This window comes from Pseudomonas sp. 14P_8.1_Bac3, assembly GCF_025466085.1.
GTDB lineage: Bacteria > Pseudomonadota > Gammaproteobacteria > Pseudomonadales > Pseudomonadaceae > Aquipseudomonas.
The window spans coordinates 1-57,671 of record NZ_JANLOD010000048.1; the positions used below are offsets into that span (position 1 = coordinate 1).

Annotated in this window: 50 protein-coding genes and 1 tRNA gene; 40 read left to right on the top strand and 11 right to left on the bottom strand. The window is 59.5% G+C overall.

Features of this window, described 5'->3' with window-relative positions; translation table 11 throughout:
• The first annotated feature begins 213 nt into the window (after positions 1-213).
• Both NTD84_RS12905 and NTD84_RS12910 read left to right on the top strand, forming a co-directional pair.
• The gene (locus NTD84_RS12905; RefSeq protein WP_262165922.1) at positions 214-2,271 is read left to right on the top strand and encodes a carbon starvation CstA family protein; all 2,058 of its coding nucleotides are present in this window, start codon (positions 214-216) and stop codon (positions 2,269-2,271) included.
• A gap of 15 nt (positions 2,272-2,286) precedes the next feature.
• On the top strand, positions 2,287-2,484 hold the full coding sequence (locus NTD84_RS12910; RefSeq protein WP_262165925.1) for a YbdD/YjiX family protein: 198 nt from the start codon (positions 2,287-2,289) through the stop codon (positions 2,482-2,484).
• 87 nt (positions 2,485-2,571) lie between these two features.
• Here NTD84_RS12910 and NTD84_RS12915 read toward each other — a convergent pair whose 3' ends face one another.
• Positions 2,572-2,802 carry a DUF6555 family protein gene (locus NTD84_RS12915; protein WP_315975566.1) on the bottom strand — a complete coding sequence of 77 codons (231 nt, stop codon included), beginning with the start codon at positions 2,800-2,802 and terminating at the stop codon, positions 2,572-2,574.
• Between the two features lie 174 nt (positions 2,803-2,976).
• On the opposite strand from NTD84_RS12915, the gene NTD84_RS12920 reads away from it, so the two are divergent.
• The gene (locus tag NTD84_RS12920; RefSeq protein ID WP_262165930.1) at positions 2,977-3,204 is read left to right on the top strand and encodes a PLD nuclease N-terminal domain-containing protein; all 228 of its coding nucleotides are present in this window, start codon (positions 2,977-2,979) and stop codon (positions 3,202-3,204) included.
• 118 nt (positions 3,205-3,322) lie between these two features.
• On the opposite strand, the gene NTD84_RS12925 is transcribed toward NTD84_RS12920, so the two are convergent.
• Positions 3,323-3,706, bottom strand: a complete 384-nt coding sequence (locus NTD84_RS12925; protein ID WP_262165933.1) for a VOC family protein — start codon at positions 3,704-3,706, stop codon at positions 3,323-3,325.
• A gap of 346 nt (positions 3,707-4,052) precedes the next feature.
• On the opposite strand from NTD84_RS12925, the gene NTD84_RS12930 reads away from it, so the two are divergent.
• The 4 genes from NTD84_RS12930 to NTD84_RS12945 are packed head-to-tail and all read left to right on the top strand — an operon-like array spanning position 4,053 to position 8,000.
• A complete protein-coding gene (locus NTD84_RS12930; protein WP_262165934.1) occupies positions 4,053-4,877 on the top strand; it encodes an aspartate/glutamate racemase family protein in 825 nt (274 codons plus the stop codon).
• Positions 4,874-6,253 (top strand): flavocytochrome c, encoded by a 1,380-nt coding sequence (locus NTD84_RS12935; protein WP_262165935.1) that lies wholly within the window; start codon positions 4,874-4,876, stop codon positions 6,251-6,253. Before NTD84_RS12930 ends, NTD84_RS12935 begins: the two co-directional genes overlap by 4 nt.
• Before the next feature lie 2 nt (positions 6,254-6,255).
• On the top strand, positions 6,256-7,044 hold the full coding sequence (locus tag NTD84_RS12940) for an electron transfer flavoprotein subunit beta/FixA family protein (RefSeq protein ID WP_262165936.1): 789 nt from the start codon (positions 6,256-6,258) through the stop codon (positions 7,042-7,044).
• Complete coding sequence (locus tag NTD84_RS12945; protein WP_262165937.1) at positions 7,041-8,000, top strand: electron transfer flavoprotein subunit alpha/FixB family protein; 960 nt, start codon at positions 7,041-7,043, stop codon at positions 7,998-8,000. Before NTD84_RS12940 ends, NTD84_RS12945 begins: the two co-directional genes overlap by 4 nt.
• 67 nt (positions 8,001-8,067) lie before the next feature.
• Here the strand turns inward: NTD84_RS12945 and NTD84_RS12950 are convergent, their stop codons facing one another.
• A complete protein-coding gene (locus NTD84_RS12950; RefSeq protein ID WP_262165938.1) occupies positions 8,068-9,018 on the bottom strand; it encodes a LysR family transcriptional regulator in 951 nt (316 codons plus the stop codon).
• Between the two features lie 97 nt (positions 9,019-9,115).
• Here NTD84_RS12950 and NTD84_RS12955 point away from each other — a divergent pair, with 97 nt between their 5' ends.
• The 3 genes from NTD84_RS12955 to NTD84_RS12965 are packed head-to-tail and all read left to right on the top strand — an operon-like array spanning position 9,116 to position 11,896.
• The gene (locus tag NTD84_RS12955; RefSeq protein WP_262165942.1) at positions 9,116-10,570 is read left to right on the top strand and encodes an FAD-dependent oxidoreductase; all 1,455 of its coding nucleotides are present in this window, start codon (positions 9,116-9,118) and stop codon (positions 10,568-10,570) included.
• On the top strand, positions 10,567-11,298 hold the full coding sequence (locus tag NTD84_RS12960) for an SDR family NAD(P)-dependent oxidoreductase (RefSeq protein ID WP_262165945.1): 732 nt from the start codon (positions 10,567-10,569) through the stop codon (positions 11,296-11,298). Before NTD84_RS12955 ends, NTD84_RS12960 begins: the two co-directional genes overlap by 4 nt.
• Before the next feature lie 22 nt (positions 11,299-11,320).
• Complete coding sequence (locus NTD84_RS12965; RefSeq protein WP_262165948.1) at positions 11,321-11,896, top strand: cysteine hydrolase family protein; 576 nt, start codon at positions 11,321-11,323, stop codon at positions 11,894-11,896.
• A 77-nt stretch (positions 11,897-11,973) separates the two neighbouring features.
• Here the strand turns inward: NTD84_RS12965 and NTD84_RS12970 are convergent, their stop codons facing one another.
• Positions 11,974-13,830, bottom strand: a complete 1,857-nt coding sequence (locus NTD84_RS12970) for a sigma-54-dependent Fis family transcriptional regulator (protein ID WP_262165949.1) — start codon at positions 13,828-13,830, stop codon at positions 11,974-11,976.
• A gap of 423 nt (positions 13,831-14,253) precedes the next feature.
• Here NTD84_RS12970 and NTD84_RS12975 point away from each other — a divergent pair, with 423 nt between their 5' ends.
• The 14 genes from NTD84_RS12975 to tcuA all read left to right on the top strand — a co-directional run bounded on the left by NTD84_RS12975 (position 14,254) and on the right by tcuA (position 30,969).
• A complete protein-coding gene (locus tag NTD84_RS12975; RefSeq protein ID WP_262165950.1) occupies positions 14,254-15,144 on the top strand; it encodes a VOC family protein in 891 nt (296 codons plus the stop codon).
• Between the two features lie 80 nt (positions 15,145-15,224).
• Positions 15,225-15,761 (top strand): flavin reductase family protein, encoded by a 537-nt coding sequence (locus NTD84_RS12980; protein WP_262165952.1) that lies wholly within the window; start codon positions 15,225-15,227, stop codon positions 15,759-15,761.
• Between the two features lie 55 nt (positions 15,762-15,816).
• Entirely contained in the window at positions 15,817-17,037 is a 1,221-nt protein-coding gene (locus tag NTD84_RS12985) for an acyl-CoA dehydrogenase family protein (protein ID WP_262165955.1), read from the top strand.
• A gap of 109 nt (positions 17,038-17,146) precedes the next feature.
• Positions 17,147-18,823, top strand: a complete 1,677-nt coding sequence (locus NTD84_RS12990; RefSeq protein WP_262165958.1) for a DUF1302 domain-containing protein — start codon at positions 17,147-17,149, stop codon at positions 18,821-18,823.
• Positions 18,824-18,832: 9 nt separating this feature from the next.
• Positions 18,833-20,200, top strand: a complete 1,368-nt coding sequence (locus tag NTD84_RS12995; RefSeq protein ID WP_262165960.1) for a DUF1329 domain-containing protein — start codon at positions 18,833-18,835, stop codon at positions 20,198-20,200.
• A gap of 58 nt (positions 20,201-20,258) precedes the next feature.
• Positions 20,259-21,323, top strand: coding sequence for a WD40/YVTN/BNR-like repeat-containing protein (locus NTD84_RS13000; protein WP_262165964.1), 1,065 nt, complete (start codon positions 20,259-20,261; stop codon positions 21,321-21,323).
• Between the two features lie 30 nt (positions 21,324-21,353).
• Positions 21,354-23,774 (top strand): efflux RND transporter permease subunit, encoded by a 2,421-nt coding sequence (locus tag NTD84_RS13005; RefSeq protein WP_262165966.1) that lies wholly within the window; start codon positions 21,354-21,356, stop codon positions 23,772-23,774.
• Positions 23,771-24,226, top strand: coding sequence for a GlcG/HbpS family heme-binding protein (locus NTD84_RS13010; RefSeq protein ID WP_262165968.1), 456 nt, complete (start codon positions 23,771-23,773; stop codon positions 24,224-24,226). The genes NTD84_RS13005 and NTD84_RS13010 overlap by 4 nt, the downstream gene beginning before the upstream one ends.
• Positions 24,227-24,253: 27 nt before the next feature.
• Entirely contained in the window at positions 24,254-25,042 is a 789-nt protein-coding gene (dmpE, locus tag NTD84_RS13015) for a 2-oxopent-4-enoate hydratase (protein WP_262165971.1), read from the top strand.
• Positions 25,043-25,056: 14 nt separating this feature from the next.
• Entirely contained in the window at positions 25,057-25,995 is a 939-nt protein-coding gene (locus NTD84_RS13020) for an acetaldehyde dehydrogenase (acetylating) (protein ID WP_262165973.1), read from the top strand.
• Between the two features lie 10 nt (positions 25,996-26,005).
• Positions 26,006-27,019, top strand: coding sequence for a 4-hydroxy-2-oxovalerate aldolase (dmpG, locus tag NTD84_RS13025; protein ID WP_262165974.1), 1,014 nt, complete (start codon positions 26,006-26,008; stop codon positions 27,017-27,019).
• Positions 27,020-27,338: 319 nt separating this feature from the next.
• Complete coding sequence (locus tag NTD84_RS13030) at positions 27,339-28,184, top strand: alpha/beta fold hydrolase (protein WP_262165977.1); 846 nt, start codon at positions 27,339-27,341, stop codon at positions 28,182-28,184.
• Positions 28,185-28,283: 99 nt separating this feature from the next.
• Complete coding sequence (locus NTD84_RS13035; RefSeq protein ID WP_262165980.1) at positions 28,284-29,360, top strand: SMP-30/gluconolactonase/LRE family protein; 1,077 nt, start codon at positions 28,284-28,286, stop codon at positions 29,358-29,360.
• A 142-nt stretch (positions 29,361-29,502) separates the two neighbouring features.
• Positions 29,503-30,969, top strand: a complete 1,467-nt coding sequence (gene tcuA / locus NTD84_RS13040) for an FAD-dependent tricarballylate dehydrogenase TcuA (protein ID WP_262165983.1) — start codon at positions 29,503-29,505, stop codon at positions 30,967-30,969.
• A 47-nt stretch (positions 30,970-31,016) separates the two neighbouring features.
• On the opposite strand, the gene NTD84_RS13045 is transcribed toward tcuA, so the two are convergent.
• Positions 31,017-32,309, bottom strand: coding sequence for an amidohydrolase (locus tag NTD84_RS13045; protein ID WP_262165986.1), 1,293 nt, complete (start codon positions 32,307-32,309; stop codon positions 31,017-31,019).
• A 600-nt stretch (positions 32,310-32,909) separates the two neighbouring features.
• Here NTD84_RS13045 and NTD84_RS13050 point away from each other — a divergent pair.
• The 4 genes from NTD84_RS13050 to NTD84_RS13065 all read left to right on the top strand — a co-directional run bounded on the left by NTD84_RS13050 (position 32,910) and on the right by NTD84_RS13065 (position 39,632).
• Positions 32,910-34,250: a carbohydrate porin gene (locus NTD84_RS13050; RefSeq protein WP_262165989.1), complete on the top strand. Its 1,341-nt coding sequence runs from the start codon at positions 32,910-32,912 to the stop codon at positions 34,248-34,250.
• A gap of 40 nt (positions 34,251-34,290) precedes the next feature.
• Positions 34,291-36,660, top strand: coding sequence for a membrane-bound PQQ-dependent dehydrogenase, glucose/quinate/shikimate family (locus NTD84_RS13055; RefSeq protein ID WP_262165992.1), 2,370 nt, complete (start codon positions 34,291-34,293; stop codon positions 36,658-36,660).
• A gap of 147 nt (positions 36,661-36,807) precedes the next feature.
• Positions 36,808-38,469, top strand: a complete 1,662-nt coding sequence (locus tag NTD84_RS13060) for an MFS transporter (RefSeq protein ID WP_262165994.1) — start codon at positions 36,808-36,810, stop codon at positions 38,467-38,469.
• Positions 38,466-39,632 (top strand): HlyD family secretion protein, encoded by a 1,167-nt coding sequence (locus tag NTD84_RS13065; RefSeq protein WP_262165997.1) that lies wholly within the window; start codon positions 38,466-38,468, stop codon positions 39,630-39,632. Before NTD84_RS13060 ends, NTD84_RS13065 begins: the two co-directional genes overlap by 4 nt.
• 368 nt (positions 39,633-40,000) lie before the next feature.
• On the opposite strand, the gene NTD84_RS13070 is transcribed toward NTD84_RS13065, so the two are convergent.
• Positions 40,001-40,088 (bottom strand) — tRNA-Ser (locus NTD84_RS13070).
• Between the two features lie 123 nt (positions 40,089-40,211).
• On the opposite strand from NTD84_RS13070, the gene NTD84_RS13075 reads away from it, so the two are divergent.
• Complete coding sequence (locus tag NTD84_RS13075; RefSeq protein WP_157715183.1) at positions 40,212-40,883, top strand: Bax inhibitor-1/YccA family protein; 672 nt, start codon at positions 40,212-40,214, stop codon at positions 40,881-40,883.
• A 67-nt stretch (positions 40,884-40,950) separates the two neighbouring features.
• Here the strand turns inward: NTD84_RS13075 and NTD84_RS13080 are convergent, their stop codons facing one another.
• Positions 40,951-41,388 (bottom strand): Lrp/AsnC family transcriptional regulator, encoded by a 438-nt coding sequence (locus NTD84_RS13080; RefSeq protein WP_262166001.1) that lies wholly within the window; start codon positions 41,386-41,388, stop codon positions 40,951-40,953.
• A 135-nt stretch (positions 41,389-41,523) separates the two neighbouring features.
• Here NTD84_RS13080 and NTD84_RS13085 point away from each other — a divergent pair, with 135 nt between their 5' ends.
• Positions 41,524-42,417 (top strand): DMT family transporter, encoded by an 894-nt coding sequence (locus tag NTD84_RS13085; protein ID WP_262166002.1) that lies wholly within the window; start codon positions 41,524-41,526, stop codon positions 42,415-42,417.
• Here NTD84_RS13085 and NTD84_RS13090 read toward each other — a convergent pair whose 3' ends face one another.
• Both NTD84_RS13090 and NTD84_RS13095 read right to left on the bottom strand, forming a co-directional pair.
• Entirely contained in the window at positions 42,418-43,458 is a 1,041-nt protein-coding gene (locus NTD84_RS13090) for an FUSC family protein (RefSeq protein ID WP_262166529.1), read from the bottom strand. It lies immediately after the preceding gene.
• Between the two features lie 47 nt (positions 43,459-43,505).
• Positions 43,506-45,131 carry an NADP-dependent glyceraldehyde-3-phosphate dehydrogenase gene (locus NTD84_RS13095; protein WP_262166003.1) on the bottom strand — a complete coding sequence of 542 codons (1,626 nt, stop codon included), beginning with the start codon at positions 45,129-45,131 and terminating at the stop codon, positions 43,506-43,508.
• A gap of 185 nt (positions 45,132-45,316) precedes the next feature.
• Between NTD84_RS13095 and NTD84_RS13100 the strand changes: the two genes are divergently transcribed.
• The 9 genes from NTD84_RS13100 to NTD84_RS13140 all read left to right on the top strand — a co-directional run bounded on the left by NTD84_RS13100 (position 45,317) and on the right by NTD84_RS13140 (position 53,837).
• Positions 45,317-46,204, top strand: a complete 888-nt coding sequence (locus tag NTD84_RS13100; RefSeq protein WP_262166004.1) for a Dyp-type peroxidase — start codon at positions 45,317-45,319, stop codon at positions 46,202-46,204.
• 213 nt (positions 46,205-46,417) lie between these two features.
• Complete coding sequence (locus NTD84_RS13105) at positions 46,418-47,170, top strand: GntR family transcriptional regulator (protein ID WP_262166006.1); 753 nt, start codon at positions 46,418-46,420, stop codon at positions 47,168-47,170.
• Complete coding sequence (locus tag NTD84_RS13110; protein WP_262166009.1) at positions 47,167-48,906, top strand: fumarate reductase/succinate dehydrogenase flavoprotein subunit; 1,740 nt, start codon at positions 47,167-47,169, stop codon at positions 48,904-48,906. Before NTD84_RS13105 ends, NTD84_RS13110 begins: the two co-directional genes overlap by 4 nt.
• Before the next feature lie 26 nt (positions 48,907-48,932).
• Positions 48,933-49,178, top strand: a complete 246-nt coding sequence (locus NTD84_RS13115; protein ID WP_007946457.1) for a ferredoxin family protein — start codon at positions 48,933-48,935, stop codon at positions 49,176-49,178.
• A gap of 252 nt (positions 49,179-49,430) precedes the next feature.
• Positions 49,431-50,837 carry an ABC transporter substrate-binding protein gene (locus NTD84_RS13120; RefSeq protein ID WP_262166017.1) on the top strand — a complete coding sequence of 469 codons (1,407 nt, stop codon included), beginning with the start codon at positions 49,431-49,433 and terminating at the stop codon, positions 50,835-50,837.
• A gap of 138 nt (positions 50,838-50,975) precedes the next feature.
• Positions 50,976-51,758 carry an ABC transporter permease gene (locus NTD84_RS13125; RefSeq protein WP_262166020.1) on the top strand — a complete coding sequence of 261 codons (783 nt, stop codon included), beginning with the start codon at positions 50,976-50,978 and terminating at the stop codon, positions 51,756-51,758.
• Entirely contained in the window at positions 51,758-52,606 is an 849-nt protein-coding gene (locus NTD84_RS13130; protein ID WP_262166023.1) for an ABC transporter ATP-binding protein, read from the top strand. The genes NTD84_RS13125 and NTD84_RS13130 overlap by 1 nt, the downstream gene beginning before the upstream one ends.
• Positions 52,603-53,565, top strand: a complete 963-nt coding sequence (locus NTD84_RS13135) for a HEAT repeat domain-containing protein (protein ID WP_262166026.1) — start codon at positions 52,603-52,605, stop codon at positions 53,563-53,565. The genes NTD84_RS13130 and NTD84_RS13135 overlap by 4 nt, the downstream gene beginning before the upstream one ends.
• Positions 53,562-53,837 (top strand): DUF971 domain-containing protein, encoded by a 276-nt coding sequence (locus tag NTD84_RS13140; RefSeq protein ID WP_262166028.1) that lies wholly within the window; start codon positions 53,562-53,564, stop codon positions 53,835-53,837. Before NTD84_RS13135 ends, NTD84_RS13140 begins: the two co-directional genes overlap by 4 nt.
• 113 nt (positions 53,838-53,950) lie before the next feature.
• On the opposite strand, the gene NTD84_RS13145 is transcribed toward NTD84_RS13140, so the two are convergent.
• Positions 53,951-54,688 carry a TorF family putative porin gene (locus NTD84_RS13145; RefSeq protein ID WP_262166031.1) on the bottom strand — a complete coding sequence of 246 codons (738 nt, stop codon included), beginning with the start codon at positions 54,686-54,688 and terminating at the stop codon, positions 53,951-53,953.
• Positions 54,689-54,785: 97 nt separating this feature from the next.
• Positions 54,786-56,528: an amidohydrolase gene (locus tag NTD84_RS13150; RefSeq protein WP_262166034.1), complete on the bottom strand. Its 1,743-nt coding sequence runs from the start codon at positions 56,526-56,528 to the stop codon at positions 54,786-54,788.
• A 103-nt stretch (positions 56,529-56,631) separates the two neighbouring features.
• On the opposite strand from NTD84_RS13150, the gene NTD84_RS13155 reads away from it, so the two are divergent.
• Positions 56,632-57,606: a LysR family transcriptional regulator gene (locus tag NTD84_RS13155; RefSeq protein ID WP_262166037.1), complete on the top strand. Its 975-nt coding sequence runs from the start codon at positions 56,632-56,634 to the stop codon at positions 57,604-57,606.
• The last annotated feature ends 65 nt before the right edge of the window (positions 57,607-57,671 follow it).

Below are 57,671 nucleotides of genomic sequence, written 5' to 3' on the forward strand. Positions count from 1 at the left end.
AACCACAAGCTATGTTGCCCCACCCCCCCCCCCCCCCCCCACCCCCGCTCCCACAGGGTTCGTGGTATCTACGTAGAACTACGTAGGTGCCACGTACGTAGTAACGCGGATTTATTTGTAGACGGCATGCGCGGATATTGGGCCCGCTCCGCACAGCGGACACAATTATAAAAATGACCGCCGCAGTCACGAGCTGTCGGCAGGAGAATCTGTATGCCCCGTCTGGCTAAACACCTCGCCTGGTTTGCCGTGGCTGTCCTGGGAGCGTTTGCGCTGAGTGTCGTGGCCCTGCGCCGCGGCGAAGCGATCAACGCCCTTTGGATCGTAGTCGCAGCCGTCGCTATCTACCTCGTTGCTTACCGTTACTACAGCTTGTTCATCGCCAACAAGGTGATGCAACTCGACCCCAACCGCGCCACGCCCGCCGTGCTCAACAACGACGGTCTGGACTACGTACCGACCAACAAACACGTGCTCTTCGGTCACCACTTCGCGGCCATCGCTGGTGCGGGTCCGCTGGTCGGTCCAGTCCTCGCGGCGCAAATGGGCTACCTGCCCGGCACGCTGTGGCTGATCGCCGGCGTGGTGTTGGCGGGTGCGGTTCAGGACTTCATGGTCCTGTTCATGTCCACTCGCCGCAACGGTCGTTCCCTGGGCGACATGGTCCGTGAAGAAATGGGCCGTATTCCCGGCACCATCGCGCTGTTTGGCTGCTTCCTGATCATGATCATCATCCTCGCGGTGCTGGCGCTGATCGTGGTCAAAGCGTTGGCCGATAGCCCGTGGGGCATGTTCACGGTCATGGCGACCATCCCGATCGCGATGTTCATGGGCATTTACATGCGCTACATCCGCCCGGGTCGCATCGGCGAGATTTCCATCGTCGGCGTGCTGTTGCTGCTGGGTTCGATCTGGCTCGGCGGGCAGATTGCCGCGGATCCGGTCTGGGCCAAAGCGTTCACCTTCACCGGCGTACAAATTACCTGGATGTTGATTGGCTACGGTTTCGTGGCGGCGGTGTTGCCGGTGTGGCTGATCCTGGCACCCCGTGACTACCTGTCGACGTTCCTGAAAATCGGCACCATCGTGGCGTTGGCGATCGGCATCCTGATCACCATGCCCGAATTGAAAATGCCGGCCCTGACTCAGTTCATCGACGGCACCGGCCCGGTGTGGAAGGGCGGTCTGTTCCCGTTCCTGTTCATCACCATCGCCTGTGGCGCGGTCTCGGGTTTCCACGCGCTGATTGCGTCCGGCACCACGCCGAAATTGCTCGCCAGCGAAGGTCATGCCCGCTACATCGGTTACGGCGGCATGCTGATGGAATCCTTCGTCGCCATCATGGCGATGGTCGCCGCCTCGGTGATCGAGCCGGGCGTGTACTTCGCCATGAACAGCCCGGCAGCCATTGTCGGCGCCGACGCTGTTTCGGTGGCGCAGACCGTCAGCAGCTGGGGTTTCCTGATCACCCCGGAGGCGCTGCAAGCGGTGGCCAAGGACATCGGTGAAACCACCATCCTGGCCCGTGCCGGCGGTGCGCCGACGTTGGCGGTGGGTATCGCGCAGATCCTGCACCACGTCCTGCCGGGTGAAAACACCATGGCGTTCTGGTACCACTTCGCGATCCTGTTCGAAGCGCTGTTCATCCTGACCGCGGTCGACGCGGGCACCCGTGCCGGACGCTTCATGCTCCAGGACTTGCTCGGCTCGTTCGTGCCAGCGCTGAAGCGCACTGAATCCTGGACCGCCAACCTGATCGCCACTGCCGGTTGTGTGGCGATGTGGGGCTACTTGCTCTATCAAGGTGTGATCGATCCGTTGGGTGGCATCAACACCTTGTGGCCGCTGTTCGGTATCTCCAACCAGATGCTGGCGGGTATCGCGCTGATGCTGGCGACCGTCGTGCTGATCAAGATGAAGCGTCAGCGCTACGTCTGGGTGACCATGCTGCCAGCGGTCTGGCTGCTGATCTGCACCACCACGGCCGGTTTCATCAAGCTGTTCGACGCCAACCCGGCAATCGGTTTCCTCGCGCTGGCGAAGAAATACAGTGATGCCCTGGCCAACGGTCAAGTGCTCGCGCCGGCCAAGAGCATCGAGCAGATGCAGCACGTGATCTACAACGCCTACACCAACGCCACGCTGACGGCGCTGTTCCTGCTGGTGGTGTTCAGCATCCTGTTCTTCGCCCTCAAGGTCGGCATTGCCGCCTGGGGAACCAAGGAACGCACGGATAAAGAAGCGCCATTCCAGGCCGTCCCGCAAGCTTGATAGAGGGTTAGCAGCATGTTCAATGACCTGAGTCGCCTCGGTAAATACCTCGGTCAGGCCGCGCGCCTGATGGTCGGCATGCCCGACTACGACAACTACGTCGAGCACATGCAGGCCAAGCACCCGGACAAGCCCTTGATGGACTACGAGGCGTTCTTCCGCGAGCGCCAGGAAGCCCGATACGGCAGCAAGGCCGGGCCGAAGTGTTGCTGAAACACCGCAACACAGCACTAGGTGACACCTACAAAAACGCCGCTCATTGAGCGGCGTTTTTTTGTAGCAAAGGCATCACGGCAGGGCTCACGGCAATTCCTCCCACCTGACATCCGTCAAACCAGCCTTTTTAGCGTGATCGAGCAACCTGGCGTGATCGTCCTCGACGTTTTCTTCCCCATACAAAAGCCCCACGCCCGAATGCAGACACGCGTAATACCACGCATCTTCATCGGTCATGTGCGAGTCCGGCTGGACAAACAGTCGTCGAGACTCGTTCAAGCAGTAGGTAATTTCAAAATGCCGAGAGCGCATCATCCAAATTCTCCGGGGGATGCGGCTCGGACATTAGTGGCTTAGTGCCAGTTCCCTTTCTTTTTCGGTCTTCCTGCCGCGCGGAGGCCTTTTCTGCGTCGGCGAGCGCCTTCGCAGATACTTTGAACCCCCTCCCAACCGCTCTGCCTAACGCTTATCCATCAAGAGGGCGCGGCCATGACTGAAGCAGCCAGTTATTTCATGATTGTCGTTGCGGTGATCATCCTGCTCGTCGACCTGTGGGCGATTGTCAGCGTGTTTCGCAGCGATAAAGCCGTCGGGGTCAAGGCGGCGTGGGCGATCGGGTTGATCGTGTTCCCGGTGATAGGGTTGATCGTGTGGGGCATCGCCGGCCCGCGGGGCATCAAGGAGGGGCCGACGTCGCCGGAGCACAGCAAAGGCTGAGCGTTTTCAATCCCGGCAAGAAAAAGCCCCGAATAAACGGGGCTTTGTCTTGCCGGGCAGTGCGCGTGAAAAAAGGGAAATGAACGCATGCGCGAGGCCGGCCCGACCTCTGACCGGTTTAAGCGGGTTTGAAGCAATAGGCCGCCAGCTTGTTACCGTCCAGATCCCGGGCATACGCAGCGTAGGCGTTGGGTGCCCAGCCACGTGGTCCTGGAAGGCCTTCACACGAACCGCCAGCGGCCAATGCTGCGGCATGGAAGGCGTCGATTGCTGCCCGCGTTGGCGCCTCGAAACTGATGGTGACGCCGTTGCCGACACTGGCCGGCGCGCCGTTAGCCGGTTTCAGAACGAAAAAAGACGGCGCGTTCTCGCCCCAGATTGAGCCATTGTTTTCAAGATCAGCGAGACGTTTCTGACCCAGCGTACCCAGAACGTCGTCGTAGAAACGGCGGGCTCTGTCCAGGTCATTGGTGCCGACAGTCACGTGGGTAAACACACTCATTTTTTTATCTCTCTTATGGGTTGGGATGAGGTGAGCTTGCGTAGGCCCGTCCCAAAGAATGTGCGCTGGCCCGCCGAAATTACAGTGATGTATCTGCATCAATGCCATGTAACGAACGCATAGAAATCTCGGCGTACTTATTCGGGCAACGGATAGCCGCTGTTGTTCGGAAACTGGGCGTAGTGACTTCCGATCTTGCAGCTTTTTTGAAAGGCCCGTTCAACGCCAGCGCCTACTCAGTCCTTCACCCTCCGCTAATAATTCCTCATCAAATTTCGCCGTGGTGGCTGAATGATTTGGCCGTGAGGCCTGCGCACCCGGCCCTGGCTGTTGAATGAGGACGCTTATGAGCATTCGTATCTGGCATCAAAGTTTCACCGTGCTTAGCGATTTGGGCGCTTACGACGAAGCGTTGCGCGCACATTTTCGCAAGGTTGCCCGTCCCGGTACGGAAATCCATATGCATGGGATGCTTCCAGGCACATACCGCAACCACTATCCCGGCGATGACATCAAGTACTCGTCACTTCAATACTTGCATGGGCTTCAGTTCATGGCGGCGGGCATCAATGCCCAGAACCAGGGTTTCGATGCCTATGCCATCAGCACGCTGCCGGAGCCGGCCCTCAAGGAAACCCGCAGCCTGCTGGATATTCCGGTGGTGGGTTACGGCGAATCCGCGATGCTCACTGCGTGCATGCTGGGTCGTACCTTTGGCGTGTTGGTCTTCATCAACGAACTGGCTGAACAGGTCACTGAAAATGCTTCCCGGCATGGCCTTTCCGCACGCATGACCGGGGTACGCCATGTCGGCTTCCACTTTGCCGACGTGCTGGCAGCCTTTACCGACCCCGGTGATCTTATCCAGAGCTTCCGCAGCGCTGCACGTGGTCTGATTGCGCAAGGTGCCGAGGTGATCATTCCTGGCGAGGCGCCGCTTAACGTGTTGCTGGCAACCCATGGCATTAATGAGGTCGACGGCGTGCCCGTACTCGATTCACTGGGTGCATGGGTTAAACAGGCGGAAGCCATGGTGGACTTGCGCCGCGCCAATGGAACGAAGACTTGCAATCGCGGTTATTTTTCGGCGCAACCGGCACCTGATCGGGTTCAGGAAGTCTTTGCGTTTTATGGCTTGTCCCGATTTCTACAATCCGGAGCCCAGGTATGAATCATCACGAATGCGACCTGCTGGTAATCGGTGGCGGGCTGGCGGGTTTTTGCGCAGCGCTGACTGCAGCCCAAGCGGGATTGCAGGTGGTATTGCTGGAAAAAACCTCGCTAACCGGTGGCTCGTCGGCCATGAGCGGAGGTTGTCTGGCCTTCGCCGGCACCGATCTGCAACGTTCACACGGCATTGAGGACTCCTCACAGCTGCTGTTTGATGACCTGGTCGATGTGGGTAAGGGTGAATGCGACGGAACCTTGGTCAAGCTGTACACAGACCACCAATTGGAAACCTATCAATGGCTCAAGGACAACGGGGTTGTGTTTGCCGATGTCATCGAAGCCGCCTCAGGGCAGTCGGTACCACGGGTGCACAACGTGGATCCAGCCGACATGGTGCGTCAACTTCAACTGGCTGCGCTCGCAACCAACAATGTCGAGGTCTGGTTGCATAGCCGTGCCCGGCGCTTGCTGCGCAACGCAAGTGGCCGCGTAGCAGGGGCCGTTGTCGAGCGTAACGGTGAGCAGGAGGAAGTCACGGCTCGCAGCGCGGTGTTGTTGGCCAGCGGTGGTTTCGTTCAGGACCGCGAGTTGATTCATCGCTTTGCCCCCCAGTACGACAACGCAGTGTTCATCGGTGGCGAAGGCAATGAAGGGGATGGTCTGCGCATGGCTTGGGCCTTGGGCGCGGATGTGCGCGATATGCCCTACATCAAGGGCACGTTCGGCAAACACCCGATGGACGAGCACAACCACCACGCGTGCCTGGCGGTTTACAAAGGCGCCATCGCGGTGAATCAGGACGGGCGACGTTTTGTCGACGAGTCGCAGTCCTACAAGTTGCTTGGCGATGCGGTGATGCAGCAGACGTTTGGGGTCGGTTATCAGATTCTTGACCAGGACATCATGGACAGTGGCGACAACCAGGTCCGTATCCTTGACTTCACAAGGCGGCTGGAGGAAGGGTTGTTCGTCGAGTCGCAGACACTGGAGCAGTTGGCGCGCCTGATCGAAGTTCCCGAAGACGTCTTGCTGGCCGAAGTGGCCGCCTACAACAAGGCCGTGCGTGAGGGCCAGCCACCAGCGTTTGGCCGTCAGCATCTGGTTCATCATCACGGCCAATTACGCACCATCGAGCGTCCGCCGTTTTATGCCTACCCTTCGACGGCCGCGGTATTCGGCACGTACTGCGGAGTAATCGTCGACACGCGTTTGCGCGTGCTTGATGTATTCGGTGAACCCATCGAGGGGTTGCTGGCGGCGGGTGAGATCATCGGTGGCTTTCACGGTGCCGCCTACATGACCGGTTCGGCGCTGGGCAAGGCGGCCGTCTTCGGACGCTTGGCCGGTGAATTCATGGGCAATGCGAGCGAGGGCTGAACATGAAGATTCTTGTTTTGCTCGCCGGCGTAGCGGATATCCGCTTCCCGTTGCACTCCATCAGTTTAAGTAGCCAGGCAACGATCGACGAGCAAGGATCGCCCCGGCGTGTACTCAGCCCATTTGACGAGGCCGCTTTGGAAGTCGCACTGAAACTGCGTGATGCGTGCACCACAACGCAGGTCGATGTGTTGCTGTTGGACGGCGCCAACAGCGAAAACCTGATGCGTAGTGTCGCGGCTTTTCGTCCCGATTCATTGCAATGTCTGGAGCTGAAACCTTTCCAACCCTGGGATGCCCGTCAGACAGCCGCGCAGATCTCCGGCCTGATTGAGCGCGATTACGGCGGGCATGAACTGGTGCTGGTGGGGCGTGAAATGGGTGATCTGGATGAAGGCAGTATCGCGGTATTGCTGGCACGCCGGCTCGGCAGATCGCAGTTTGCCATGGCCCAGTCTGGCCGGTGGCAAGGCGAGCAGCTGTGGCTCATGCGCGAGCGCGGCACTTGCGAAGAGTGGCTCAGGGTTGATCAGCCCTTATTGGCGAGTGTGACCAATGATCGACGCAACAAGCTGCGATACCCGCTCATGAAAAATGTCATGCAGGCCAAACGCATGACATTTTCCCATGTCGCTGCGTCGGCCCCGATACGTGCGGGTATGACCTTGTCACAGCTGCAAGCCGCTCCGGTGATACCTCGTAGCGGGCAGTGTCGGCTATTGAGCGGGGACGTCGGACAGCAGGCCAAAGCGTTGGCCTGCTGGTTGAAAGAGCAAGGGGTCAACTCATGAGCAGAGTTCTGACGGTCATTCCCCAGGCCTGGGGTGCCCAGGCTCTGGAGGCAGCACTCGGTGCAGCTCAACAGGTCAGTGCCGGGGAGGGTTTTGCGGCGGTGCTGATCTGCAGTCAGTCCAGTGCGCAAGATGCTGAGTTGGCGACGCGGGCCGGGGCAAGGCAGGTATATCAGTCCGTGCATGCGGCGTTAGGTGAATGTGACGAGCCGCAGGTTCTGGTGGCGGCGGTCGCCGAAGCCCTGCGGGCGATTCCTCGGCTTGGCGGCGAGGTGCCATTGGTCTTGCTGCCTCCCGGCCCGCAAGGTGAGGAGCTTGCCGCGCTGTTGGCCGACTCTCTCGATGGTCAGGCGGTGGGGCGTTGTGTCGTGCTGCGATTTGAGGGCGATGCACTGCTGGCTGAACGTACAGCGTGGGGTGGGCGCATGCGCGTCTCCCTGCAAGTCAACCGCGGTCCTGCGTTCGCCTGTTTGCGGGCAGGGCGTGCGCTGTTCAATATTGAAGCCAGCGCCGATATTTTTACTATCGAGTTACACGGCCACTTGCCTAAGGCGCTGACGCTGGATAAACGTGAAAGCGGCCAACGCCTGCCGCCTCTGGAGGGCGCCAAGCTGGTGGTTTCTGGTGGACGAGGGGTCAATGAACAAGGCTTTGCCTTGCTTGAGCAGCTGGCGTTGAGCTTGGGAGGAACGCTCGGCGGCAGTCTACCTGCCGTGGATGCAGGCATGGTGCCGGTGATGCGTCAGGTAGGTGTGTCGGGCAAGTTTGTCAGCCCGCATATCTACGTGGCGGTGGGTATCTCTGGCACCCTGCAGCATTTGGCCGGGGTGAGTCTGGAGAGCTGTATCGTGGCCATTAATCAGGATCCCGATGCGGACATTTTCAAGGTCGCGAACCTCGGGATCGTTGCCCCTTGGGAAGCACTGCTGCCTGCGTTGCTGGATGAGTTGCGATAGAGCCCTGAGCACCGAAGAACCTGTGCCAGTCCACTGAAGCGGCTGGCATTTTGGGTTGACGAGGGGACTAAACGTGCCCGCGTCGCCCTTGTTTTATCGCGATGCTCGCTCCCGAAGCCGGGCGACGCTGGGCATCCAGTGTGGCCAGGATGAAGTCGACAAACGCGCGCGTGCGTGGCGCAATGAAACGCGCTTTGGGCGTCACCGTGTAAAAGCTGCGGCTGCCGGTGCTCCAGTCGGGGAACAACTCCACCAGTTCACCGCTGCGGATCAGCCCATTGACGAACACGTCCAGGACATAGATGACGCCTTGCTCGGCGAGTGCGGCCTGGATCAGCGCGTCGGTGCTGTTGAAGTGCAGGTCGCCACGCGGCGTCAGTTGGTGTTGCTCGCCCTCGCGGGTAAATGTCCAGTCCGATACGGTGTAGCGACCTGCACCAAAAATACCCAGGCAATGCCGAGGCTGAAGGTCTTGCGGCAGTTCGGGTGTGCCGATCCGCTCAAGCAGGCCGGGTGCGGCGCAGGCCACGTAATGCGCTTGATACAACGGTCGGGCGACGAGGTCGGAGTCATTGACCGAGTCGATGCGAATCGCCACGTCGGTGCCCGTGGCAATCAAGTCTTCAGCATGGTCAGTCTGGCGCAAGGCCACAGACAAGCCAGGGTGTTGCGCCGTGAACGCCGGCAGCGCCGGGCACAGCAACGCACGGGCGAACGCCGCCGGCGACTCGATACACAACTGTCCGCTGATCTCACCTTTCTTCCGACGAACCTGAGCTTCCATATCGTCGACCAGCTGCAGCACTTTATTGCACTGCTCGAAATAACCTTCGCCGTCATCGGTCAAGCGCAACGAGCGGGTGTTGCGCGATAACAATGTCACCCCCAGGTAGTCCTCCAGCTTGCGTACGCTGGAAGTCACGGTGGCATTGGCGATGTCCAGAGCCTCGGCGGCGCGGCTGAAACTGCCGCATTCCACCACGCGTACGAACACCTGCATTGCCCAGAGTCTGTCCATCGGTTTTCACCTTTTTCTAATAGCCCATTAGCCGCGTCACACTCGAACCCTGGGGCCGCGATTCCTATAGTACCAGCCACCAAGAGAGGAACTAGCTATGGCTGAATTAAACTTCGATCTGATTGTGGTGGGCTGCGGTGTTGCCGGTTTATCTGCGGCGGTGGCGGGCGCTGAACGTGGTCTGCGCGTGGCGGTTCTTGAGCGCGCCAGCCGTGAAGAGCGGGGAGGGCAGAGCCGCTTCACCGAGGCCTATCTGCGTATGAAAAGCCATACGGAAGTGACTGATGATTTCGACATCTTCCTGGCCGAGCATTCCGGGTATTACCAGGACCCGGATTTTGTCGCCGAAACCCTGGGCAATCGCGCTGACTGGTCCGCCCAGACCCGTGCGCTGGGTTCGGTCGATGCCAGTGTCATCGGCACCTTTGCCGAACAGGTCCCAGGCACCATTGAGTGGTTGAAGACTAACGGCGTGAAGTTTGATTTCCTGCCGACCCAATTCCTGACCAGTACCCAGCCGCGGTTGTTGCCAATCGGCGGCGGCGAGGCCATCGTCGAAGCCCTGGCGGCGAAAGCCGAGGCCTTGGGCGCGGAATTTTTCTATGAGACGTCCGGGCGTGAATTATTGACCGAAGGTTATGCGACGGTCCTCGGCATTCGGGCACTGTCGCGGCTGCAGGGCGACCTGACTTTTCGCGGCGCCGTGGTGTTGGCCAGCGGCGGCTTTGAAGGCAATACCGAAATGCTCAGCCGCTACCTCGGGCCACGTTCGGTGTATCTGCGTCCGGTGTGCAAAGGTGCCTATTACAACCGTGGTGAAGGTATTCAGATGGCGCTGGACGTCGGCGCTGCGGCCAGTGGCGACTACGGCAGCTACCACGCCGAACCCGTGGACCCGCGCTCGGGCATATCCGAGCCGTCCATTTTCGTTTTCCCTTATGGCATCCTCATCAACAAACAGGGCGTGCGTTTTACCGACGAAGCACCGGGTACGGTTGATGCCTGGTACGAACGGGTGACGCGGCAGATTTATCAGCAGGAAGAAGGCATCGCCTGGGTGATTCTCGATCAGAAGGTCAAGGACGTCCCCAATTACCGCCTGGCGATCCGCACCGACCAAGCCGCGATCGAAGGGGCGACGCTGGCCGAACTGGCCGCCAAGTTGGGTGTTTGCCCAAGTACATTGCAAGACACCGTGAGCCGCTATAACGCGGCCTGTCGTTCCGGGAATTACACCCCATTGAAGCTTGATGGCTTGGCCACCGAGGGCCTGCAGCCAGCAAAAAGCAATTGGGCATTGCCGCTGGATGCCGGGCCGTTTTTTGCCTACCCGATTATTTCCGCCAACGTGTTCACCTTCGGTGGCCTCAAGGTGGATGAGCACGCCCGGGTGATCAACGTCGATGGTCATCCGATTGGCAACCTCTACGCCGCCGGTGAAACGGTGGGCCTGTATTTTGGTAATTACGCGGGCGGCACGTCAGTCCTCAAGGGCCTGGTATTCGGCCGTTTGGCGGGGCAGGCCGCGACGCATCAGCGGGGTGCGCAATGAACGTTGCGGTAGTGACCGGTGCCGGCGGTTCGATTGGCAGCGCGGTGTGCAAACTGTTGGGCAAAGAGGGCTATCAGGTCGCGGCGCTGGACCTGGCCGAGCCTCGGACGCTGGGCGTGAACACGCGTTTTTATTCTTGCGATGTGGCTTCGCGCATCGCCGTGCGCGATGTGGTGGAGCAGATCGAAGAGGAAATGGGACCCATCACGGCGCTAGTCAATGTCGCGGGGGTCTTGTCCACCGGCAGCGCGCTGGAGCTCAAGGTCTCGGAATTCGAACGGGTCATGCGGGTCAACGTGCAAGGGACATTGATCCCTTGTCAGCTGATCGGCCAACTGATGGCCGAGCGCAAGCTGGGCAGTATCGTCAATATCGGTTCAGTGGTTGGCAAGAACGGTGGCAATGCTCGTCCTTGGCTGGATGCCAAAGAACAATCGCGCGCCGGTGGCATAGCCTATGGCATGTCGAAGTCGGCAGTTCACACCATGACCCTGTTCCTGGCCAAGGAGTTGGCGAGTGCCGGGGTTCGGGTCAACGCCGTGGCTCCAGGCCCGATCGCCACTGAAATGACCACTGCCTTCCCGGACAATTTGCGGGCTCTGATCCCGTTGGGGCGTATGGGGCGCGCCGAAGAAGTGGCGGCAGCCGTCAGTTTCATGCTGTCGGACAAAGCAGGATTTATCAGCGGGGAAATCCTCGATATCAATGGCGCACTGTGGTGCGACTGATACAAACCAAGGGAAAAGCATAATGAAAAGTATTTATCTGGTTCTGGACATGCAAAACGATCTGGTTCACCCCGACGGTGCCAGTGGCAAAGGTCCGCTGGGCGAGCAGGTTCGCAGCCGCGAAGTGATCGCTCGCACGGCAACCGCCATTGCCGAGGCACGCAGCAAAGGCATTGCGGTGGCGTATGTGCGAGTGGCGTTTTCCGATGACCACCGCGAAGCCAACCTCGCCTCCCAGGTGTTCGGTCCGATCGCCCGAAATGGCATTTTGAAAAAGGACGCGTGGGGTGGTGCTGTCCATGATGATCTGGCGCCACTGGCCAACGAATGGAACATTGTCAAACACCGGGTCTCACCGTTCTACGGCACCTCGCTTGAAGTGCTGTTGCGTCGCGAAGGTATCGAGCGCATCTATTGCAGTGGTGTGAGTACTCAGGCGGTGGTTCAGGCCACGGTACGAGATGCCCACGATCGTGATTTTGACGTGGTGGTACTGGAAGACTGCTGTGCATCGCCATCGGCACAAGAGCATGAACATTCCATGGCCAGCATTGCGCGGTTTTGCACCAGCGTTAACTCCGAAGCCGCGTTCGACTGATCGCGACATCCTGCGGGGATCGCCAGCTTGGCGATCCCTGATCCTCTTTTAAAGCACACCTGTTGTCACTGCGACATTCACTGGACGCCGGACTCGTCCGAAGACATTTTTTTCAGCCGATAATCAAGTTGCGCACGGCTTAGCCCCAACAACGTAGCCGCGCGCGAGATGTTATTTTCGCTGAGCTGCATCGCCACCTCGATATACACCTCCTCGATTTGACTCAGGCGTACCGGACCGCGCTGTAACGTGCGTTGCGCCACGGCGAGCAATTGGTCATGGCTTGCGTTGTCCTGTTGTGCCAGTGCGACACTTGGCGAGTCGACGTGGGGCATACGAATGCCGATGGCCGGGCCACTGTCCCAGCTGACCGTGCCGATGCGTTCGAGCTGTCCCCCCAAGGCATCAAGTCCCGAGAGATGACGAATGTCGAGCATATCGCCGTCGTCCGAGAGGATGATTGCGCGCTCGATGACGTTTTCGAACTCACGGATGTTGCCTGGCCAGTGGTAATCCAGAATGACTTGCAAGGCCCTGGGCGCCACACCGGTCAGGTGCCGGCCGTGCAGCGCGCACAGTTTGCGCATGACCGTGTCGAGCAACAGTGGCAAGTCGTCCTTGCGTTCGCGCAAGGGTGCGATAGTGATCGGGAAAACATTCAAGCGGTAAAACAAGTCACTGCGAAAACGCCCGGCTTTGACCGCTGTGGCGAGGTCTTCGTTGGTCGCGGCGATGACCCGCACATCCACCTTGATGGTCTTGTTGCTGCCCAATCGCTCCAGGTCACCGCTTTGCAGTACGCGCAGCAGTTTGCCTTGGGCGGTCATACTCAAGGTGGCCACTTCGTCGAGGAAGATCGTTCCGCCATGGGCAATTTCAAAACGCCCGGGACGCGGGTCGGTCGCACCCGAATAGGCTCCGCGCTGAACACCGAACAGTTCTGACTCGATCAGTTGTTCAGGGATCGCTGCACAGTTGATTTCAATGAACGGCGTATTGGCCCGCAGACTGTTGGAATGAAGCTCGTGGGCGAACATCGTTTTGCCGACGCCACTCTCACCCAGCAGCAGAACGGTGGCATTGGTGCCGGCCACCCGCAGGATTTTATGCATGGCGATGTGGTAAGCGGCAGAGCTGCCCACCGGTCGGCCGAGTTCGGTCGCCAACGGCTGGCTCTCTTCCAGTCCGAAGGGCGACGGGGCTGCCTTTACCGTGGAGTTTTTAACGATCCTGACCGGCTGCGTCCGGCCATGGTCGGTTACCCGTGGCTGGAAGTATTTGAGGTCATCTTCGGTGTTGTCCCAATCTTCGACTGGCTTGACGATTACCCTGCACAGATCATGTCCGCAGCCCTGGCATTGAGTTTCCCTGGCCAGTAGACGGCGGCCCATCAAGCGGCTCATGAAGCCTGAGCTATAGCCCACTTCCATCCAGCAAATAGGGTCGGTGCTGACCCCGTTGGCGGCGATGTGCACGTCACTTTCGACGGAACGCTTCCAGGTGAACTCGCCGTATTTGAAGCCCTTCGCGTGGTCGAACTCAATGCACACGGGTGCGACTTCGACGATGCCGGACAAGGCGTGCAACTGTCCCCCAGCCGCAGCTATGTCCAGTTCATTGCCCGTGCCGCGAGCCTGGATTGCCAGGTCGGCATCACGCTGACCCGTCATGTAGCCGACACGGGTCAACAAGCCCCGGGTGAACTCCACACCGTTGCTTTCCAGCAGCTCCTGTCGCAATGCTCCAAACGCTTCTACGTGCATCAACATCATGCGTTTATCACCCAGCCAGATCAGTCCCTCCTTAGGATTGAAATACAGCCGGTCGACCAGGTCCTGCATGTCTGGGAAGCGCAGGTCGGTGATGATGTTAATGCCATTGCGATTACGCAATTTTTGCAAAGGCGCTACGTCGTCGTTTGGGGGAATAGTCATCAAATGGGCCTATGTTTTTGTTACTTATTGAAGGCAAGTAGCAAATATCCGATGCCAGACGCGTGCCAGGAATGTCATGAGCGACCTCACCAGCTGATCGCACTGAAACACAGGCGCGTTGGGTGCGCTATCCATTCACTGCATTCGGCTAAATTTTTCCCCCCTGTCTGGCATTCACGAAAATCCGTGAATGAAATTCGTGATTTTCGAATTTTCTTAATTCCTCCTGCAGCGGCGCGATCTTTGGTTGCAAGCGAATCGTCGCTGTTGGTCAATCATATCTATCTGATTAACAAGGAATATATTTTAACTTTTTAGAATACTGATTACTGGCACAGCGCTTGCTCTTGTCCCTTCAACAGCTGTTCTTCAGAGCGTTACCGCGAAGAGCAGAACAACAAAAACAAGATGAGGTGCAGGCAAGTGGCAGAAATTCACTCGTTGGCCTACGCAGGATTCGGTGTAAGCGACCTTGATAAATGGCAGTGGCTTGCCACCGACATTATCGGCATGCAAGTGGCAAAACGCGACGAGCAGGGGTTGACCCTGCGCATGGATGAATACGCGCAGCGATTCTTCCTGGAAAAAAATCCCGTCGACGACATCCTGGTCGCTGGTTGGCAATTTCGCAGCGAGCAGGAGCTTGAAAGTTATGTCGGCGAACTGCGTGAAAAAGATGTTCCCGTCGAAGTGCTTTCCAGGGAAATGTTGCAGCGACGCAGGGTGGAGAAGGCGTACAGCATTCAGGACCCGAATGGTTTCACTCACGAGTTTTTCTACGGCCACAGCGAAGCAGGCCTGAACGACACGTTCCGTTCCAAAGTACTCAAAGGCAGTTTTGTGACCGGAGATCTGGGCATCGGTCACCTCTTGCCGTTTGCCAAGAACGGACCGGAGACAGTGCGCTTCTACAAGGACGTCTTGAAGCTGCGAGTCAGCGATTACATTCGCGAGGAAGTGCAACCGGGGATCGTGGTGGACGCCACGTTCTTCCACACCGCAACGGGCCGCCACCATTCCATCGCCACCGCGCAGGCACCCATGCCAAAAGTGCTCAACCACTTCATGGTCCAGGTGCAGAACATGGACGACGTCGGCTTGGCCTACGACCGCTGCATCAAGGCAGGCATCCCGATCATTCTCGAACTCGGTCATCACCCGAACGACAAGACCTTTTCTTTCTATGCCCAGACCCCTTCGGGTTTCAACTTTGAAATGGGATGGGGCGGCGTCGTCATCGACGATCAGCACTGGGAAGTGAAGGCGTTCAACAAAATGAGCGACTGGGGTCACAAACGCAACATCGTTCTCTGATCCACGGCGGACTGCCGGCCCGGCCGTGCAGCACACACGCATGAGGGCATCCGTGCCTGCGACACAGTGAGGTTTTCCAGATGTTAAACGCCATTCAATCGAGCAGTACGCAAACAGTGATACCGCCCACGGTCGCGACCGCTGATTTCTGTAAAGGCATGCGCCATCTGGCCGGTGCCTGTGTGGTCATCGCCAGCGGCAATGACAGCGAGCGCGCCGGGCTGACGGCCACGGCGGTGTGCTCAATCACCGCCGATCCGCCCCGGCTGTTGATCTGCGTGAACCGTAACGTTCGTGCGCATGAAGTCATCCAGCGAGCAGGCGCTTTCAGCATCAACGTGCTGGCGCAAGACCAGGAGTTCATTGCCAAACGCTTTGCCGGAATGGTGGAAGGGGTCAGCGGTGAGGAGCGTTTTGCAGAAGGGTGTTGGGAGTCGGGGATCACCGGCGTACCGCTGCTGGAAGATGCATTGGTGAGTTTCGAGTGCCGGCTGGAACAAGTCATCCCGGCCAGCACCCACGACATGTTTATCGGTGAAGTTGTCGGCGTCCGGGGGCTGCAACAGCAGGACGGCCCTTTGGTGTACTTCAACAGCAGGTTCGCTGCGCTCAAGTGAAGCCCTGACGGCTTGCGACGTGCAGAAAAAATAATAAACAAGAGATCACAAACCTATGAACAACTTCGTCAAGACAACCGAGCCTGTGGATGCCCAGGCGATCCCTACTGAAGCGCAATTGCTGGAACGTGCGCGTGGGTTGATTCCAATGCTGATGGAAAAAGCCGAGTCAGTGGAAAACAACCGCATGGTGTCCAGCCAGACCATTGAGGCGTTCGTTGACGCCGGATTCTTCAAGATCCTCCAGCCCAAGGAATATGGCGGTTGGGAGATGGCGCCTGCGGTGTTCTACAAAGTCCTGATGGAGTTGGGCCGCGGCTGCTGCAGCAGTGCCTGGAACATGATGATTCTGGGGATCCACCAGTGGGAATACGGTTCGTTGCCAGAACAGGCCTGCCTGGATGCCTGGGGTGAGGACAACACGGTGATCACCGCCTCGTCCTACCCGCCGTTCGGCAAGGTCGAAGAGGTCGAGGGTGGTTTCAACATCAGCGGCACGTGGAAAACCTCCAGCGGTTGCGATCACGGCAAGTGGGCATTCCTCGGCGGTCTGCGACGTGATGCCAGCGGCCAGGTGATTGATCGGCTGTCGATGCTGGTGCCCAGCTCCGCATGGGTCATTGAAGACGACTGGTACACATTCGGCCTGGCCGGTACGGGCAGCAAGAGCCTGGTGATCAAGCATGCGTTCGTGCCGCATCACCGGGCCCATAGCCTGATTCAATACACCTACAGTGAACGTCCGGCGAACTACCTGTATCCGTTCAACCAGATCTTTTTTGGCGCCGTATCGGCCTTGATCGTGGGGATGGCCCAGGGCGGGATCGATGAGTACATTCGGCAGATGAGTGTGCGCACCAACACCACCGACGGCGCAGGCGCGGCATTGAGCCCGTACGTCAAGGACCGTTTGGGCAATGCCGTGGTGCGGGTGCGTTCAGCCCGTGCGCGGCTCCTGCAAATGCTTGCCGAGAGCAGCGAATACGTCGAGCGGCGCGAGCTGGTGTCGGCTTTTGACCGCGTGCATTACATGCTCGACATTGCGCGTGTCGGTCGCGACTGCGAAGAGGCGGTGATGCTGCTGTTCAAGGCTACGTCGGCACGGGGCATCTACCTCAATAACCCACTCCAGCGAATCCTGCGCGACGTCATCGCCGCCTCCAACCACATTACCCAGAACGCTGATGACACCGCAGGCATGCTCGGCGCCTATCTGTTGGGGCAGCAATTGCCTCCGATGATGTTTGGCCTGGAGCCAGTGTCGATCAATGACTGAGTAAGCAGGACCGGGAGGGCTGTTTTCCGCCCGGCGAGCCCCGACGGCCGATCACCCGGTCGTCATCCATAAAAACAAGAAACCGGCTTACTGTCGCAGAGGTCTTTTCATGTCTAATCATCAGAACCGAGTACTCGGCTCCGTGCGAGCGGTTGACCAGCGTTTAAGGTTGGGCCGCCTGGCCACAGCCTTGCTGGGCTGTTCAGTTTTATCGACGGTGCATGCAGTCGATTTCGATACCGGCAATCAGGATTTCAAGGTCCGGTTCGATACCAACGTCAAATACTCCAACGCCTGGCGCGTCAAGGACCAGCAGAGCAAGCTGGTCGCGGATTCGAACCTGGATGACGGTGATCGCAACTTCAACAAAGGGATCATTTCCAATCGCCTGGACCTGTTCTCGGAATTCGACGTTTCGTACCAGAAGGTCGGTGCCCGGGTCAGCGGTGCAGCCTGGTACGACGATGTGTACAACAAGGGCAACGACAACGACTCACCGGGCACCGTCAACTCCTACAGTGTGCGTTACGACCGGTTCACCCACGATACCCGTGACCTGCACGGACGCGGGGCGGAATTTCGTGATGCGTTCGTCTACAGCAACTTCGACATCGGCGATGAAATGTGGGGCGTCGCACGGCTGGGCCAGCACTCGCTCGTCTATGGCGAGAGCTTGTTCTTCGGTGGCAACGGCATTGCTGCCGGGCAGCAGCCTATCGATGCGGTGCGTGCGCTGACGGTGCCCAACTCGCAGTACAAGGAGCTTGGGCTGCCGGTCAAACAGTTCTCCACTCAGCTGCAACTCACCCCGACCGTCTCGGTTGGCGGTTACTACCAGTTCGAATGGGAGCGCACGCGCATTCCAGGGGCCGGCAGTTACTTCAGCCCGGCCGATTTACTCGATGAAGGTGGCGAGCGGATCGTCGTCGGGCGCACACCGGAGGGTGCTCCGGTAGCGTCGTTCTACCGAGGCAAGGACATCAGGGCGCGTGACAGCGGCCAGTGGGGCGTGCAGCTGCGCTACCGCTCCGATGCACTGGACACCGACTTCGGCCTGTACGCCATCAACTATCACGACAAGAATTTCCAGGTGCAAGTGCGCCCCGGCATTGGCGCGGGCTCTCGTCCAGACCAGATTGGCGAGTACATGCTGGTGTTCCCCGAAGACATCCGCGCCTATGGTTTCAGTGCCAACCGAGGCTTTGGTGACATCAACGTCGGCTTTGAAACCTCGGTGCGCGATAACGCGCCGTTGGTCAGCCTGACCATGACCGACCTGGCGGGTAACGGCGACAACGATGGCAACCCGCTGTATGCGGTCGGCCGCACCGCTCACGCGCAGGTCAACATGATCTACATCATGCCGACCAGCTCGTTGTGGGACACCGCCAGCCTGCTGGGTGAACTGGCCTGGAACCGGACCCTGAGCGTCGATAAAAACCGTGACAACCTGGACCCCAACGGCACTCGCGATGCCACGGCGATCCGGGTTGCCTTTTCGCCGACCTACTTTCAGGTCATGGATGGCGTCGACCTCAGCGTGCCGATGGGCTTGAGCTACGGCATCGATGGTCGATCTTCCGCAGTGGGCGGTTTCAGCCAGGCCAAGGGTGGCGACTACAACGTCGGCCTGACGGCGGACTACCTCAAATCGGTCACCTTCACCCTGGCCTACACCGGTTATTACGGCCCTGCGGCGCCGATCAACATCGACGGCATCAAAACCTTCAAACAGACCAATGCTGACCGCGACTTCCTGTCCTTCAGCGTGTCTCACACCTTCTGAGTAATTAACATGCCCAACAACAAGATCGCTCAGTTGCTGACAGGCTTTACCCTTTGCGTTTCTGTCATGTCCGCGTTCGGCGCCGTCAGTGCCACAGAGGCCCAGGCCCTGAGCAGCACGCTGACACCCATGGGGGCAGAGCGCGCGGGCAACGCCGATGGCAGCATCCCTGCCTGGACCGGCGGCTACACCACTGTGCCGGCCGGATACCAGCAGGGTCATCGGGCATTCGATCCGTTCGCCCAGGACAAGCCGCTGTACACCATTACCGCCGCCAACCTGGCCAAGTACCAGGACAAGCTCAGCGACGGCGTGCTCCAGCTGTTCAAGGACAACCCGCAGACCTTCCGCATCGACGTGTTCCCGACTCGTCGCACGGCTGCGGCGCCGCAGTGGGTGTATGACAACACGCTGAAAAATGCTACCCACGCTACCCTGGAAAGTGACGGCCTGATCGTCAAGGGCGCCTACGGCGGCGTACCGTTTCCGATTCCCAAAACGGGCATCGAAGTGCAGTGGAACCACCAACTGCTGTGGCGTGGCGAGTCGACCCACAGCAAGTACAAGGTCTGGACCACGACGGCCGACGGCCAGCGGGTACTGGCCACGGCGGCCGAGGATGAAGCCCAGTACCCGTACTACTACAAGGACGGTTCGGCGGAGTCCGCTGGCACCAACTACATGATGGCCATTCAACTGACCTACGCCCCGGCTTTTCGGGCGGGCGAAGCCTTGATGGTGCACAACGTCACGGACTACGTGCAGGGCCGTACCCTCTGGCAATACCTGTCGGGGCAACGCCGGGTGCGCCGCGCGCCGAGCATCAATTTTGACACCCCCAACCCAGTGGCGTCTGGCGTCAACTTTGTCGATGAGAACTTTGGCGGTTCCGGTTCGCCGGAGCGTTATGACTGGAAGCTGATCGGCAAGAAGGAAATGTTCATTCCGTACAACAGCAATCAGCTGTTGGCCAACGCCGATGAAAAAGTCATGGCCCAGCGTCATGTCAATCCGGACTACATGCGCTGGGAGCTGCACCGGGTCTGGGTGGTCGAGGCGACTCTCAAGGCCGGCAAACGCCATGCGGTGCCCAAGCGCAAGTTCTACTACGACGAGGACAACTGGGGTAACGCGATGATCGATGGCTGGGATGCCGAAGGCACCTTGTGGCGTACGTCCCTGACCACACCGTTCGTGGCCCCGGATATCCCGGCGACCGTGAATTACTGCACCGGTTTCTTTCATGACCACCGGACCAAGGCCTGGATGTACAACTGCGCACTCGGAGATGCGGGTAACGAGCAGTACGCGATCACGGATCGTCGTCGTGAAAGCTTCTTTTCGCCCGAGTCGCTGACAAAGATGAGCGCACGTTGATGTCCTGGGCGAACCCTGTCGTTACGGCCGGGTTCGCCTGCCTGATGGGAGGTATGCAGTGAATACACACAAATATGCGTTGGCGTGCCTGTTGCTCCTGGGCGTCATCGGTGAGCTGGCGTCGGCCGCCAGCGGCACCGGCACCCGGAACGTAGCCGACACCCTAGAGCAGAGCGCACAGGTATCAACGCTGGCAAGCCGCTCCGCGCTCAATGCCGCGGCGATGGCTGGCGAGCGCGTGGTGGTCGCCGGGGTGCGAGGCACCATTCTCTACTCCGACGATCGCGGCCTGCACTGGCAGCAAGCCAGTGTCCCGGTGACGGTCAGCCTGACCGCCGTGTGCTTTGCCGATGCGGCCCATGGCTGGGCTGTCGGTCATCGCGGCGTGATCCTTGTCACACGCGACGGCGGGGCTAACTGGGCTCGGCAACTGGAGGGTGCACAAGCGGCCAAGTCGATTTTGCAGGCACGCCATGACCCTGACCGAATGAATGAGGCACGCCGCTGGGTGGCCGAGGGCGCGGACAAACCGTTTTTGGCCGTGCAGTGCCTGGGTGACGGACAGGTGTTGGCCTTGGGCGCTTATGGCTTGGCGTTCAGCACGCAAAACGCCGGCCAGAGTTGGCAACCGGCGCTGGGGCTGCTGGATGGCAGCGAATCGCAACACCTCAATGCCGTGCAAACCATGGGCGGGCGAATCTACGTGGCTGGCGAGCAAGGTGCGTTGATGAGCATCGGCAATGACCTTCAGGATTTCAGCCGTTTTACCAGCCCTTACGAAGGCAGCTTTTTTGCCTTGCTGGCTACCCACAACAACAGCTTGCTGGCTGTTGGTTTGCGCGGACATGTGTTCCGGTCTGCCGATCGAGGGGCCAGTTGGCAGGCTGTGGCCATGGCGTCGACCAAAAGCCTGACAGCTGCGACCCAGCTGCGGGACGGCTCTGTGCTGCTGGCCGATGAGTCGGGGCAGGGCTGGCTCAGTCGCGATGACGGTCGCAGCTTTCGAGCTGTAACGCCCGAAGAACGCTTTCCGTTGATTGCTCTGTTGGCCATGCCCGATGGCGGCAGCCTGGCCGTTGGCACCAATGGCATCACTCGCTTCCCGCCGAGCGCGCTGCGCTAAGTCGGCTCGCATAGAAGAAGGTCACTGACTATGGCTACCGGTAATTCCGATGGCTTCACCGCTATCGCTTCCCTGGCAGACTTCGACAAGTACTCAGGGAATCGCCTTGAGCGCGTGTTGTTCAACCACCGCTACCTGGTGGTTGGTTTCTGTTTGATGGTCACGGTGCTGCTCGCCGTTGCTGCCAGTCAGGTGAGGCTCAACGCCAGCTACCTGAAAACCATTCCGGCGCATCATCCCTTCACGCTCAATTACCTCGAGCATGCCCGCGACCTCAAAGGGGCCGGTAACGCGATGCGGGTGGCGGTGGCGATGCAGGGTGAGGGCGATATTTTCAACGCCGAGTACATGGAGACCCTGCGTCAGCTCAACGATGAGTTGTATCTGGTCAACGGTGTCGACCGCGCTTTCATGCGCTCGCTCTGGACTCCGGCCACCCGCTGGCAAGGGGTGACCGAAGACGGCTTCGACGGTGGTCCGGTGGTGCCGGACGGCTTCGAGGGTTCGGCACAAAGCCTGGAGCGCTTGCGCGACAACATCGAGCGCTCGGGTGAAATCGGCCAATTGGTGGCCCGGGACCTGCGTTCGAGTATCGTCTATCTGCCGCTATTGGAAATCGATCCCAAAACGGGGCAGGCGCTGGATTACAAACAGCTCTCAGACAGTCTGGAAGCCCTGCGCGATACCTATCAGCAGCGGGGTGTCGACATCCACATCATCGGTTTCGCCAAGGTGATGGGTGACCTGATCGATGGCCTTTACGCGGTATTGGGTTTTTTTGCGGTGGCGGTGTTGATCACCAGTGCGATCCTTTATCAATTTACCCGCTGCGTGCGCAGTACGCTGGTGGTGCAGGGCTGCACGTTGATCGGGGTGATCTGGTTGCTCGGCCTGTTGCCGTTGCTGGATTACGAGCTCAACCCCTACTCGATCCTGGTGCCATTTCTGGTATATGCCATTGGGGTCAGCCATGGCGCGCAGAAAATGAACGGCATCATGCAGGATGTCGGGCGCGGCACGCACCGGTTGATCGCTGCCCGTTACACCTTCCGCCGTTTGTTTGCCGCGGGCATTACCGCTCTGTTGGCGGACGTCGTAGGGTTTGCAGTGCTGACCATCGTCGACGTTCCGGTCATCAAGGAACTGGCGCTGATCGCCAGTTTGGGTGTGGGCATCCTGGTGTTCACCAACCTGGCCTTGCTGCCGATCATGCTCTCGTTCACCGGTGTTTCATCGGCTGCAGCGGCCCGGAGCCTTAAGCACGAAACCCTGCAAGAAACACAATCCCCGCCATTACTGGTGCGACTCTTCGAGCACTTCACCGGTCGACGTGCAGCGCGGCTGGCCATTGCAGTGGCGGTGCTCATCGGGCTTGGCGCGTTATGGATTGGCAAGGACTTGAAGGTCGGTGACCTCGATCCCGGAGCGCCGGAGTTGCGTGCCGATTCGCGCTACAACCAGGATAACCACTTCATCATCGAGCACTACCAGGCCAGCAGCGACGTGTTTGTGATCATGGTCGAAACACCGGCCGGAAAATGCGTCGACTACTCGACGTTGCGCAAGGTTGAAGAGCTGGAGTGGCGACTGCGCGAGTTGCCCGGCGTCGAGACCACCAAATCCATCGCCGGGCTGTCTCGCAAAATCAACGTCGGGATGAATGAGGGCAACTTCAAGTGGGACGAGTTGCCCCCCAACCAATCGATGATCAACGCGGCGGCCATGCGCTCACCGCGCGAGCTGTTCAACGGCACCTGCAGCCTGCTGTCGATCTACGCCTACCTCAAGGATCACAAGGCCGACACGCTTGAGTCGGTGGTCAATACCACGGCGGCCTTCGCAGAAAAATTCAACGACGAGCAGGCCACGTTCCTGATGGCTGCCGGCAATGCCGGGATCGAAAGCGCGACCAACAGGGTGGTGAAAAGCGCCAACACTCGGATGCTGCTGGGGGTGTATCTGGTGGTGTCGCTGCTGTGCTTCATTGCCTTTCGTTCGTGGCGTGCGGTGCTGTGCGCAGTGCTGCCGTTGATCCTCACATCGCTGGTGGCCGAGGCGCTGATGGTCCAGCTGAACATGGGCCTGAAAGTCGCAACCTTGCCGGTGGTGGCGCTGGGTGTAGGTATCGGCGTCGACTACGCGCTGTACATCCTCAGCGTGACGCTGTTTTGGCTGCGCCGCGGCGAGAGCCTGGCAACGGCTTATCGACAGGCATTGATGTTTACCGGTCGGGTGGTGGTTTTCACCGGCCTGACCCTGTCCCTGGGTGTTGTCACCTGGGTGTTCTCTCCGATCAAGTTCCAGGCTGACATGGGCGTTCTGCTCACCTTCATGTTCCTTTGCAACATGCTGGTGGCGTTGGTTCTGGTGCCTGCATTGGCCAGCTACCTGCTGCACCCGGTCCAACCGGTTGCGCAACCGATCAGCTCTCTCAAGGAAATCTCTGTATGAACTCGGGCATTCCATTGGCCGACACCCGGTTGACTGATCCGCTGAGCATGGCGACCGCCCGGTTGGCGTTGGACACCGCTTTGCAATATGCCTGCAACCACGGCTGGCGGGTGAGCGTTGCGGTACTGGATGGGGGCGGGCACCTGCTGGCCTTCGGTCGAAGTGCCGGGGCGCCACTGCACACCATCGATCTTGCGCAGGACAAGGCGTTGACCGCCGTGTCCTTCGCCTTGCCCACCGCGGATGTCGGCAAGCGTCTGCGCGATGCCCCCGACCATGTCCGCCAGTGCCTGATCCTGCGACCACGACTGGTGCCGATGGGAGGGGCGTTGCCATTACACCTGGAGGATCGACTGGTGGGTGCAATCGGCGTATCCGGCGCCAGCGAAGAGCAGGATTGTGACTGTGCGGCCGCGGGATACGACGCCATCACGCAAAACATGCAGCGCTGATTTCTACCAACGAACAGGGGGTATTACATGAACCATTCAAGCATCGACACGCAACAGCTGGGCGACAACCTGTTCAATGCGCTCGTTGAAGCACAAGCCATCGCGCCGCTGACCGAAAGCCATCCGGGCCTGACCCTGGAGCAGGCCTACCAGGTCCAGCAACACCTCATTGGCCGGCGCTTGGCCAGCGGTGAGCGAATCATCGGCAAAAAAATCGGCGTCACCAGTCAGGCGGTGATGGACATGCTCGGCGTGCGTCAGCCGGACTTTGGCCAATTGACCGATGCCATGGTCGTCGAACAGGGCGCAAGCGTGGCCATGGCCGGGCTGATCCAGCCCAAGGCCGAAGGCGAAATTGCCTTCGTCCTTAAACACGACCTGTCCGGCCCCGGCATCACCGTGGCCGACGTATTACGGGCGACTGAGGGCGTAATGGCGTGTTTCGAAATCGTGGATTCGCGCATCCGCGACTGGAAAATCAAGATCCAGGACACGGTGGCGGATAACGCGTCGTGCGGCGTGTTCGTGCTCAGTGATCGTTTGGTCAGCCCGCGCGATCTGGACCTGTACACAACGGGCATGGTGCTGGAAAAAAATGGCCGAATCGTTGGCACCGGCGCTGGGGCCGCAACCATGGGCTCGCCGGTTATCGCCGTGGCGTGGCTGGCGAATACCTTGGGCCGATTGGGAATGAGCCTCAAGGCCGGTGAAGTGATTCTGTCCGGTGCGCTGTCGGCGATGGTGCCTGTAGGCGCTGGGGATAATTTGCGGGTGAGCATTGCCGGTATCGGCAGTTGCTCGGTGCGTTTCGACTGAGGTTGCACAACATCATGAACAATAAACTCAAAGTCGCCATCGTCGGCTCCGGCAACATCGGCACCGACCTGATGATCAAGATCCTGCGTAACGCCAACCACCTGGAAATGGCGGTCATGGTCGGCATCGACCCGGCCTCCGACGGTCTGGCCCGCGCCCAGCGCATGGGCGTGGCCACCACCCACGAAGGCGTTGAAGGCCTCACCCGCATGGACGTCTTCAAGGACATCGACTTCGTCTTCGATGCCACCTCGGCCGGCGCGCATGTAAAGAACGATGCCTTTCTGCGCTCGATCAAACCGGGTATCCGCCTGATCGATTTGACGCCCGCTGCCATCGGTCCGTACTGCGTGCCGGTAGTGAATCTGGAGCAGAACCTCGACCAGCTCAACGTCAACATGGTTACCTGCGGTGGCCAGGCGACCATTCCGATGGTCGCTGCAGTATCGCGCGTGGCCAAGGTGCACTACGCCGAAATCGTCGCCTCGATTGCGAGCAAATCGGCCGGTCCAGGCACCCGCGCCAACATCGACGAATTTACCGAGACCACCTCCAAGGCTATCGAAGTGATCGGCGGCGCAGCCAAGGGCAAGGCGATCATCGTGATGAATCCGGCCGAACCGCCGCTGATGATGCGCGACACGGTATTTGTCCTGTCCGACGCTGCGGATCAGGCACTGGTCGAAGCCTCGATTGTCGAGATGGCGGCCGCCGTACAAGCGTATGTACCCGGCTATCGCCTGAAGCAAACAGTGCAGTTCGACGTCATTCCCGAAGACGCACCGCTGCACATTCCCGGACTGGGCAGATTCTCGGGCCTGAAGACCTCGGTGTTCCTCGAAGTCGAAGGCGCCGCCCATTACTTGCCAGCGTATGCCGGCAATCTCGACATCATGACCTCCGCTGCCTTGGCCACCGCCGAGCGCATGGCGCAGTCGATGCTCAACGCCTGAGGAGACCGACATGAATGGCAAGAAAATCTACATCTCTGACGTGACCCTGCGCGATGGCAGCCACGCGATTCGCCACCAGTATTCGCTGCAGAACGTGCAGGACATTGCTCGCGCGCTGGACAAGGCCAAGGTCGACTCGATCGAAGTGGCTCACGGCGATGGCTTGCAAGGTTCGAGCTTCAACTACGGCTTCGCCGCGCATACCGATTTGGAATGGATCGAAGCGGCGGCCGACGTGATCAGCCACGCGAAAATCACCACGCTTTTGCTGCCCGGCATCGGCACGGTGCATGACCTGAAAGCGGCTTACAACGCCGGTGCCCGTGTGGTGCGCATCGCCACCCATTGCACCGAAGCGGATGTCTCGAAACAGCACATCGAGTACGCCCGCGAGCTGGGCATGGACACCGTCGGTTTCCTGATGATGAGCCACATGATCCCGGCCGAGCAGTTGGCCGCTCAGGCCAAGTTGATGGAGAGCTACGGCGCGACCTGCGTGTACATGGCCGACTCCGGTGGCGCGATGAACATGCAGGACATCCGCGATCGCTTCCGCGCCTTCAAGGCCGTGCTCAAACCGGAAACCGAAACCGGCATGCACGCCCACCACAACCTGAGCCTGGGTGTGGCCAACTCGATCACCGCTGTCGAGGAAGGTTGTGACCGCATCGACGCCAGCCTCGCCGGCATGGGCGCCGGGGCCGGTAATGCGCCGCTGGAAGTGTTCATTGCCGCCGCCGAGCGCCTGGGCTGGAACCATGGCACCGACCTCTACACGCTGATGGATGCCGCCGATGACATTGTCCGGCCATTGCAGGATCGTCCGGTGCGCGTCGACCGTGAAACCCTGGCACTGGGTTATGCCGGCGTCTACTCAAGCTTCCTGCGTCACGCCGAAATCGCGGCGGCGAAGTACGGTCTCAAGACCCTCGACATCCTCGTCGAACTGGGCAAACGGCGCATGGTGGGCGGTCAGGAAGACATGATTGTTGACGTTGCGTTGGACCTGCTCAAAGCGCCTTGATACCGCAAGTCTGCGGCGGCGATGAAGGCGCAGCCAGCGCCTTCATCTTTTTCATCTCGAATTTTATGAATAACAAGAAAACTTCGATAAAAGGCCTGGCGATAACCCGTTGTCGAACCCATTGGAGGGTTCTGGGTTTTGTTCGTAAGTTATTGTTTTACATAGAATAAGTTGTAGTTTTTATTCCCTCTTGTTCGGCTGGCACAGTCGTTGCTCATATCAATTCGCAGGACGCCACTGCTGCGCTCTTCTCTTTTGCACCGGCGTGTTCAGCGCGGTGTTCGCTTCTGCTTCACCTCCATAATAAGGACTAATTCAAATGAGTCGATTCACCCAAGAAAGCACCAGCAAATTCGTGCAAACTCCTGAATGGAAAATGCATTACAACGAGGCAGGGGAAGGCCCTGTTGTGATCATGGTCCACGGCTCGGGTGCAGGCGCCACCGGTTGGGCGAACTTTCACCGCAACGTCGATGCGTTTGTCGACGCGGGCTATCGCGTAATCCTCATGGACTGCCCCGGCTTCGGCAAGTCGGATCCGCTGGTCACAGCGGAGCCTCGCTTTGTGATCAACGCTCGAGCGATCAAAGCGTTGATGGATGCACTGGACATCGACAAGGCGCACCTGGTGGGTAACTCCATGGGGGGCGGCAGTGCGCTGGGCTTTGCGGTGGAATGTCCAGAGCGCCTGGACAAAATGATTCTGATGGGCTCGGGTGGAGTAGGGCGCACCAGTCTGTTCACGCCGTTACCGATGGAAGGCATCAAGTTGCTCTTCGGTGTGTACCGTGACCCGAGCCTGGAAAACCTGAAGAAGATGCTGGATGTGTTTGTCTATGACTCCAGCGCACTGACCGAAGAACTCATTAACCTGCGTCACCGGAGCATCCTGGCGAACCCCCAGCACCTGGAAAACTTCCTCAAGAGCATTGATCTGAGCAAGTTCCAGATGGGTGACTTCACTGCGAACCTTCCGGACATCAAGCATCCGACCCTGATTACTTGGGGCCGCGACGACCGTTTCGTGCCTATCGACTGGAGCCTCAAGCTGCTCAATGGCCTGCCGGACGCGCGCCTGCACGTGTTCAGTCAATGTGGCCACTGGGCTCAGTGGGAGCACGCGGACGCCTTCAACCGGTTGGTCATCGACTTCCTGGACAACTAAGTCCTGGCGCATCCCTCTCGCCGCCATGGCGGCGAGAGTTTTGCGACCATCTTGTGCCCCGCACATGGACCCATAACGACAACAAAACGGGGTTGAATCATGATTGACATACGTCTGACCGGTGTTGTCTTGGCGCTGGCTGTCAGCAGCGCTGCCTGTGCCGCAGCACCACAGGTCCCCGCGTGCGCCGCGCAAAGCGGTTACACGCCGATCTGCGGCATGGCGCCCGCGGAGGATCTGGAGCTTTCGCCGGATGCCGGTTTCCTGTTCCTGAGTACCACTCCGGGACTGGCTGCCAGTCACCAAAGTCGTTTGCGGATCATGGAACTGGCCTCCCATACAGTCACCGATATGGTCATCGAGCGGCAGGCGACAGCAGGCTGGGGAGAGCCTTCGTGCGAGGAGCCGCAAGGCACCATGGGTGCCCACGGCATCCATTTATCCAGACGTGCCGACGGTCGATCGCAATTACTGGTGGTCAACCACAACGGTCGAGAAGCAGTTGAGTTTCTTGAGCCCATGAGAGATGGGAACACCTGGAAGGCAATTTGGCGTGGCTGTGTCGAAAGCCAGGACGGCACGATGCTCAATGATGTGGCAGCTACGCCTGACGGCGGCTTCGTGGTCACGGCCATGTTCAGCCTCAGTGCGATGAAAGACGATCCGCACCTGGAAAAATTGCTCGATGGCCGTGCCACCGGACATTTGCTTGCCTGGCGCTCCAGCGAGGGCCTGCGTCGCCTGCCGAACAGTCAGGCACCCGCACCGAATGGCATCCAGGTCAGTCATGACGGTCAGTCGGTATGGTTCGCCGCGTGGCCGGCCAGCGGAGTGTGGCAGTACGATTTCAAGCAGCAAAAAGTCGTCAGCAAGATCGTCTTGGACTTTTTGCCGGACAACCTGACCTGGACAACGGATGGCCAACTGCTTACGGCCGGTGTGCCGGATGTACAGACCTTTCGCAGGTGTTTCCTCAGCCACAACGAGTTCTGCCCCAGCGCTGCGGTGGTGGCGTTGATCGACCCTCTCAAAGGTTCCAGCCGTGAACTGCTGCGGGCCAGGGAAGGGGTGGTGTATGGCGCCTCTACCGCATTACAGGTCGGTCGCGATGTGTTCGTCGGAGCATTTGCCGGTGATCGCCTGTTGCTGTTACCCGACGCGATGCCGGCGTTGTAAGTCAGCCAGATGCTTTCCGCGCAATCGCTGCACGGGCGTCACCTTGCTTAATTATTGAAAAGCCTATTTGGCCGGGCAGGCTGATTCCCCTGCACGGGGCTGATGATAATCGGACGATGAAGTCCACAGATCAGGAGTAGATATGCAACCTTACGACGTCATCGTTTTGGGCAGCGGCAATGCCGGGCTTTGCGCGGCGCTTTCGGCTCGCGAACACGGGGCGCGAGTGGCCTTGCTGGAACGTGCGCCGCAAGCGCTGCGGGGCGGAAATTCAGCGCACACCGGAGGTGCTTTTCGTGTGGCTTATCGGGGCGTTGAAGACTTGCGTTGCTTGATGCCGGACCTGCTGGAGAGTGAAATCCAGAACAGTGATTTCGGCACCTATACTCAGGATGATTTTTTCGGCGAGCTGGCCTCGATGAGCCAATATCGCAGCGATCCGCACGTGCTGGACACGGTTGTGACGCAGAGCCTGGATACCCTGCAATGGATGACCTCGAAGGGCGTGCGCTTCATGCCCATCTATGGTCGCCAGGCCTTCAAGGTGGATGGCAAATTCCGTTTTTGGGGCGGGTTGACCATTGAGGTTTCCGGTGGCGGCCTGGGGCTGGTCGATGCGCTGTTTCGCCGAGTGGAAAAAGACGCTGTGGAGGTGTTCTACGGCTGTCGTACTCAACGCATCAGCCGCGGTCCTGAGGGTGTATGGCAGCTTTATTGCGCAGACGGCCGTCAGTTTTCCGCGCGAGCCCTGATCCTCGCAACAGGTGGCTTTCACGCCAATCTGGAATGGCGCACCAAATACCTGGGGCCGGGATGGGACCTGGCCAAGGTCCGGGGGTCGCGCTACAACACCGGTGACGGAATCCGTATGGCCTTGGACGCTGGCGCAGTGGCACACGGTAACTGGTCCGGTTGCCATGCCGTGTTCTACGACATTAACGCGCCGCAAACAGGCGACTTGAATTGCCTGAACCAGCAAAAAAACTATTTCCACCTCGGCGTCGTGGTCAATTCGGATGGCAAGCGCTTCATCGATGAAGGCGAGGATTTTCGTAATTACACCTACTCCAGCATGGGCGCCAAGGTCATGGCGCAGCCGGGTGGGGTGGCCTGGCAGATCTTCGACCAGCACAGTCACGAATTGCTTCCCGATGAATACCGAGGGCGTCACGTTACGCGGATCCAGGCGGCAACTCTCCAAGGACTGATCGAGCAGATGGAGGGCGTCAACGCTCCTGCACTGTTGCACACCTTGCAAACCTTCAATGCGGCAGTGCAAGTCGATGTGCCGTTCAATCCGGCCGTACGTGACGGCCGTTCGACTCAAAACCTGGAGTTGCCAAAGTCAAACTGGGCAAATCCGCTGGATCGTCCACCCTTTGTCGCCTATGCGGTGACGTGCGGCATCACCTTCACCTTCGGTGGCTTGAAGGTTAACAGTCAGGCCCAAGTGTTGAATGAGGAGGATCAGGCCATCGACGGGCTCTACGCCGCGGGTGAACTGGTGGGAAACCTCTATTACGTCAAATACGCAGGTGGGGCGGGGCTGACTTCCGGTTCCGTGCTTGGGCGCATCGCCGGCGCAGAGGCAGCAACGCGATGCGGTTGAGATCGCTGCGCAAATGGAGCGTCGAACGATGCGTCTTCCTCTTCAGATCATCCGGGCTGACGCCGCCCTGGATAGTTGACGACAAACTGCACATGCGCCTTGACCCCGGTAGCCAGGGTCGCATCATCGGCGGTGAAGTAGGGGCTGTGATTGTTCGGCACTTTACGCATGTCCTGGTCCGCGGGGGTTGCGCCCAGGAACACGAACAGTCCGGGTATCTTTTGCGCGTAGTAGGAGAAGTCTTCGCTGGGCGACAGCGAGGAATCCAGCCGCGCGACTTTGCCCGGCGCTGCCAGCTCCAATGCCGGAACCATGGATTCGGTCAGCGTCGGATCATTGGTTGTCACCGGTGCCTTGTTCACCAGCAGCAGCTTGGCGTCTGTTTCGTAGGCGCTGGCGATTCCGCTTACAAGCGGCGGCATTTTTTTCAGGATCGTCTCGCGGATATCGGCATTGTTGGTGCGAATGGTGCCGGTCATCTCGACCGTCTCGGGAATGATGTTGGCTGCCGATCCGGCATTGAGCGTGCCGATACTGATCACGCCCATGCCCTGGGTCAGATCGATTCGTCGACTGACCAACGTTTGCAAACCGCCGATGATTCCCTGGCTCGCGACAATCGGATCGACCCCGCTCCAGGGCGCGGAACCGTGAGTCTGTTGACCCTTGACCGTGATGCGGAAGGAGTCGCTGCTGTTGAGCACGGTCCCGGATTTGTAATACAGATGCCCGGTCGGATAACCCGCCATGACATGAACGCCAAATATTGCTTCAGCCTTGGGTGAGTCCAGTGCTCCGTCGCGAATCATTGCCTGTGCGCCGATCAGCGTATCGGTCTGGAACTCGTCGACATCGGCGGCACCTTCTTCGGCAGGCTGGAACAGGAAGACCACCGTCCCGCGAATCTGATCCCGATGCTCCGCCAGTACCTTGGCAGCGCCCAGCAGCATAGCGGTATGTGTGTCATGTCCACAGGCGTGCATCACTGGCACGCTCTTGCCCAGGCGGATGCCGGTGGCTTTGCTGGAGAAGGGCAGGCCGGTCATCTCCATGACCGGCAGCGCATCCATATCCGCGCGCAAAGCGACCACCGGCCCTGGCTGCCCCCCTTTGAGAACGCCGACAACCCCCGTTTTACCAACTTGAGTGCGCACTTCGATATTCCACGCCCTGAGTCGTTCGGCAACCAGCTCGGCGGTTTTGAACTCCATGTTGCCCAGTTCCGGATGCTGGTGAATGGTGTGGCGCAGATCGATGACTTCCTGATTGACCGCGACGACCGCTGTGTCGACCCAATCGGGGTCAGCCGCTTGGCTGCAAGTGGCGACGAGCGTTGTCAAAACTGTCAGGCATAGCGAGGGGTTGATAAAACGAATCAAGGCAGGGTTATCCCTATGGTTTTTACGCAGGCAATTGGCTGTTGCGTGAGGGGCGCGTGTGAGTAACAGGCACGCCTGTATTGGAATCCGTCAACGCGAATATTGTTGAACGGCTTTTAAGCTTCGCGCCTTTTGTATCCAGTGTCTAATATTTAGCAAGTATGTCTTCATACCTGTGAGGTATCGGATGTTGATCACATTACAAATTCATTGACTCAGGCAGTGGCGCATATTGCTGGGGCATATCGAATTGTAAACTTCCATAGCTTTGAGTGGACCCCATACTCCGTAATAGGTGTCGGGGGCGATTAAACAGTAATCGATATAGTCGATAGTCTGTATCTCGATATTGAATGGTGCTCGTAGCTACCTCGATAGGTCCATGGTCATCCGAGAAATACGCTGGTTTGCAGCTAAATATCTATTTTTTAACGAGATAATTACTAATAGCCGACTAATTGATAGGCTGCTATCTATATGTTAGGCTTGCTGCCTTTCAGTTGTGCGTGCAACGCACTTTCTCCTCTAATTCGTAATAGAACGCATCCAGTAAGGTTTCCAGTGAAAATCAAGATCATTCCTGTCAGTGGATTATTGATATGCAGTGTTACAACGGGAGTCATGGCGCAGGAGCAAATGTTCTCTGCTAACTCTCGATGGATGACCGGCGACTGGGGTGGTCTGCGGACCGAATTACTGAATAAGGGGTATGACTTTCAATTTAGTTATCAGTCGGAAAGTGCTGCCAATCTTCGCGGTGGATATGATCACGATCATACGGCTCGTTATACCGATCAGTTCAACATGGGCGGGGCTTTTGATCTTGAAAAGATCCTGGGCTTGGAAAAGGCCAATCTTCAGTTACTCATTACAGAGCGCAGCGGTCGAGACATCACCAATGATCGTCTAACAGACTCACGCACGGGTACGCTCGGTTCCTCGGTCCAGGAGAACTACGGCCGTGGCCAGACGTGGCGCATTACCACATTGGCGTATCAACAAAAATTTCTCGATGACGTCCTGGACATAAAAGTCGGTCGCCTGCCTATCGGCAGTGACTTCGATTCGACAGGTTGTGTTTTTCAGAACAACTCATTGTGCGGCGGCCTGGTCGGACACGCCTCCACCGTTTGGTACAACTCACCGGTGGGACAGTGGGGAGGGCGGATCAAGGTCAACATCACGCCGCAAATCTACGCCCAGGCAGGCGTCTACGAATACAACCCGACCCTGCTGGAGAGCAACAATGGCTTCAAGCTGAACACATCAGGCCGGCAGGGAACGACCTATGTCAGCGAGTTGGGCTGGACTCCGTCGCTAGGTGAGGCCGGGATGGCGGGCAAGTACATGGTTGGAGGCTACTGGAACAGCGCAACGGCCAATGATGTGCTGGAAGATGCCAACGGCCAAAACAAACAGGTAACGGGTGAGCCGGCAGACCAGCTCGATGGGCGCTATGGCATGTATGCCTATGCTCGCCAGCAAATCACCACTGTGGACGGTGACGCCAAGCGAGGTCTTAGCCTGTTCGCCCATTACTCCCAGTACGACAAGCGCAGCAGCACCCTGGATTGGCAGGCACAAGTGGGCGCTATTTATGCCGGTCCATTCGACGCTCGTCCGCAGGATTCGCTGGCGATCGGCTTCAGTGAGTTGCACGTCAATTCGGCGCTGACAAAAAATCAGCGCTTGCACAACGAGACGCGCAATCTCACTGACTATGACAACCCGGCTTATCAGCCAATCCAGCACGCCGAGTACGCCGCCGAAGTGCATTACGACTTCAAGTTGACGCCTTGGCTGATGCTGCGTCCCAACATTCAGTACCTCGCCAATCCCGGCGGCGTTTACCAAGTGGATAACGCTACCGTCGTAGGCTTGACTGTCAATACGGTGTTCTGAACCGCGGCTTTTGATTCCTTTACAAATTAGGTAAATAACAATGATTCTCAGAGTGACAAGTGTCGTAATGGCGATACTGGGTATTTCGCTGCTGTATATGGGCGTACAGCTGGTGGCTGCCGGTGGTTCGTCAGCGTACGCGGTCATTGCCGTTGGCGTGCTGGTGACTGCGGTTCTGATATTCCTGAAAAAGAAATCGGCGCTGAGCCTGTATGCGCTGATGATGTGGGGGATTCTGCTCTGGATCATCTACGAAGTTGGCTTCGATAAGTGGCAGTGGATTCCCCGAGGCGACCTGTTCGCGTTGATAGGGTTGTGGCTGGCACTCCCTTGGGTAGTACGTCCGCTAAATCAGGCCCAGGCGCCGGCCGATACTCGGGGTTTTCATCCTTTTCTTGGTGGCACGGTAGGGGTAATGATGGTGATCGTGCTAGCGGTCATGTTTTACGACCCCTACCCGATACAAGGCCAGCTCAACAATCCAGTGACGTCACGCAGCACCGATGTAGCAGGGAAGGACTGGGTGGCTTATGGCGGTACCAATAATGGCCAGCGCTTTTCCAGCCTTGACCAGATCAAGCCAGCCAATATCAAAAAGTTGACGGTTGCCTGGGAGTACCACACCGGCGACCTGCGCGATGCTGAAAAAGATGCCAGCGAGTACACCTTTGAAGCGACGCCGCTGAAGGTCAATAATCGGGTGTATCTGTGTACCGCTCATAACGAGGTGCACGCGCTGAACCCGGAAACCGGGAAACTGGATTGGAAATACACGCCGGAGAAGAACCGCTCCTACCTGCAACAGCATCAGACCTGCCGAGGCGTGAGTTATTACTCTGCCTCTTCCGATAGTGAACAGCCCACTGCGGTGCAGTGCGAAAAACGCATCATCACGGCAACGGCAGATGCCAAGCTGGTGGCGCTGGACGCGGATACTGGCAAAGTCTGCAATGACTTTGGCGTCAGCGGTGTGGTTGATCTGAGTGCCAACATGGGCGAGGTTCGCCCGCATGCCTTGATGCAAACAGCGGCACCGCTAGTGGCAGGCAGTTTGATTATTGTCGGTGGCTCGGTCATGGACAACGGGTACAACGATGGCAACCCGTCTGGCGTGATCCGTGCCTACAACGTGATCACAGGCCAGTTGGTATGGAACTTCGATCCAGCCAATCCGGATAACACCCAGCCAATCGCAGCGGATAAAACCTATCCCTATGACACGCCTGTGGCTTGGGGCACCCTGAGTGCCGACATGAAAAATGGACTGGTCTACGTACCTTTCGGTAATGCTTCGCCCGATGAACTTGGCATCAAGCGTGATCCGAATAGCAACACTGAAAAATTCCGCGACACTTTGGTTGCACTCGACCTGAGCACGGGTGCGTTCAAGTGGAAATTCCAGACTTCGCACAACGACCTGTGGGACCGCGATAATCCTTCGCAGCCTACGTTGGTCGACTTGGGAAAAGAGGGCGGCAAGCAACCAGCATTGCTGCTGCCAACCAAGGTCGGCAATATCTTTGTGCTCAATCGCCTGACCGGGGAGCCGATAGTCCCTGTCGATCAGGTCAAGGTCTCAACCCAAGGCGGCGTTGAGGGTGAGCACTTTGCAGCAACGCAGCCGGTTTCCAAACTCAACTTCATTCCTGAAGCACTGACAGAGAAATCAATGTGGGGCATGACGCCCTTCGATCAGATGTCTTGCCGCATCAGCTACAACCAGCTGCGTTACGACGGCAATCCATGGACGCCAAGCACCGAGCGGGGCTCGCTGATTTTTCCTGGCAATATCGGCGCATTCAACTGGGGCTCGGTAGCTGTCGATCCTGATCGGCAGATCCTGATCGCAGCGCCTGTGCGTCTCGCCTATAAATACAACCTGATCAAGCGTACCGCGCAAACAGAAGACAAGCGCCTGTTCACCCAGGATGGAACGCCTTACTGGAACGAAAACTTCAACGGCGACTATGCCATCCATATTCAGCAGTTCGCCTCCAGTCTTGGCGTTCCCTGTATCGCGCCGCCTTGGGGGCGTATGGTTGGGGTTGACCTGAACACCGGCAAAACCGAATGGATGCGCCGCACTGGCACCAGTAAAAACCTGAAAACCAGTTTCTTGCCAGGGCGCTTCCCGATTGGCTTCCCGATGGGCATGGTTGCCCATGGTGGGCCGTTGGTGACTGCCGGTGGTGTGGTTTTCCATGGCGCGACGGCGGATAACTTTATTCGTGCCTACGACATCAACACTGGCGAAGTTCTCTGGCAGACTGAATTGCCCGCGGGTGGGCAGGCCACACCATCGACTTATATGGGCAGCGATGGAAAGCAGTATGTGATCATCTCCGCAGGTGGTCATGGCTCCCTGGGCACAACCTTGGGTGATAGCGTGATTGCGTTCCGTCTGGATTAGGCAATCAGTCAAATAAAGAAAGGCCGTGGGCTGAAAGTATCACGGCCTTTTTTGACCATGCCGCACATGGCGTAGCTTACTGAATCGCCATTGTCGGGGAGCAAGGGAAGTTCGCGCAGGTATGATGAAAGAACGATAGGAGTGCGGATGGATCGATACGCGTCGCGCGAATGGCTCCCACATGAAAAGCCTTCCTTGCCGGGCTCGCCATCGACCCCATTACACTCAAATCCCATGCGTTTCGCCTACGGGGCAGTCGGCTTGCTGGTAGCCATTACCGGTGGGCTGGGCAACGCGCTGGTCACGGCTAATCTGCAATTTCTTCAGGGTGCATTGGGGGCCACCACAGCGGAAATGGCCTGGTTGCCGGCAGCCTATGTCATGACCAATGTCTCGATGAATCTGCTGCTGGTCAAATTCCGCCAGGAATTCGGACTGCGTGCGTTCACCGAAGTGTTCCTGCTGCTTTACGCGTTGGTGACCTTTGCCCATCTATTCGTCAACGACCTGAATTCGGCTATCGCCGTACGGGCGGCGCACGGGATGGTTGGCGCGGCTCTGAGCTCCCTGGGGCTGTACTACATGATCCAGGCCTTCCCGGCGAAGTGGCGGATGAAAGCTTTGGTGCTCGGGCTGGGCGCATCTCAGTTGGCCTTGCCATTGGCACGGATTTTTTCTGAAGATCTGCTGCAGATCGCCGAATGGCGCGGCCTGTACCTGTTCGAGCTGGGTCTGGCAATGACGGCGCTGGGATGTGTGCTCATGCTCAAACTGCCACCGGGGGATCGTTTCAAGACCTTCGAGCCGCTGGATTTTCTGACCTTCGCTATCATGTCCGGCGGGGTGGCGCTGCTGTGTGCGGTGCTGTCGCTTGGGCGCATTGACTGGTGGCTGGAGGCACCGTGGATCGGCATCGCCCTGGCGGCGTCGATTGCGCTGATCGTTGCCGGGCTGGCCATCGAGCATAACCGCAGCAACCCTTTGCTGATGACGCGCTGGTTAGGCAGTGGCGTGGCGATTCGAATGACCCTGGCGGTGATCTTGATTCGTATGGTCACGTCCGAGCAGTCCACCGGTGCGGTGGGGTTTCTGCAGGCATTGAACATGAGCAACGAGCAGATGCGCAGCTTGTATTACGTCATGTTGCTGGGGGCTGTGTCGGGGCTAGCCGCCAGCGCCCTGACGATCAATCCGCAGCATCTGTTCATGCCACTGATTGTTTCACTGGTATTGATGGCCACCGGCTCATTCATGGACTGTTCGTCGAGCAACCTGACCCGTCCGGAGCAGATGTACCTGAGTCAATTTCTACTGGCTTTCGGCGGGACGTTTTTTCTCGGGCCGACCATGGTGCTTGGCACCCGTAATGTAATGACGAACCCACGGAATCTGGTGAGCTTTTCGGTGTTGTTCGGGATTTGCAATAACCTTGGGGGCCTGATTGGATCAGCGTTACTTGGCACCTTTCAGATCGTGCGGGAAAAATTTCATTCCAGCGTCATCGTCGAGCAGTTGACGACGCTCAACCCGTTGGTACTCAGCAGGGTGCAAAGCGGCGGTGCGGCTTACAGCGGAATCATTTTCGACCCGTCGCTGCGCACCAACGTCGGGACCCGGGTGCTATCTGCAGCGGCAACTCGAGAAGCCAATATACTGGCCTACAACGATGTGTTCATTCTGATCGGCAGCATCGCGATACTGACCATGATCTGGATTTTTATCCGTAGTCTGGTGCTGTGGAACGCTAATAGGGCCTCTATTGATGGTGCCCGCACTTCCGACCCTCGCAGTGGCGCCTCCACACAATGACCGAACCGACAACCACGACAACCAATGCCATCGCTTCCACGCTCGAAGGCGAACAGCCATCCACTGACCCGGCCACCGCGCCGCGGTCGCTGCGGGTTCGCATTCTGTCCTCCATGATCTTCGCCTCGGTTGCCATCATTGGCATACTGGTGGTGCTCTATGCCTGGCAGCTACCACCCTTCAGCAGCGCCATCGAGAGTACCGAAAATGCCGTAGTGCGTGGCCAGATCACCATTATCGGGCCGCAACTCAGTGGTTATGTGTTTGAAGTACCGGTGCAGGACTTTCAACTCGTCAAGGCAGGGGACTTGCTGGTGCGCCTCGATGACCGGATCTACAAGCAACGATTGAACCAGTCGCTGGCACAACTCGAACAGCAAAAAGCCGCGTTGGCCAATAATCTACAGCAGCGCAAGAGTGCCGAGGCCACCATCATCCAGAAGCAGGCGGCTATCGCTAACAGCGATGCGCAGGCGCGTAAGACCCAGGCTGACCTGGGCCGTAATGAAGAATTGATCCGTGACGGATCGGTGTCCCGTCGTGAACTGGACGTGACTCGCGCCGCTAATGCCCAGGCAGTTGCGGCGCTGGCCGAGACCCGTTCGGCACTGGAAATTTCCAGGCAAGACTTGCAGACCGTGATTGTCAACCGGGCCTCACTGGAAGCGTCGGTCCTCAATGCCGAAGCCGCAGTGGAATTGGCGCGTATCGACCTGGACAATACCCGCGTGACGGCACCGCGCGACGGTCAGTTGGGGCAGATCGGCGTACGCTTGGGCGCGTACGTCAACTCGGGGGCGCAATTGATGGCACTGGTGCCTGATACGCTCTGGGTGATTGCGAACATGAAGGAGACACAGATGGATAAAGTCCGTATCGGTCAGCCGGTTTCTTTTACCGTCGATGCCCTGAACCACCTCCAATTGCGTGGTCATGTGCAGCGTATCTCGCCGGCCACCGGTTCCGAATTTGCGCTGCTGCAGTCGGACAATGCCACCGGCAACTTCGTCAAGATCGCCCAGCGTGTCCCGGTGCGCATCACCGTGGACCCGGATCAGGCCGAGATAAAGCGCTTGCGGCCGGGGATGTCGGTGGTTGTAAGTATCGATACCCGAAATGGGGAGGAGGGTGACCGAGGGGAGGCTGCTGCATCGCATCCCTGACACGGCGCTCGAACAGGGCGTCGAGTCTGCACGTAGCTCCATGAAAAAGAGATATTTTCGGTGACTCGGGCCTTTGAGCCACAAGGATACTGAAATGAGTGTTTTGATCATTGGACCCATGGCTGGTCGCAGCGGGCGCAGAGGTATGGCGTCATGATGACGCTGTAGAAACAGATTTCAGCTGTTCTGTTGTGTCAGGGCAGGATGATGATTTGCTAGACCTGTGGTCTGAAGAGGCCGAAGCGGGCCTTTAACAGTGGCCAAAACCAATCAAAACGGGAGTAATTTCAAAGTCGGGGAACAGATGGGGGTACAGAAAGCCCAGAAAGCAAAAAGGCCCCATAAAATGGGGCCTTTCGGTGCGAATATGGCGGAGGCGATGGGATTCGAACTCATGGACCTGTTACAGTCGACGGTTTTCAAGACCGTTGCCTTAAACCACTCGGCCACACCTCCGTTTGCGTTGCGGGCGCCATAATACCTGAATGAAACACACTGTCAAACTCTCTGCATAGCTTGTTACAGAGCGTCTGTTATGATCTTTGCGACTGAACGTTTCAAACCAACAGGAGTGTCGCCATGCGCGAACAGGATTACGCAGTTAATAACAGCGTGCAGGCTGAGCAGCTAGAGGTTAGCCGCGTCCTGCGCAACACTTACGGCCTATTGGCCCTCACCCTCGCATTCAGCGGCGTGATGGCGTTTGTTGCCCAGCAGATGCGTGTCGGCTACCCGAATGTCTTCGTGGTGCTGATCGGTTTCTATGGCCTTTTCTTCCTCACCAACAAACTCCGCGATTCCGCGTGGGGCCTGGTGTCGGCGTTTGCCCTGACCGGTTTCATGGGTTTCCTGCTCGGCCCGATCCTCAACCGCTACCTGGGCATGCAGGGCGGCGCGGAAGTCGTGAGTTCGGCCTTCGCCATGACGGCGCTGGTGTTCGGCGGCCTGTCGGCCTATGTACTGATCACTCGTAAAGACATGAGCTTCCTCGGCGGCTTCATCACCGCAGGTTTCTTCGTGTTGCTGGGTGCGACGCTGGCAAGCTTCTTCTTCCAGATCAGCGGCCTGCAACTGGCGATCAGCGCAGGTTTCGTGCTGTTCTCGTCGGTCTGCATTCTGTTCCAGACCAGCGCCATCATTCAGGGCGGCGAGCGTAACTACATCATGGCGACCATCAGCCTGTATGTATCGATCTACAACCTGTTCATCAGCTTGTTGCAGATCTTTGGCATCATGAGCCGCGATGATTAATCGTCGAGCTTGAAATGGAAAAACCCGCGAAAGCGGGTTTTTTCTTGCCTGCGATTTGAGTAAAGCCTTACGCCATCGGCGGTAATCGGCGCTTGACCGGCGTTTTCTTGACGATGGCGGTGTTGGTTTCGGCGTGGCTATTGAGGCGGTCGAGCAGGGTATCCAGCTGTTCCATCGAGCGCACGTGCAGGCGGGCGATGAAGCAGTCGTCGCCGGTAACTTTGTCGCACTCCGTAAATTCTGCAATGGCCTGGATTTGCCGTTCTACTTCCTGCAACTGCCCCGGTAGCGGGCGGATGCGCACGATGGCCTGCAATTGATAGCCGAAACACTTGGGATCGATCTCGACGGTGTAGCCCTTGAGCACGCCGCGTTCTTCGAGGCGGCGTAGACGCTCGGCAACGCTGGGCGAGGACAGGCCGCTGAGGTTCGCCAAGGCCTTGAGCGAGCGCCGTGAGTCCTCCATCAACGCCTTGATCAGCACCTGGTCGATATCGTCAGTCATGGCGCAACCCCTGTAAGGCAATTAGTCGAAAGTGCCTTTATAAAAAAGGCAGATGCCGAGTTTAGCCTGCTTTTTGCGCTGGAGAAGCCCCCCGGCGGATTGGCATACTTTGCGCTCACACACAGGAGTCTGATGATGGACACAACAATTCGTCGCGGGTCATTCGAGATGACCGCCGCCATGCTGATTTCCGGGACCATTGGCTGGTTCGTGCTGGTGTCCGGGCAACCGGTGCTGGACGTAGTGTTCTGGCGTTGCGTGTTCGGTGCCGGCACGTTGTTGCTGATTTGCGCGGCGTTTGGCTTCCTGCGTCCAGGCATCCTGACCCGCACCACGTTCCTGCTGGCGGTGGTCAGCGGCGTGGCGATTGTCGGCAACTGGGTGCTGTTGTTTGCCTCTTATTCCCGCGCCTCGATTGCCATCGGCACGGCGGTGTACAACGTTCAGCCATTTATGCTGGTCGGGCTCGCCGCGCTGTTCCTCAACGAAAAAATCACCCTGCAGAAGCTGTTCTGGCTGGGCGTTTCGTTTCTCGGCATGCTGGCGATCGTCAGTGCTCACGGGCAACAGGGCGAGAGCGGGAATGATTACCTGACGGGCATCGCGCTGGCGCTGGGGGCTGCGCTTCTTTATGCGATTGCGGCGCTGATCATCAAGCGCCTGACCGGCACGCCACCGCACCTGATCGCGCTGATCCAGGTCAGCACCGGCGTGCTGTTGCTCGCGCCGTTCGCGCACGTTTCCGCGCTGCCGCAAGCGCCGGGTGCCTGGGCCAGCCTGGTGACCCTCGGCATCGTTCACACGGGCGTGATGTACGTATTGTTGTACGGCGCGATTCAAAAACTGCCGACCGCCCTGACTGGCGCGTTGTCGTTCATCTACCCGATTGCGGCGATTTTCGTCGACTGGTTCGCCTTCGGCCATCGCCTGGATACCTTGCAATGGATCGGTGTCGCAGCGATTCTGCTGGCCGCCGCTGGCATGCAACAAGGCTGGAGCCTGAAGTTTCGGCGGCCAGTGACACCATGATCAGATATTCCAGCGCGGCGCGGTTTTAGCCAGGCGCTGGCGCATCTCGCTGATATTGCTGAGCATCTGCCGGATCAACAATCGGTAGCCGTCCAGCGGGTTATAGACGGGTGCATCCAGATTCGAATCGAGCGGTAGCGCCAAGGGCCGATTTAGCCGCAGGGATGCACCGGATTTCAGCGCCCGCGTCATCCCTACCAGCTGCACGCGAATCAATCGATGCTCCGCTTTCAACGCCGATTGCAGATTAGCCATCGCGTCAGGGTCACTCACATCGGGGCGGGTGTTGCCGAGAATTTCCAGGGTGCTGACGCACATCCGCAAATGACGCTGGATGGCATCGAGTTCGGTCATGGAGATCTTCACTTCCTTGGACACCGACGGCATCAGCGAACGCAACTGCACCATCACCGTGTTCAGGCGATTCATCAGTTTCACGTGTTCGTCATCGGTGACGGGCAGGCCGTTGATGATCCGGCCATACAGCGTCGCGCAATCGCGCAGCGCATCGGCCAGGTTGTAGCGCCAGGAATACACCGCGTACAGCGGCAGGGCGAAGGAAAACGCCAGGGCCAGGGCGATGCCGATCAGGATATCCACCCCGCGCCACAGCCCGTCGCTCATCGGGTTGTCGCCATGCCCGGCGACGATGAACACCGTGATCCCTGCCAGCAACGCGGTGTAGCCACCTTTACCGATGGCGTGATACGAAAAGAATCCGCACACCACCGACATCATGAAATAGGTCAGCCAAGGCAACCCGAGCCAGGTCTGTTGCGCGACCAGCAGCAAACCAATACCGGCGCCAAGCAACGTGCCGATGGCGCGCTCGGCGGCTTTTTTGCCGATGTTGCCGTGGTGCTGCAAGCCGCCGATCACCACCAGCATGGTCACCGACGCCCACTCACCGTGGGGCAGATGGATACCGGTGGTCAGCAGGATCGTCGCCAGCAACCCCAACGATACGCGCACCGCGTGAATCAGTTTGGCATAGCGATAGCGCCGGTACGGGTCCAGTAACGGAAGCAGTAACCGGCGCAGCAGGGGTGGCAGTCGTTGGGCTCTGGATGTACTCAGGCTGGCTGTCCTCAGAAGATGTAATCGGTGGTCAGGAAACTCGAGCTGCGTCCGCTGATGATCTCGCTGATCAGCTCTTTGTTGGTCTCCTGGAACTTGGTCGCGACCAGCGTACGAATCGAGAACACCCGCAACGCATCATGTACCGACAATGTGCCTTCCGCCGAGTTCTTGCGGCCGTTGAACGGGTAGGTGTCCGGACCGCGCTGGCACTGGGCGTTGAGGTTGATCCGCCCGACCTGGTTGGCGAAGGTGTCCACCAGCCTGCCGACGGCGACCGGGTTGGTGCCGAAGATGCTCAGTTGCTGGCCGAAGTCCGATTCCAGGACGTAATCGATTACCGTGTCCAGATGCCGATAAGGCACGATCGGCACCACCGGGCCGAATTGCTCTTCCTGATAGACGCGCATCTGCGGCGTCACCGGGAACAGCACTGCGGGGTAGAAGAACGACGCGCGGGCCTCGCCGCCATTGGGGTTCACCACGCGGGCGCCCTTGCTGACGGCATCCGCGACCAGCGCGTGCAGATAATCGACCTTGCCCGACTCCGGCAACGGCGTCAGGGCCACGCCGCTTTCCCAGGGCATGCCGGGTTTGAGCGTGGCGAGTTTTGCGTTGAATTTGTCGATGAAGGCCTCGACCACCTCTTCGTGGACGAAGAGAATTTTCAGCGCGGTGCAGCGCTGGCCGTTGAACGACAACGAGCCGGTGACCGCTTCGCTCACCGCGTTGTCCAGGTCCACCTCAGGCAACACGATGCCGGGGTTCTTCGCATCCAGGCCCAGCGCGGCGCGCAGGCGGTGGGGTTTCGGGTGGAGTTTTTTCAGGTCGCTGGCGGCTTTGTTGGTGCCGATGAAGGCGAAGATATCGATCTTGCCGCTGGCCATCAGCGCGCTGACCGTTTCGCGGCCGCTGCCGTAGATCACGTTGATCACCCCGGCCGGGAAGCTGACGCGGAATGCCTCCAGCAACGGACGGATCAGCAGCACCCCGAGCTTGGCCGGTTTGAACACCACGGTGTTGCCCATGATCAGCGCCGGAATCAGCGTGGTGAAGGTCTCGTTCAGCGGATAATTATAAGGCCCCATGCACAGCGCCACTCCCAGCGGAACGCGGCGGATCTGGCCCAGCGTGTCCTGCTCCAGCTCGAAACGGCTGGAGCGGCGATCGAGTTCCTTGAGCGCGTTGATGGTGTCGACGATGTAGTCGCAGGTGCGGTCGAATTCCTTTTCCGAGTCCTTGAGGTTCTTGCCGATCTCCCACATCAGCAACTTGACCACGGCTTCGCGCTGCTCGCGCATATGCCGGAGGAACGTTTCGACGTGCTGGATGCGATCGGCCACGCGCATGGTCGGCCACAGGCCCTGGCCGCGGTCATAGGCGCGCACGGCGGCGTCGAGGGCAGTCAGTGCAGTCTCGGCGTCGAGCAAGGGGGTGCTGCCGAGGATCACTTGCTCGTCGCCGTTTTCACCGGTCAGGTACACCGGGCTGCGGACTTGGGCAAGGGGGCCTGACCAGGTTTTCAGTTCGCCGTCGACCAGGTATTCACGTTGCTCGGTCGAGCCGTCGAGGCGGTATTTTTCCGGGATGTCGCTGGAGTCGGGAAACAGGTTGCCAAGGATAGTTGCTGTGGTCATGTCGCTACTCCATGTGATGTCAGCCAGGCGCTGGCGGCTTGCCGTTCAGCTTCACTTCAGAGGTTATACGCCTTATTGCCCCGGTTTTTTAAGTCCCGATTTGATCATCCGGCGATCTTTTGACCTGAGGACACACAACGACCCGTGCGGCGGGTAAACTTCGCGCTCTTTCTTAAGGAGTTCCTATGAGTTACTACCAGCCGGGCATTCTCGCCACCCCCGTCCCGCCTCAAGCCCGTCATCTGTTCTTCGCGCTGGAATCCGTCGATGCACTGCCGGCCGCGCTCGACAACTTGATGCAGCTGGTGGACGGCCAGTCGGCGGTGGTCGGTTTTGGTGAATCCCTGGTCAAGGCACTGCACGGGCAGATCGCAGGGCTGCGGCCGTTTCCGGCGCTGACCGGGGTTGGCGTCGATAACCCCTCGACCCAGCACGCGCTGTGGTGCTGGCTGCATGGCGTCGATCGCGGCGAATTGCTCAATCGCAGCACGGCCATCGAAGCCGCGTTGGCGCCGGCCCTGCGCCTGGTGCAGATGAATGAAACCTTCCGCCACCTCACCGGCCACGATCTGACCGGTTACGAGGACGGCACGGAAAACCCGCATGACGAAGCGGCCGTGGCCGCCGCGCTGGTGAGTGAGGGCGCTGAGGGGCTGGTCGGCGGCAGCTTCGCCGCGATCCAGCAGTGGCAGCACGACCTGAAAGGCTTCCACGCGATGCCGCCCCACGAAAAGGACAACATCATGGGCCGTCGCTTGATCGATAACGAAGAGATCGATGACGCGCCAATCTCTGCCCACGTCAAACGCACCGCCCAGGAAAGCTTCGCCCCCGAAGCGTTCGTGGTGCGTCGTTCGATGCCATGGATCGAAGGGGATCGCGCTGGCTTGATGTTCCTCGCGTTCGGCTTTTCCCTTGATGCCTTCGAAGCGCAGCTGCGACGCATGAGCGGTCTGGAAGACGGCATCACCGACGGTCTGTATCGCATGAGCCGGCCGATCACCGGCGGCTACTACTGGTGCCCGCCGCTTAAGGACGGATGTCTGGATTTGCGTGCTCTCAACAGACGCTGACCCACTCGTGTAGGAGCGAGCTTGCTCGCGAAGAACGTTCAGACAACGCCGGCAATCCTGGTTCCCCGCGTTATCGTTCACGACCTTCGCGAGCAAGCTCGCTCCTACAGTGGAGGTGCAACCGCTCTAACCTTATTCTCAAACAGTATTTCTCAACGCTGCGGTTAGAACTCTAAGATCACGTCATAACTCGTTATAACAAGTGATCTGCCCATGACCGATAACGTTCTATCCCTCAGCAGTGTTCCGCTGCACACCCAATTGCGGGACGTGCTGCGCGCGCGCATCCTCGACGGCGAATATCCGCAAGACAGCCAGATGCCCTCCGAAAGCGAGCTTGGCACGCTGTTCAAAGTCAGCCGCATCACCGTTCGCCAGGCCTTGGGCGACCTGCAAAAGGAAGGGCTGATCTTCAAGATCCACGGCAAGGGAACCTTCGTCGCCAAGCCGAAAACCTTCCAGAACGTCAGCACCCTGCAAGGCCTCGCCGAGTCCATGACCGGTCGCGGCTACGAGGTGATCAACCGCCTGCGCAGCTTCAAATTCATTGCCGCGGACAAGCTGGTCGCCGAGCGTTTGCAGGTGGCCGAAGGCGAGACCGTGGCGCAGATCAAACGGGTCCGGTTAATCAATCGCGAGCCGATTTCGCTGGAAATCACCTACCTGCCCAAAGCCATCGGCGAGCGCCTGGAGAAGGCTGACCTGGTCACCCGCGACATCTTCCTGATCCTTGAAAACGACTGCGGCCTGGCCCTCGGCCATGCCGATCTGGCCATCGACGCGGTGTTGGCCGACAGCGATCTGACCCAGGCGCTGAACGTCGAGGCCGGTTCGCCGATCATGCGCATCGAGCGCCTGACTCACGACGCCAACGGTCAACCGGTGGACTTCGAGCACCTTTATTACCGCGGCGATGCATTCCAGTACCGCTTGCGGATTGATCGGCACAAAGGGGATCAGGCATGACCCACAGCTCCAGAAATACCCTCGAGCAGGAATACGACATCGTCGTGATCGGCGGCGGCACCGCCGGGCCGATGGCAGCGATCAAGGCCAAGGAACGCAACCGCGATTTGCGCGTATTGCTGATCGACAAGGCCAACGTCAAGCGCAGCGGCGCGATCAGCATGGGCATGGATGGCCTGAACAACGCAATCATTCCCGGCCACTCGACGCCGGAGCAGTACACCAAGGAAATCACCATCGCCAACGACGGCATCGTCAATCAGGCGGCGGTCTACGCCTATGCGACCCACAGTTTCGAGACCATCGAGCAACTGGACCGCTGGGGCGTCAAGTTCGAGAAGGACGAGACCGGCGACTACGCCGTGAAAAAGGTCCACCACATGGGCGCCTACGTGCTGCCGATGCCGGAAGGGCACGACATCAAGAAAGTCCTGTACCGCCAGTTGAAGCGGGCGCGGGTCAGCATCACCAATCGCGTGGTCTGCACGCGCTTGCTGACGGACGAAGAGGGCGCGGTCAACGGCCTGATGGGTTTCGACTGCCGCACCGCCGATTTTCACGTGATCAAGGCCAAGGCGGTGATCCTGGCATGCGGCGCCGCGGGGCGCCTGGGCTTGCCGTCGTCCGGTTACCTGATGGGCACCTACGAAAACCCGACCAATGCCGGCGACGGTTACGCCATGGCCTATCACGCCGGGGCCGAGCTGGCGAACCTGGAATGTTTCCAGATCAACCCGCTGATCAAGGATTACAACGGCCCGGCCTGCGCCTACGTCACCGGCCCGCTGGGCGGCTACACCGCGAACAACAAGGGCGAACGCTTCATCGAATGCGATTACTGGAGCGGCCAGATGATGTGGGAGTTCCACCAGGAACTCGAAAGCGGCAATGGCCCGGTGTTCCTCAAGCTCGATCACCTGGCCGAGGAGACCATCCAGAACATCGAGGAGATACTGCACAGCAACGAGCGTCCGAGTCGCGGCCAGTTCCACGCCAATCGCGGCACCGACTACCGCACGCAGATGGTCGAGATGCACATCTCGGAAATCGGGTTTTGCAGCGGTCACTCGGCCTCGGGCGTGTGGGTCAACGAGAAAGCGGAAACCTCGGTCAAGGGCTTGTACTCAGCGGGTGACATGGCCGCGGTGCCGCACAACTACATGCTCGGCGCGTTCACCTATGGTTGGTTCGCCGGCACCAACGCGGCAGATTTTGTCGCCGGACGCGAATTTTCCCGAGTCGATGCCCGGCAGGTCGAAACGGAAAAACAACGGGTCTACGCGCCGCTGGACCGTGAGCACGGCCTGCCGCCAGCCCAGGTCGAGTACAAGCTGCGGCGTTTTGTGAACGACTACCTGCAACCGCCGAAGGTGACCAAGAAAATGCAGATCGGCCTGCAGCGCTTCAGCGATATCCAGCGTGACCTCGATCAGATCAAGGCCCACAACGCCCACGAACTGATGCGCGCCATGGAAGTCAGCATGATCCGCGACTGCGCCGAGATGGCCGCCCGGGCCTCGTTGTTTCGCGCCGAAAGTCGCTGGGGGCTTTACCACTACCGGGTCGATCACCCGCAGCGCAACGACAGCGACTGGTTCTGCCACTGCCACTTGAAGAAGGATGAAAACGGCCAGATGAGCAGTTTCAAGAAAGCTGTCGAGCCTTACATCATCCCGCTGGATGCCGAAGAAATGCAGGCCTACGACCGCCTGCGCGTGGGTGCCTTTGCAGCCTGACGAATTCATACGAGAGAGTCCGAACCATGGCCTATCAACCCCAGGAAATTTTCTTCCGTTCCAACGCGCCGGTCACGGTCGACGAAGACCTTTGCATCGCCCACAAAGGCTGCACCGTGTGCGTCGACGTCTGCCCGATGGACCTGCTGGCGATCAACCCGGCCACACAAAAGGCCTACATGGCGTTCGATGAATGCTGGTACTGCATGCCGTGCGAAAAGGACTGCCCGACCGGGGCGGTGAAAGTGGAGATCCCGTATCTCTTGCGCTGAACCCCCTGAGGGAGCGGGCTTGCTCGCGAAAAGGCCGGCACTGCTTGCCTCTTCATCAACTGACAGAACGCCTTCGCGAGCAAGCCCGCTCCCACAGGGATTTGTGGCGAACCTTGATTTTGCAGGCACCAGGCCACCCCAAAACGCCATCCGGCCACCCCCGGACGCTCGCTTCAAAACACCCCTCGTTTCCCACCGCGCCCTGATCGCGGCGGAGACGAACATCCTATAAATGATTCGAGGGGAACACCCATGTTATTGCGTGCAGCATTTGCCGGTCTGGTACTGGCTTCATTCACGTTGTCGGCCTCGGCCGAAACCATCCGCATCGCCATCGGCACCCAGGACACCACGATCAACTGCGCCGCCGGCGGTCTGTTGATTCGCGAGTTGGGACTGCTGGACAAATACCTGCCCCACGACGGCCAGTACAAAGACGCCAGCTACGAGGTGGAATGGAAGAACTTCACCAGCGGCGCGCCCCTGACCAACGAGATGGTTGCCGGCAAACTCGACTTCGGCGCCATGGCCGATTTCCCCGGTTCGTTCAACGGTGTCGCGTTCGAAACCGCGGGCAAGCACAGCCTGTTCATCAGCGTGCTGTCGGGCAGCATCAAGGGCAGCGGCAACGGCATCGTGGTGCCGAGCGCGTCGGGTGTGCAGTCGCTGGCGGAGTTGAAGGGCAAGACCATTTCCGTGCCATTCGCTTCGACCGCCCACGGCATGTTGCTGCGTGCCGTGGCGGCCCAGGGCTGGGATCCGCTCAAGGACGTGAACATCATCGCCCAGCCACCGGAAGTCGCCGGGTCCGCGCTGCAGGCCGGGAAGATCGATGCCCACGCCGATTTCGTACCTTTCGCCGAGCTGTTCCCGAGCCGCGGTTTTGCTCGCAAGATCTATGACGGTTCCCAGGCGAACACCCCGACGTTCCATGGCGCGCTGGTGGATCAGGCGTACGCGAAAAAGTACCCGGAAATCGTCGTCGCCTACCTGCGCGCCAGTATCGAGGCCAACCAGTTGCTGGCCGCCGAACCGGAGAAATACAGCGAGCTGATCGCCAAGGTCACCGGCGTCGATGCCGAGGTCAATTACCTGTTCCACGGCCCGCTGGGCGTGCAGACCCGCGACCTGAGCTGGAAGCCGGAATACCGTCAGGCAGTCGGCACTGCCATCGATACGCTCAAGTTGTTGAAGAAGGCTGATCGCGGCCTCGACCTCAATACCTTCATCGACGACCAGTACATCCGCGCGGCGTTCAAGGCCTCGAACCTGGACTACACCGCGCAACTGGCCAACTACGCGCAAGCGCCGCTCAAGGCGGTTGACGCGGCGAGCGGTCAAGCCATCACCGACTTCAGCCATGTGGCCGAGATCTGGGTGCGTGGCGAGCCGAAAGTCCGCCAGTACGCCTCGGCGGAATCGGCATTCACGGCGTTGGCCGGTTTGAAGGCCGAAGGCAAGAACATCCGCGCGGTGTATGCCCAGGCCAGTGACAGCGGGATCAAGTTGCTGGCGGATCAGGCGTGGTTTGCCAGTGATGCGAAAGGGCAGTTGAGCGCGTTCCTGCTCAAAGGCCAGGCGCAGCAATTCGCTACGGCCCAGGGCGGCAAAGTCCTCGACTTCACCGACGCCACGACCCAGGCCGTGGCCGCCCGCTAACCCCCGGAACGACTCGATCCCCTGTGGGAGCGGGCTTGCTCGCGAAGGCCGACTGACATTAGACAGTAATGTCGACTGATCCACCGCTTTCGCGAGCAAGTCCGCTCCCACAGGGGGGCCGTGTCGAGAGGACGCATTGTGTTTCGATCATTTAAACGCTGGATTCCCCGAGCCGCCTCACTGCTGTTCTGCCTGCTGTTCTGGCAGCTCGCGGCCAGCCACCACTGGAACCTCGGCCTGGTCACCTTCGCCAATGTGCCCACGCCGTTGGCCGTGATCGAAGCCGCGTTGGGCCTCGGGGATTCCGGCAAGCTGGCCCAGCACCTGAGCAGCAGCCTCAGCCGGGTATTCGCCGGTTACCTGGCAGCGCTGGTCATCGGCATCGCGCTGGGCCTGGCCATCGGCCGTTCGAAATGGGCCGAAGACCTGTTGCTGCCACCGCTGGAAGTACTGCGGCCGATCCCGGCGGTGGCGTGGATTCCCCTGGCGATCCTGATGTTCCCCTCGTCGGAACTGTCGATGGTGTTCATTACCTTCACCGGCGCACTGTTCCCGATCCTGCTTAACACCATTCACGGCGTCGAAGGCGTCGACCCACGCCTGATCGCCTCGGCGAAAAGCCTCGGCGCCGGGCGTCGGGCGATCCTGCTGGAAGTGATCCTGCCGGGCGCCGCACCGAGCATCATCACCGGCCTCGCCATCGGCATGGGCACCTCGTGGTTCTGCCTGGTGACCGCGGAAATGATTTCCGGGCAGTTCGGTATCGGCTATTACACCTGGGAGTCCTACACCATCCAGAACTACGCCGACATCGTGGTCGGCATGTTGCTGATCGGCGTCTTGGGCATGGGCAGCAGCTTGCTGATCAAACGACTCGGCGGGTTGTTCACGCCCTGGCATCGACCACGAGGAAAAACCTGATGAGCGTTTTTCAACACCCTGAAGGACGCATCGACATTCACGGATTGTCGATCCGCCTGGGGCAGGGCAGCACGGCCTTCGAAGCCGTGCAGGGCCTCGACTGCCAGATCGAACCGGGCCAGTTCGTGTGCATTCTCGGTCCGTCCGGATGCGGCAAGTCCACCTTGCTTGGCGCGCTGGCCGGGCATCTGACCACGTACAGCGGGACGCTGAATGTCGATGGCACCCAGGTCTTGGGCCCGTCGCCACAGCGCGGCATGGTGTTCCAGCACCACACGCTGTTCCCTTGGCGCACGGTGCGCGACAACGTCGCGTTCGGCCTGAAAATGCGCGGCATCGGCAAAGTGGAACGGCACAAAGCCGCCGACGAAATCCTCGCGCTGGTCGGTCTCGAAGGCTTTGCCGATCGCTGGCCGGACCAGCTTTCCGGCGGCATGCAGCAGCGGGTGGAAATCGCCCGGGTGCTGATCAATCGGCCGCGTCTGTTGCTCATGGACGAACCCTTCGGCGCCCTCGATGCGCTGACCCGGCTGAACATGCAGGAGCTGCTGCTGGACATCTGGACGCGCATTCGCACCACCGTGGTGTTCGTTACCCATGACATCGACGAAGCGCTGTTTCTCGCCGACCGCCTGCTGGTGATGAGTTCGCGCCCCGGTCGGATCATTGAAGACCTGCGCCTCGACTTTCCCCGGCCACGCACCACCGAACTGGTGACTAGCCACGAGTTCTCTCGCCTGAAGCGCCATTGCCTCGAATTACTGCGTCACGAAGACGGTCGGCAGCTACCGCGCCTGAACCCTCTCGGATTGCCTCCTGAAAACAAACTGCCGCGATTTGCCCTATGACCTCTCTATTTGCTGAAACCGATAACGAAGCCATCCTCGCCCTGCAACCGCGCCTGACCGATGAAGACCCCGGCGTACGCCGGATTGCCCTGATCGAACTGGCCGACCTCGAAGAACCGGACGGCTTGCTGTGGCTGGTCGATCGACTGGCCGAAGACCCGACCGAAGAAGTCCGCGCCGAAGCCGCGCGCTTGCTGGAGGCCTGGGAGGATGAACCGGTCGTTGAGGCGCTGTGCCAGGCACTGACCGATCCTTCGCCGGCGGTGCAGAGCGCCGCCGCACAGAGTTTGAGCCTGCTCAAGAGTGAAGCGGCGGGGCGAGTGATTCTGCCGTGGACCGGGCATGCCGACGTCAGCGTACGCATCGCCGCGTTCCGGGCGTTGCGCGAGCTGCGTTTCCCCGGTGCCGCCGAACCCGCCGCGATTGCGTTGAAGGATGCGGACGCCAGTGTTCGCCGCGAAGCCGTTGGCGTGCTGGGCTGGCTCAAGCAGCTCGATGCGCTGCCCGCGCTGGCGCAACTGGCCAGCGCCGACCCGGACACCGACGTCCGCCGCGCCGCCACCGGAGCGCTGGGGCTGGCGTCTGACGCTCAGGTCCTGCCGGCCCTGCGCCAAGCCCTGCAGGACCAGGCCTGGCAAGTGCGCGAAGAAGCCGCGACGACCCTGGGCAAAGTCGGCCACACCGACGCCGGCCCGGCCTTGGTCGAGGCGTTGACTGACGATTACTGGCAAGTGCGCCTGCGCGCAACCCGCAGCCTCGGGCGTTTGCGCTACGTGCCGGCGCTGGAAGCATTGATTGAAACCCTCGGCCATCGCATCAGCAACCTGCGCAAGGAAGCCGCACTGGCCCTCGGTGAACTGAACGATAAAGGCGCGATCGCGCCGTTGCAGGCCGCCCAGGACGACGGCGACCCGGAAGTACGCAAAGCAGTGCGTATTGCCCTGAGCCAGCTGCAATGAACCCGGTGGCGATCAGCAATTCCCGCAGCAAACAGCAGCTGCGGTTGAATTGGCCGGACGGTCGCGAGCAGCTGCTCAATCATGCCGAACTGCGTCGTCAGTGCCCGTGTTCGCGATGCCGGGCGTTTCGTTTGCAAGGCCTGACGCCGCTGGTGGATAGCCGGGTGAGTGTCGTCGAGCTGAACGCCCAAGGCTACGGCCTGCAATTGATCTTCAGCGACGGGCATGAACGCGGGATTTATCCGTGGGCCTATCTCTCCAGCCTGATCTGATCCTGTAGGAGCGAGCTTGCCGACGATGGTCGTCAAGTCAACGCGGGCATTCAGATTGCCCGCGTTATCGTTGACGACCATCGCGAGCTCGCTCCTACAGGGGGCGGTGGAGGTCAGAAGGATTTGCTGATGCTCGCCACCACCGTGGCACCGCAGACATCATCAAACCCCCAATTGCTGGCGCACTGGCTTTTCGACAGGTCAGTGTCGATGTAGCTCAAGCCCAGCATCACACCGGCCAGTTCGTGGGTCAGTTTGACTTCCCATTCGCGGTAAGCGTCCTCGGCATGGCCCGAGGTCGAGTACAGGTGCGGGTCTTTGAAATCCATGTTGCCGTATCGCAGTTTCAGGCCGGTGCCGTAAGGCAGCTCGGTTTCATAACCGATGTAGCTGTAGAGCGAGCTCTGCTTGCTGTCGATGCCTGGCGCGTCGGCGGAGTAATAAGCCGCGAGTTTCACCCCATAGACGCTGAGGATTCCATAGGTCTCGCTCTGGTTGAACTGGCCTTCTTTCGGGTAGGCGTATTTCAGGTAGCCGAGATCGAGGCTGACCGCGTCGGTCGCTTGCCACAGCCAGCCGGCGTAGTAATCGATTTCCTGACGGGTTTTCAGGCCGCCGCCGAAATCGACGTTGGAACTCCAGACGCCAAGGTACAGGCCGCTGCTGTGAGCCAGGGTGACGCCGGCCTGCACGGCGGGGTCGTTCTGGGTCTGTGAAATGCCACGGGTGCGGTAATCGCTGGCCAGGGTCATGTCGACCAGCACGGTGAAGTCGTCATTCAAGGGCATCGCCTGGCTGCTCAGGGGCAGCGCGCTCAAGGATCCGAGGGCGAACAGGGTGAAAGCTTTCATGGGGGCGTCCCGTTATTTTTTATTGTCGAGGGCGGTTTTTTGCGGCACGGCTGCGCTGAACCCCGGCGACAAGCGCGGGGTCGAGCAGCGATTTTTCTTAGAGAGTAGGGGCGTAGACTTCGCGGCCGGCGAACCAGGTTTGCAGCACTTGGGTGTCGTGCAGGGCTTTGTTGTCGACGCTGAACACGTCGCGGTCGAGCACGATGAAATCGGCTTGCTTGCCGGGGCTCAGCGAGCCGATTTGCTGCTCAAGGCCAATGGTGCGCGCGGCGTTGAGGGTGTAGGCGTAGAACATGGTTTCGCGGTCGAGGCGTTCGTCGGCGTTGAGCACACCCAGCGGGCCGTCACGGGTGATGGCCTGGGCCATGGCGTTCCAGGGGTTCGGCGAGGACACCGGCCAGTCACTGGCGCCGGCAATGGTCGCGCCTTGTTTGAGCAGCGAGTGCGCCGGGTATTGATAGCGGAAGGCAAGGGCGCTGACATACGGCTTGATCATGTCCAGGGTGTAATCGTCGGCCGTGGCCCACAGCAGTTGCATCGAGGCGATGACGTTGAGCGGCTTGAACCTGGCGAACTCTTTCGGATTGACCATCTGCAGGTGGGTGATCGAGTGCGTCACGCCGCTCTGCCGATCCTTGCGCGCCTGAGCGATGCCATTCAGTGATTCACGCACTGCGCGGTCGCCGATGGCATGGATGTGCACCAGCCAGCCGCGCTGATCGATGGCGCTGACCAGTTCGCCGAAATGCTGCGGATCGATCAGCAGTTCGCCCTGTTTGTGCGAGTTGCTGTACGGGTCGATCATCGCCGCGCTTTGCGCCGGGTATTCGATCACGCCGTCGGCGAAGATCTTGATGCCCGGCAAGGTCAGGTTGGGAATGCCCTGGAATTGCTGGCGGACCTTGTCCAGCGTATCGAGATCGGCCGGTACGCTTTTCGGATTGGCCACCAGCAATGCGGCGACGTGGACGCTCATGCCGCCGCTTTCGGCCAGGGCTTTGTAAGCCGGCAGCACGCCAACGGTTTTCTCCGTGGGTTTGAGCGCAAACACCGGCTCGCCGGGCGCGGCATTGGCGGCGGGGTCCATCCACGCGGTGATGCCGAGGCTGTTGTTGTAGCGCACGGCGGATTGCGCGGCCTTGAGCATGTCGGCAGCGCTCGGCACCGGTATTTTCGAAGCGACGCGGTCCCAGCCGGCGTCCACCACGAAACCGTTGGGACGGCCGTCGGCGAGTTTGCCGATCGTGTCCTTCTCGGCGTCCGGCAGGTTTTTCAGCAGCGCTGCATCGATGTCGGCACGTTCGAGCATTGCGTTGTTGGCCCATGCGGTGTGGTGGTCGCTGCCCGTGAACACCACGGGCACCTGAGCCCATTCGCCGTTGTTGAATTTGTTGCCAAAGGCTTCGGCTTGCGCCCAATAGGCCGAACTCATACCCGCCACGTTCAGCACATCGCCATGTTGCGCTTTGCCGTCATCGCGCCAGATGCGCAGGCGTTTTTCCAGTTCGTCGAGGTCGACCACTTCGTCTTTCATGTTGGCCGCGACCATTTCCAGGCCGCCGAAAATCGCGTGGGAATGGCTGTCGATCAACCCGGGCATCAACGCCTTGCCACCCAGATCAATCACTTTCGTTTCAGCGCTGATCAAGGCTTTGATCTGCGCATCGCTGCCGACTTGCAGCACCTTGCCGTCCTGCACCGCCAGCGCCTGCACCTTCGGATTGGCGCGGTCGGCGGTAAAAATCTTGCCGTTGAGCAGCACCAGGTCGGTGGCGGCCATGGCTTCCATCGAGGCAAAACTCACCGCGGCCATCAATAGATTCGGGATGAATCTTTTCATTGAATGTTTCCTTGTTATTGCGTCTGATGGCCAGAGTAGTGGCTGCCTGGGCGCAGCAGAACGCCTCGCTCACGAAAAACGTTTTTGCCTGAATGGAAAAAGTATGGACAAGTTGGGTGCACTGAAAATGTTCGTGGTCACGGCGCAACTGGGCAGTTTCAGTCGCGCGGCCGAGCAATTGGGCAAGACCCCGTCGGCGTTGACCAAGGCAGTCAATCACCTGGAAGCCGAACTGGGCGCGCGGTTGTTCGAGCGCAGCACCCGGCGGATCTTGCTCACGGAATCGGGGCGGCTGTACCTGGAAACCGCGCGCCAGGTGCTGCAACGGCTGGACGAGGCCGGCGAGGAAATCGAGCAGTTGCAGCATGGCTTGCGCGGCACCCTGAAAATCACCGCGCCGCTGGCGTACGGGCAGGCGTTTCTGGATCAGGTGTGCGGCGGGTTTCTGCAGCAATACCCGCAGATCGATCTGCAAGTGGACCTGTGCGATGACTTCGTCAACCTGCTGGAAAGCGGCTATGACCTGGCCTTGCGCGAAGGCCATGACGACTTGCCAGGCCTGATCGCCCGCGTGGTCGGCAGCAATCGCCTGGCACTGTGCGGCAGCCCGGCCTATCTGGCGCGCAAGGCGTTGCCGGTCACGCCGCAAACCCTTGATGAACATGAATGGCTGCTGTATCGCCACCCGTTGCTCAGCCGCGAATTCTGGTGGGCCGAGCGTGACGGTCAGCGTTTGAGCCTGCCGCAACCACCGTCGCCGCGCCTGCGCAGCGACAACTACGACCTGCTGCTGGCCAACGCACTGGCCGGGCGCGGTTTGCTGCACACGCCACTGTGGAGTGCCGCGCCGTACATCGCCGACGGGCGGCTGGTGCGGGTGATGGCCGATTACGACATCGACCCGGACAGCTTCGGCGCGCACATTCTGGCGGTGTACCCGAGCCATCGGCGGGCGACGGCCAAGGTCGTGGCGTTCATCGACTACATCGCAGCGTTCCTGGCATCCCGAGGATTGGGTGACCCCCTGTTGGAGCGAGCTTGCTCCGGGCGGCGTTCCGACGATGGACGTCAACGATAACGCTGGCAATCTGAATGCCCGCGTTGACTCGACGTTCTTCGCGAGCAAGCTCGCTCCTACACTGT

Bases quoted from the DNA above. Each gene is read 5' to 3' on its own strand.
- NTD84_RS12940 (WP_262165936.1), top strand. From the start codon at position 6,256: ATGAAGATTCTTGTTTTGCTCGCCGGCGTAGCGGATATCCGCTTCCCG.
- NTD84_RS12950 (WP_262165938.1), bottom strand. From the start codon at position 9,018: ATGGACAGACTCTGGGCAATGCAGGTGTTCGTACGCGTGGTGGAATGC.
- NTD84_RS13080 (WP_262166001.1), bottom strand. From the start codon at position 41,388: ATGACTGACGATATCGACCAGGTGCTGATCAAGGCGTTGATGGAGGAC.
- NTD84_RS13140 (WP_262166028.1), top strand. From the start codon at position 53,562: ATGAACCCGGTGGCGATCAGCAATTCCCGCAGCAAACAGCAGCTGCGG.
- NTD84_RS13060 (WP_262165994.1), top strand. From the start codon at position 36,808: ATGGATCGATACGCGTCGCGCGAATGGCTCCCACATGAAAAGCCTTCC.
- NTD84_RS12990 (WP_262165958.1), top strand. From the start codon at position 17,147: ATGTCTAATCATCAGAACCGAGTACTCGGCTCCGTGCGAGCGGTTGAC.
- NTD84_RS13030 (WP_262165977.1), top strand. From the start codon at position 27,339: ATGAGTCGATTCACCCAAGAAAGCACCAGCAAATTCGTGCAAACTCCT.
- dmpG (WP_262165974.1), top strand. From the start codon at position 26,006: ATGAATGGCAAGAAAATCTACATCTCTGACGTGACCCTGCGCGATGGC.
- NTD84_RS13105 (WP_262166006.1), top strand. From the start codon at position 46,418: ATGACCGATAACGTTCTATCCCTCAGCAGTGTTCCGCTGCACACCCAA.
- NTD84_RS13100 (WP_262166004.1), top strand. From the start codon at position 45,317: ATGAGTTACTACCAGCCGGGCATTCTCGCCACCCCCGTCCCGCCTCAA.
- NTD84_RS12945 (WP_262165937.1), top strand. From the start codon at position 7,041: ATGAGCAGAGTTCTGACGGTCATTCCCCAGGCCTGGGGTGCCCAGGCT.
- NTD84_RS12985 (WP_262165955.1), top strand. From the start codon at position 15,817: ATGAACAACTTCGTCAAGACAACCGAGCCTGTGGATGCCCAGGCGATC.
- NTD84_RS13135 (WP_262166026.1), top strand. From the start codon at position 52,603: ATGACCTCTCTATTTGCTGAAACCGATAACGAAGCCATCCTCGCCCTG.
- NTD84_RS13010 (WP_262165968.1), top strand. From the start codon at position 23,771: ATGAACTCGGGCATTCCATTGGCCGACACCCGGTTGACTGATCCGCTG.
- dmpE (WP_262165971.1), top strand. From the start codon at position 24,254: ATGAACCATTCAAGCATCGACACGCAACAGCTGGGCGACAACCTGTTC.
- NTD84_RS13065 (WP_262165997.1), top strand. From the start codon at position 38,466: ATGACCGAACCGACAACCACGACAACCAATGCCATCGCTTCCACGCTC.
- NTD84_RS12910 (WP_262165925.1), top strand. From the start codon at position 2,287: ATGTTCAATGACCTGAGTCGCCTCGGTAAATACCTCGGTCAGGCCGCG.
- NTD84_RS13055 (WP_262165992.1), top strand. From the start codon at position 34,291: ATGATTCTCAGAGTGACAAGTGTCGTAATGGCGATACTGGGTATTTCG.
- tcuA (WP_262165983.1), top strand. From the start codon at position 29,503: ATGCAACCTTACGACGTCATCGTTTTGGGCAGCGGCAATGCCGGGCTT.
- NTD84_RS13095 (WP_262166003.1), bottom strand. From the start codon at position 45,131: ATGACCACAGCAACTATCCTTGGCAACCTGTTTCCCGACTCCAGCGAC.
- NTD84_RS12980 (WP_262165952.1), top strand. From the start codon at position 15,225: ATGTTAAACGCCATTCAATCGAGCAGTACGCAAACAGTGATACCGCCC.
- NTD84_RS13130 (WP_262166023.1), top strand. From the start codon at position 51,758: ATGAGCGTTTTTCAACACCCTGAAGGACGCATCGACATTCACGGATTG.
- NTD84_RS12915 (WP_315975566.1), bottom strand. From the start codon at position 2,802: ATGATGCGCTCTCGGCATTTTGAAATTACCTACTGCTTGAACGAGTCT.
- NTD84_RS13035 (WP_262165980.1), top strand. From the start codon at position 28,284: ATGATTGACATACGTCTGACCGGTGTTGTCTTGGCGCTGGCTGTCAGC.
- NTD84_RS12955 (WP_262165942.1), top strand. From the start codon at position 9,116: ATGGCTGAATTAAACTTCGATCTGATTGTGGTGGGCTGCGGTGTTGCC.
- NTD84_RS13020 (WP_262165973.1), top strand. From the start codon at position 25,057: ATGAACAATAAACTCAAAGTCGCCATCGTCGGCTCCGGCAACATCGGC.
- NTD84_RS13115 (WP_007946457.1), top strand. From the start codon at position 48,933: ATGGCCTATCAACCCCAGGAAATTTTCTTCCGTTCCAACGCGCCGGTC.
- NTD84_RS12995 (WP_262165960.1), top strand. From the start codon at position 18,833: ATGCCCAACAACAAGATCGCTCAGTTGCTGACAGGCTTTACCCTTTGC.
- NTD84_RS12935 (WP_262165935.1), top strand. From the start codon at position 4,874: ATGAATCATCACGAATGCGACCTGCTGGTAATCGGTGGCGGGCTGGCG.
- NTD84_RS13075 (WP_157715183.1), top strand. From the start codon at position 40,212: ATGCGCGAACAGGATTACGCAGTTAATAACAGCGTGCAGGCTGAGCAG.
- NTD84_RS12920 (WP_262165930.1), top strand. From the start codon at position 2,977: ATGACTGAAGCAGCCAGTTATTTCATGATTGTCGTTGCGGTGATCATC.
- NTD84_RS12970 (WP_262165949.1), bottom strand. From the start codon at position 13,830: ATGACTATTCCCCCAAACGACGACGTAGCGCCTTTGCAAAAATTGCGT.
- NTD84_RS13145 (WP_262166031.1), bottom strand. From the start codon at position 54,688: ATGAAAGCTTTCACCCTGTTCGCCCTCGGATCCTTGAGCGCGCTGCCC.
- NTD84_RS13085 (WP_262166002.1), top strand. From the start codon at position 41,524: ATGGACACAACAATTCGTCGCGGGTCATTCGAGATGACCGCCGCCATG.
- NTD84_RS12930 (WP_262165934.1), top strand. From the start codon at position 4,053: ATGAGCATTCGTATCTGGCATCAAAGTTTCACCGTGCTTAGCGATTTG.
- NTD84_RS13110 (WP_262166009.1), top strand. From the start codon at position 47,167: ATGACCCACAGCTCCAGAAATACCCTCGAGCAGGAATACGACATCGTC.
- NTD84_RS12965 (WP_262165948.1), top strand. From the start codon at position 11,321: ATGAAAAGTATTTATCTGGTTCTGGACATGCAAAACGATCTGGTTCAC.
- NTD84_RS12905 (WP_262165922.1), top strand. From the start codon at position 214: ATGCCCCGTCTGGCTAAACACCTCGCCTGGTTTGCCGTGGCTGTCCTG.
- NTD84_RS12925 (WP_262165933.1), bottom strand. From the start codon at position 3,706: ATGAGTGTGTTTACCCACGTGACTGTCGGCACCAATGACCTGGACAGA.
- NTD84_RS13005 (WP_262165966.1), top strand. From the start codon at position 21,354: ATGGCTACCGGTAATTCCGATGGCTTCACCGCTATCGCTTCCCTGGCA.
- NTD84_RS13150 (WP_262166034.1), bottom strand. From the start codon at position 56,528: ATGAAAAGATTCATCCCGAATCTATTGATGGCCGCGGTGAGTTTTGCC.
- NTD84_RS13120 (WP_262166017.1), top strand. From the start codon at position 49,431: ATGTTATTGCGTGCAGCATTTGCCGGTCTGGTACTGGCTTCATTCACG.
- NTD84_RS12960 (WP_262165945.1), top strand. From the start codon at position 10,567: ATGAACGTTGCGGTAGTGACCGGTGCCGGCGGTTCGATTGGCAGCGCG.
- NTD84_RS13155 (WP_262166037.1), top strand. From the start codon at position 56,632: ATGGACAAGTTGGGTGCACTGAAAATGTTCGTGGTCACGGCGCAACTG.